A 57,671-nucleotide genomic window follows, 5' to 3' on the forward strand; every position below is an offset into this window, starting at 1 on the left:
CGATTGAAGGCTTGGAAGACAATCAATAACTTCTACAACTTTGTCAAAGTTCAAAACTTTGACAAAGATTTTTTCATTAAAGAGAACCCGAAGGGTTCAACAAAAGTAGCCGTAGGTGAAACCTATGGAATATTAAAGATAAAGACCGAACCCGAAGGGTTCAACATCAATAGGCGTAGGTAGAACCTATGGAATTTAAAGCAAAAATTTAAAATAATGCAACATTTCCGACATTACATATTACTGTTTCTAATCCTTCCGTTAATAGCTTTTGCTGAAGACGGAAGTCAGTTATGGCTGAGATATCCGGTAAATCCAAAGCCAAGAAATATTGTGAATTCCAACAGTAAAAGTCCTACCATTGAAATCGCTAAAAAGGAACTCAATCAACATTGGGCAGGACAAGCTGTTGATTTAAAGATTGACAAATTTCCGGAAAATTATAAAGACGGATATAAGATCGTTTCTACTCCGAAAAAAATCAGCATTTTGGCAAAAACAGACTTAGGATTGTTGTACGGAAGCTATCATCTGTTGAATTTACAGCAGCAGAAAGCCGATTTTTCTAATCTGAAACTTGAAGAAAAACCTTCCTATGATGTAAGAATTCTTAACCATTGGGACAATCTCGACGGAACCATTGAACGTGGTTATGCCGGCCATTCGCTTTGGAAGTGGGAAGACTTACCTAATAAACTTTCGCCGAGATACGAAGAATATGCAAGAGCCAACGCATCCATCGGAATCAACGCAACAGTTCTTAATAATGTAAATGCTTCACCGAATATGCTTCGTGAAGATTATCTTAAAAAAGTCAAAGTTTTAGCTGATATTTTCAGACCTTACGGAATCAAAGTTTATCTGTCTGTCAATTTTTCTTCACCAAAAGTTTTGGGCGGATTACAGAATTCGGACCCGTTGAATCAGGATGTTCAGAAATGGTGGAAAGATAAAGCGGCAGAAATTTACAAACTGATTCCTGATTTCGGAGGTTTTTTGGTAAAAGCCAATTCCGAAGGCCAGCCCGGACCGCAGGATTACGGAAGAACGCACGCAGACGGAGCCAATATGATGGCAGATGTTTTGAAACCTTATGGCGGAATCGTGATGTGGAGAGCATTTGTTTACAGTCCAAGCAAAGAAGACCGTGCGAAACAGGCACATCTGGAATTTGTTCCTTTAGATGGAAAATTCAAAGACAATGTCATTATTCAGATTAAAAACGGACCTATAGACTTTCAACCGAGAGAAGCATTCAATCCACTATTCGGAGCATTGAGAAAAACTTCAGAAATGGTCGAATTTCAGATTACTCAGGAATATTTGGGACAGGCTAATCATCTGGTTTTTCTGGCACCGTTATTCAAAGAAACGTTGGACAGTGATACTTTTTCGGATGGGAAAGGTTCTACGATTGCTAAAATTACAGACGGAACCTTACGACCTGCAAAACTGACGGCCATTTCCGCTGTTGCCAATATAGGAGAAGATAAAAACTGGACGGGGCATCACTTTGCACAGGCCAATTGGTACGCTTTCGGACGTCTGGCCTGGAATCACGATTTGTCATCAAAACAGATTGCAGATGAATGGCTTAAAATGACTTTTACTAATAATAAAGACTTCGTAAATCCAGTCAAAGAAATAATGCTTACTTCACGTGAAACTGCCGTAGATTATATGATGCCGCTAGGTCTTCACCACATTTTTGCCGGCGGACACCATTACGGTCCGGAACCGTGGGGCGATTACAAAGGCGGAAGACCCGATTGGTCACCGGTTTATTATCATCAGGCTAATGCAGAAGGAATCGGATTCGACAGAACAAAAACCGGAAGCAATGCGGTTTCGCAATATTTTCCACCGCTTAACGAAATATATAATAACATTAAAACAACTCCAGAAAATTTGATTCTATGGTTTCATCACGTTCCTTGGGATTACAGGATGAAAGACGGAAAAACCCTTTGGGATGAGCTGTGCTATAAATATGATTTGGGTGTCCACGAAATGAGAGATTATCAGAAAACCTGGGACAAAATGCAAGCTTATATTGATCAGCAAAGGTTTTCTGAGGTTCAGGATAAACTGAAAATTCAGGCAAAAGATGCCGTTTGGTGGAAAGATGCGTGTCTATTGTATTTTCAGACCTTTTCCAAAAGACCAATTCCGTCTGATATCGAAAAACCTGTTCACCAGCTTGAGGATTTAAAGAAAATCAAGCTCAATATGGGACATCATAATTAATCAATCCATTTAAACTTAAACAAATAACTTTCTGAATCTTTTTGAGACAGGAAGTTGTTTGTTTTATAAATTAAGTGTAAATTTAACACTTAAATAAAATTAATAATATAATCTATGAAATTTTTTATTGACACTGCCAATCTTGATCAGATAAGAGAAGCTCAGGATCTGGGAATTCTCGATGGCGTTACAACCAATCCGTCCCTGATGGCAAAAGAAGGAATCAGCGGGAAAGAAGCTATTTTGAAGCATTACAAAGATATTTGTGAAATTGTAGATGGCGATATTTCGGCAGAAGTCCTTTCCACAACTTATGACGAAATGATCAAAGAAGGCGAGGAATTGGCAGCCATCCATCCGAATATCGTGGTAAAAGTTCCCATCATCAAAGACGGAATCAAAGCCATCAAATATTTTTCGCAAAAAGGAATCAGAACCAACTGTACCCTGATTTTCTCAGCCGGACAGGCTCTTTTAGCAGCAAAAGCAGGAGCAACTTATGTGTCACCATTCTTAGGAAGGCTGGATGATGTTTCCACAGACGGTCTTCATTTAATCCAGGAAATCAGAACCATTTTTGATAATTATGGTTTTGAAACCGAGATTCTTGCGGCATCTGTCCGTCACGCAATGCACATCATCAACTGTGCGAAAATCGGCGCCGATGTCGTGACGTGTCCACTGCCACCGATTTTGTCTTTGCTTAATCATCCTTTAACAGCAAGCGGTCTGGAGCAGTTCATCAAAGACTCACAAAAAATGCAATAAAAATATGCACGATATTTCAAAACTAAAAAGTATCGCTTCTCAGGTCAGAAGAGATATTGTAAGAATGGTTCACGCCTGCCAGTCGGGGCATCCGGGAGGTTCATTAGGATGCACAGATTTTCTTGTAGCTCTTTATTTTGATGCAATGAATAGAAAAGAAGGCTTCGATATGACAGGAAAAGACGAAGATGTCTTTTACCTTTCCAATGGTCATATTTCTCCTGTTTTTTACAGCGTTTTGGCGCACGCAGGATATTTCGACAAATCTGAGCTGGCAACTTTCAGAAAGCTGAATTCCAGATTGCAGGGACATCCGACGACGCACGAGCATCTTCCCGGAGTTCGTATTGCTTCCGGTTCGCTTGGACAGGGAATGTCCGTTGCCATCGGTCACGCAGTAGGTAAAAAATTAGATAAAGATCCGAATCTCGTTTTCAGTCTTCACGGCGATGGCGAATTACAGGAAGGGCAGAACTGGGAAGCCATTATGTACGCTTCTCACAACAAAGTTGATAATCTCATCGCAACGGTCGATTACAACGGTCAGCAGATTGACGGTCCAACATCCAAAGTACTTTCTCTCGGAAATCTTAAAACCAAATTCGAAGCCTTTGACTGGAAAGTACTTGAGGTAGAAAACGGAAACGATATGGAAGAAATTCTGAAAGTTCTGGACGAAGCCAAATCTTTAACAAGGAAAGGTCAGCCGATTTGTATTCTCCTGAAAACGGAAATGGGTTACGGTGTCGATTATATGATGGGAACTCACGCGTGGCACGGGAAAGCACCGAATGACGAGCAATTACAAAAAGCTTTAGATCAACTCGAGGAAACTTTAGGTGATTATTAATTTGAGAATTATTTGGGCAGCTTCATCCGTCTTCCGTTCCCGCTTTTTTGTGTCATTGCGAACGAAGTGAAGCAATCCACAGAACGTTACAGCGCGCAATGCCACAAAAAGAGCTCCACTCAAGCCGGGCTGCGAGAGATTCGCCGTTCCCAAAAAAATAAATTATCGATAAAGTCAGAAGATTAAATTTCTTAGCTGAGCGAAGCGCCTTTGCGAACGAAAAAATATCCTCAATAAGATAAAAAAATCTTTGCGCTCTTTGCGTTTAAAACAAAATCAACAGATTAATCAAATGAAAAAATATACCTACACAGAAAAAAAAGACACCCGCAGCGGTTTCGGAGCCGGAATGGCAGAATTGGCCGATAAAAATCCCGATGTTGTCGGACTTTGCGCTGACCTGATTGGCTCATTAAAATTTGAAAAATTCATCGAAAAAGCACCGGAAAGATTCTTCCAGGTCGGAATTGCAGAAGCCAATATGATTGGAATGGCAGCAGGTCTGGCAACGGAAGGCAAAATTCCGTTCACTGGAACATTTGCCAACTTTTCTACGGGAAGAGTTTACGACCAGATTCGCCAGTCAGTTGCTTACTCCGGAAAAAATGTGAAAATTTGTGCTTCCCACGCTGGCTTAACTTTAGGTGAAGACGGTGCTACTCATCAAATTTTGGAAGATATCGGATTGATGAAAATGCTTCCCGGAATGACGGTCATCAACACTTGCGATTACAACCAGACCAAAGCGGCAACCATTGCGATTGCAGATTACAAAGGTCCGGTTTACTTGCGTTTCGGACGTCCCGTGATTCCTGTTTTCACCGATGAAAATCAGAAATTTGAAATCGGGAAAGCCTGGATGGTGAATGAAGGAAAAGATGTTACGATCGTTGCAACAGGTCATTTGGTTTGGGAAGCCATCAAAGCCGGCGAAATTCTCGAAGAGCAGGGCATAGACGCAGAAATTATCAATATCCACACCATTAAGCCATTGGATTCTGAAGCGATTTTAAAATCTGTAAAGAAAACAGGTTGTGTAGTTACGGCAGAAGAACACAATAGGCTCGGCGGATTAGGCGACAGCGTTGCACAGCTTCTGATTACAGAATATCTTGCACCTCAAGAATATATTGCCGTAAACGACAGTTTCGGAGAAAGTGGAACACCCGACCAGCTGATGGAGAAATATGGTTTAACTGCAAATGATATTGTTGAAGCAGTGAAAAAAGTGATGAGCAGAAAATCAGAAAGTCTGTAATATTGCATTGTTAGAAAATGCGTTTATTACCACAAGGAACACGAAGTTCGCACAAAGGTCACAAGCTTTGTGCTCCTTGTGAATTCCTTTGTGCTCTTAGTGGTTAGAAAAGTGCTTGCAATTGCGTTTATTTTAAACCACAAAGGTCACAAATTTTGTGCTCCTTGTGAATCTCTTTGTGCTCTTAGTGGTTAAAAAGAAGGTCATCGAAACAGAAAAAGAAGAAGGTCTCGGTTATCAATATGAAATCCGTCACGCCACCAACAGTCTTCTCCGATTGAGCAGGACAGTCACCTGAACAGAAAACCGTAACTTTAATCAAAATTTAAAAATTTAAACTTTCCCATCAAAATATAATTTGCAGATTTTATGCAGGAGAAATTAATCAATTACACAAAAGAGGCCTTTCGGTCGGCTTTTGAATCGGAGCCGGAACGAATTTTTCTTGCTCCGGGAAGAATCAATATTATTGGAGAACACGTAGATTACAGCGACGGATTTGTACTTCCGGCTGCCATTGATAAACATATTTGTTTTGCCGTAAAAAAAACAGAAGATTCTAAAATCTCTTTTTTTGCCAAAGATTTCAACGATTCTTTCAGTTTTGATGTTAATGAAAAACAGTTTCCGGTTTCGCAGACCTGGGTCAATTATTTGTTGGGCGTTTTTAATGTCATTCAGGAGTCGGGAAAAGAAGTCGGAGGTTTGCAGATTGCTTTCAGCAGCACGATTCCGATGGGTTCAGGTTTGTCATCATCGGCAGCTTTGGAATGTGGGTTTGCTTATATTCTCAACGAAATTTTCGATTTACATTTAAATAAAAAAGAAATAGCGGTCATTGGTCAGAAATCCGAACATACCTTTGTAGGCGTAAAATGCGGAATTATGGACCAGTTTTCGTCAGTCTTCGGAAAAGAGCATAAAGTGATTATGCTCGATTGCAATTCTTTGGAACATCAGTATTTTGAAGCGAATATTGATGGTTACAGCTTAGTTCTTTTCGACAGTTGCGTAAAACATACCCATCTTACTTCCGGTTACAACGACCGAAGAAGAGATGTTGACAACGGCAAAAAAATATTGTGGGAAAAGTTTCCTGAAATACAAAAATTCAGGGATTTCAGTTTTGAAATGCTTGATGAGGCAAGAACAGAAATGGGTGAGATTTCCTACAAAAGATGTTACTATCTTCTCAAAGAAATCAAAAGGGTGGAAAAAGCTGCAAAAGCTTTATCAGAAGGTGATGTAGAATATCTTGGTCAGCTTTTGAATGAAACCCATTCCGGACTTTCGACCGAGTTTGAAGTAAGCTGCGACGAACTAGATTTTATGGTGGAAGAAACCTTAAAGGAAAATGGCGTTTTAGGAGCCAGAATTATGGGCGGCGGTTTTGGCGGTTGCAGCATTAACCTTATTAAAGATGAAAATGTAGATGATGTGATTTCAACAATTACAGATAAATATAAACAAGCTTTTGATATCGGAATGAAAGTTTACAGAGTGAAAATATCGGACGGAATTAATGAATACAAAGAAAATGAATTCGTCATTTAATCAAAAAAATCACCCCCACAGAAGATATAATCCGCTTTTGGACGAGTGGATTCTGGTGTCGCCTCAAAGAGCAAACCGCCCTTGGCAAGGACAGACCGAAAAAACTACGCAGGAACAGCTTCCGTCTCACGACCCGGATTGTTATTTATGCTCGGGAAATGTTCGTGTTAACGGTGAAAAAAATCCTGATTATAAAGGTGTTTATGTTTTTGATAACGATTTCGGTTCATTGATGAAAGACGATGTTGAGTTTTCTGAGGAAGCGTCGGATTTCTTTTTATTAAAACCCGAAAGAGGGATCAATCGTGTCATTTGCTTTTCAGAAAATCACAGTCTAACACTGCCTGAAATGGAAGTTGATGACATCAAAAAAGTCGTTGATGTTTGGCAAAATCAGTACGAAGAATTGGGAAATCTGGATTACATCAATCACGTTCAGATTTTCGAAAATAAAGGTCAGGTGATGGGTTGCAGCAATCCGCATCCGCACGGACAGATTTGGGCACAATCGTCGGTGCCATCTATTGTTGTAAAAACCCAGGGAAACCTTAAAAAATATTTTGACAAAAACGGAACTTCACTCTTGGAAGATTATGTGAAAAAAGAGCTGGAAATCAACGAACGAATTGTTCTTGAAAATGAGGATTTTGTCGCATTAGTTCCTTTCTGGGCAGTCTGGCCTTACGAAACGATGATCGTGAGCAAAAGAAAAATTGAAAATCTGGCTGAGTTCTCCGAAAAAGAAAAATTATCTTTAGCATCAATTATAAAAGATTTAACCACGAAATACGATAATCTTTTTGAGATTTCATTTCCATACTCGGCAGGAATCCATCAATCTCCGACCGATGAAAAACCGCATCCTGAATGGCATTTTCATATGCATTTTTATCCGCCTTTGCTGAGAAGTGCGGAAGTGAAAAAGTTTATGGTTGGCTACGAAATGCTCGCTGAAGCTCAACGTGATATTACGCCGGAGCAGAGTGCGGAGATCTTGAAGAATGTTTCAGTGATACATTACAAAAAATAATTTATTTATAATAAGGATAAATTATGAAGGTAAATTAAATCATTAACCTTCAGTTAAGTGTTGATTTTATATTTGTAATTGATATTCAAAACTTAAGATAATTCAAAGCTAAGGATAATTATATTGAGATTACTTTTGATATAATTCTTCCCTGATCTCAATTAATATTTTTTCAGCTTTTTCTTTATCTGGTAAATCTGGTAAAGAAGATCTATCAGCTAACAAATTCAATTCTTCTATTAATTGGTCAGCCAACAAAAGCAAATCATCATAATCCCAATTTCCTGCTTTGATATCCAAAAGCTCATCACGGTTTTTAACACGGATTTCAATCTTATTATTTTTGAAAATATTGACAGCCGATTGCAAAAGACGAATAGTATGCATCATATTTTTACTGTCATAATTCTTGCCGTGTTTTTGATTGGTATTGTATCGGTCATCATTTCTTTTCTCGACCCAATCCCAATATTCTTTATAGTTTTTGCAATAAATAGAGTAGGCATCCTGATTGAAAAACAAATAAGCTTCTTGCTTTTCTTCTTTTGGGACAGATGATAAACTGACTTCATTAGAATCTTCATTTTTGTAGATTCCACTGTAATTCTTATCTCCCAAGTCATCATAAAACAAAGCGAAAACACCTTTTGAATTGGGCATCTTTACCAAACCGCAATTTTCTTGTAAAGAGTTTTTTCCCTTCAACCAATCTTTTGCAGGAATTGAATTTGAATCTTCCAAAATTACACAAAAATCCAGAATTCCTTTTCGTTCTTTTTCAACAGGATTCACAATCTTTTTATTAAGTCCTCTTGCTTTCTGAATCTGAGTTGACGCATATCCACCAAAAGTATCTTTACAAAGTTTTGATAGAAAATCTTCCTGACGAAATTGATCCATTATCGGATTTTTGTAAAGAATACAATCTTCCGGCGTTGTTAATATTTCCAGAATATTTGGATTATTCTTTAATAAAAGTTCAGTGAATCTTCCAATCTCGTAATAGACAATATCATTAGTTGCATTTGAAACTTGTGGAATATATTCTAAACCAAAGAACAAATCTTTCGGTAAATAGAAAACACCTTTTATATCTGTGTCAGAATTTTCCGTCGCCAATCCGAAAGACTTGCTTCCGGAAATGGCCTCGAAAAGGATAAGGTTATTTTGTTTTAAAAAATCTATGGTCATTTTAGTTTTCGGGTATTAATTCTTTGCGTTTTTGTTTGGCAAAATCTAACAAAAATCTTTGCAGTTCTGAAAATTTAATTTTCCATTCTGTTTCAACTTCAAAATTAACATTTTCAACTCCTTCAATAAAAAAGTAATATAATCTCTCATTCCAATTGATGAAAATTTGTTGAGAACCAATATCAGATAAATATAGTCCATAATGAAAACTATAATAATCCTCAGGTAAAGGATTTAAATCTAAATACTTCAAAAACTCCCAAATTGTTTCAGGGATATTTTCTAAAATTTCATATTTACTCCCTAACTGAAAGCCAGAATAATATAAATATGCTTTTCCTGAATTCTCAATTAATAAATCGCAATTAAAAAGATACTTTGTAAATCCATCACCAAAAGAATAAGCAAAAATATAATCTTGCTTCATTCTCAATTGGTTATTCACATTGGTTCTGTATTGTGGGGTTGAATTAGTATCCATTTTTAATACAAATTTTATTTTTCTAATAATTCTACAAATATTCTTTCAGCTTCTGATTTATCAAGATTTCCTGCGCTCAAAGTTTTCGCTTTTTCTGAAAGTTTTTCTATTTCTGATTTAAGATATTTGAAAAGTTCCCAATCTTGAGCGTGGAAATACTTTTCTCCGTTTCCAGATTTTATATTCAGTAAAAATTGAACTTTATCGAATATATTTTCTGGTAACAAATCTAACATTTCGTGAAATATTACCGGCGGAAAAGTTCCTTTCTCAACAACCCATTTTGAGGCTAAAGTTGTCCTTAGACAATAGAAATAATCTTTAAGCTTCACTTTATCTTTATTACACGATTCCAAATATTTTTTACTTATTGATAAATAATGGAAAACTACTGAAACAGGAGAAAAAGCTTCTTTTGCTAAAGGTATCATCTTTTCCAGGAATGTATCATTTTTTATATAAAATATGTGTGAAAACAGATGCTCCAAAAGCGGAACGTTCGATTTGTTCAATAAATGAAAAGTCTTCTTCAAGTCCCAGCCAGAACCATCCAAATCCTCTTCGGTCATAAATTCTATTGTATCGCGCTTTTCCCAAGGCGAAAGATACCAATCTATAGGATGTTTGTATATGAAACGTATATCGTAATCGCTATCGGGAGAGGCAAATCCCCAAGAACGACTTCCTGATTCTATCGCAAAAAGTATCTCTATATTTTTCTCTTTTTCAAGAGTTTTTAATTTATCTATTATTTTTGTTTTCATTGTTTTTAAATTTCTAAGTGAGCGTGAAAGGACTCGAACCTATGACCGTCTGCTTAGAAGGCAGATGCTCATAAGGTTTATCTTTTCACAAAATACTTCTTCTTCTTCTTCTTCCAAGGTGCATTTTTCCCAACATCGCCAGCCATAATACAACCGTAAGGCATCACTTCATCTAGAACTTCGCAAAGTCCATATTCTTCGATTTGGGCTCTTACGTTTTTGGCACTTTTGTAGGCGCTAGGTAATTCGGAAATATCAATTTCGTTGGTGAAAAAGCGGATGTCCAGACCTTGGGTTTCCTCAGCAAAAACTTCCTCAATAGTTTTGTGCGCCAGAGATTTTTTATGAAAACTTCTGCTGAAGTTTCTCCCTGCACCGTGAGGAGCAAAACCTAAATTTCTGTCGTTCGTTGTCCCTTGGACAATCAATACAGGTTCCGCCATATTCAGAGGAATTAGTCTTGGACCTGTAATATCCGGCAAAAATTTGTCGTCCAGCGGTGTTGCTCCTTTTGCGTGGTAGAATAAATCTCCATCTCTGAATACAAAATTATGTTCGTTCCAATATCTGTTTAATTTTTCGATATTTAATTTGTCTAAAGTCGCATTATGAATGGATTCGTGGTTTTCTTTAGTCCATTTTCTGATTAATTGCAAAGCTTCCCAATATTGCTGTCCTTCCTCAGTTTCAAACGGAATCCAGGCGTTTTCCTTCAATGTTTCCGGCGAAAGTTCCATTCGGAAGCGGTTGGCGACTTTCATTCCTTTGTCGTATAACTTTGCACCAGGCGCTCTGGAACCGTGATGGGTCACTAGCATTGTGTTTCCCGTGTTTTTAGAAATTCCGACAAACAAAAAATGGTTTCCATCACCCTGAGTTCCCATATGCGAACGTGCGATGCTGATGAGGTTTTCGTCATTCAGGAAAAGATTTTCTCTGAAAGCATCCATCAATTCCTGAGACATTGGCATTTGCTCACCTCTTGGCCTTCCACCATAACCAAAATACGTGATAGAATGTGCTGCATCCAAAACATCTTTCGGATTCACTTTTCCAAAATCTGTCAACATCACAGAACAGCAAATATCTGCACTATGAAATCCGGGATGAATCGCATTTTTCGCCACCACAACACCGCCAACAGGAATATGTCCTTCAGGTCCAGTTGGACAAGCATCCGGCATAATAGCACCACCAATTAAAGTAGGTGTTTTCATCAAGACATTCATTGTGTTGATGACTTTTTCTACGTTGTCATTTTCGCTTTCATCTTCAGCTCTGATGTTGATGATGAATTCTGCAGGATTTTCTAATAAGGAAATCGGTTCTGGAGATTTAAATTGTTCCAGATATTCCTTCATTTGATTTTCGTCCAATTGATTTTTGTTAATATATTCCAAAGCTTCGGCAAACCATTTTTTCGGCGCGTATCCTAAAGCGATTAAATCATTTCCTGTAATTGTTTTCATTTTTGTTTGTTTTGATGATGCAAAGTAATTATGCAAGTGCGCAATGTTTTTGCGTTGTTGAAATTTTTTTTAATTATTTTTGATGAAATTTAATCTGAACCACAAAAGCCACAAAAATTTTCAGGTTTAATCTTTGAAATTCACAGAAGCAAAAGTTTTAAAACTAATGTGATCTTAAATATTAATAATGCTAAACTTGATTTGTTTAATTCTTAATGACTTTTATGGTCTTAAAAAACTTTATATATGTTAATAGAACAACTGAAAAACTCTCCGGAAACCATTGATTTCAAAAGTGTCATTGCATTTATCGATGAGAATTATGATTTTACGCCAACGAAATTCGCGAATGGAAATACGGTTAACGAAGCCAATCAAAACAATGGTTCGTGCAAACTTTTCAGTTTTGCTCAATTGCATCAACTTTCAAAAGAAGAAACTTTGTCTTTGTTCGGAGATTTCTACAGAACAGATGTTTTGAAAAACCCACAAGGAACCGATCATCAGAATATCAGAAATTTTATCAAGTTTGGTTGGGACGGGATTTCGTTTGAAGGCGAAGCTTTAAGGAAAAAAGATTAGGATTTATTGGAGTTTAGAAAATTGTCAAATTTTACGGCAATTCAAATTCATTTATAATTCATAATTAATCATTTATAATTATTCTATGTCTTCCAACAAAAATGCATTAATCCGCTACAAAACCTTAGACAAATGTCTGAAGAATAAGTACAAAAAATATACTTTAGAAGATCTGAAGGACGAATGTTCCGAAGCTTTGTTTGAGTTTGAGGGCAAAGAATCTTTTGTCAGCAAACGAACTATTCAATTGGATTTGCAGAATATGCGGAGTGAGAAATTCGGTTATGAAGCGCCAATTGAAGTTTATGAAAAAAGATATTACCGATACAGCGATCCGGATTACAGTATTCATAATATTTCAGTTAATGAAAGTGATTTGAAAGCAATGAATAATGCCGTTCAGATTCTGAAACAATTTAAGGATTTTTCGATGTTTAAGGATATGAATGGAGTGATTCAAAAGCTTGAAGATTCGATTCATTCAACCAATCAAAAATCAATCATTCATCTTGACAAAAATGAACAACTAAAAGGACTGGAATATATCGATATTTTGTACGAGAGTATTCTAAATAAAAAAGTCCTGAAGATTCTTTACAAAAGCTTCAAGGCGCGCGAGTCCAATTATTTTACAGTACATCCTCAGCTACTGAAAGAATATAACAACCGTTGGTTTCTTATTTGCTGGTGCAAAAATAGCATCATGAACCTTGCACTGGACAGAATAGAAGAGATTGATGTGGATGAAAAAACCGAATATATTGACAAGGATTTCAATGCAGACCGGTATTTTGGAGAAGTGATCGGTGCAACCGTTTCCGAAACGCAGCGCCCGCAGAATGTGATTTTCTTTATCGCCAGAAAGCATGCACCTTATGTCAAGACTAAACCTTTTCATCATTCTCAGGAGATTGTTAAAGAAGAAGAATCCGGAACGACTTTCAAAATTTGTGTTCAGCTGAACTTTGAGTTGGAGAGAATGATTCTGGGAATGGGGGAATTTATCAAAGTTTTAGGACCTCGAAAACTGAAGCAAAGAATCTATAAAAGTTTAAAAGAAGCTGTTCAGAATTATGTTCCTGATGAAAATTAATAATGGCTTACTTCTTGTAACAATCTTAAAAATTTAAAATTATGAAATCAAGATTGTTAAGAATGGCTTTGACTTGGGTTGCGCCAATTGTTATTGGATACATCGTGAAAAAAATTGAGGAACGCTTTAACAAGCCAACTCCAAAAGCTATCAAAGCATCATAAACCACCGCTGAATTTCAGCGGTTTTTTATTTTGAAAAATAACAGCAAATTCAAACATAAAACCATTTTTAACTGATAGAAATACCATTTTGGCTCAAGTTTTGAATTTTTCTCAGAAATAAATAAATTATGAAAAGATATCTTAATATTCTTCCATTATTCTTAATCTTAGGAATTCTGACAAGTTGTGAAGCAATAGAAACTATTTTCAAAGCCGGAATGTGGTGGGGAATTATCCTCGTAGTTGGCGTTATCGGCTTAGTTATGTGGTTGTTATCGAGGGGTAAAAACTAAAAAGCGGGAACATTCCCGCTTTAATTTTTATAATTAAACCTAAAGATTATCTAGAGTTTCCTTTAGATCGTTGTATCCGCCACCGTTGTAGACATCGGTCATTCCTTCAGACTTGAAGTATTCCGTAGCTTTTCCTGATCTGTTTCCCGATCTGCAGAAAAAAATTTTGGTTCCACTTAGATTGAGAACTTCCTGTTTTCTTTCTTCCAATTCTCCCAATGGTATATTTTGAGCTTCCTCTATGTGTCCGTCCACTTCCAATTCCATAGGTTCACGAACATCAATTAAATGATAGTTTCCTGCTCTTAATACGTCTTCTATTGCCATAATTTCTAAATTTTACTGTTTGATGCTAACAAAACTACAATTTAAATTTTTAAAAAATTGAATATACTCCGATAAAAAATATCAATTTTTAAAATATTAATTTTGCAGTTCCAATGAGTAGTAAAGAGAAATACAGCAATCTGATAAAATCCAAAGCTTTGGCTTTCGGGTTTCAGTCTTGTGGTATTTCCAAAGCTGATTTTCTGGAAGAAGAAGCGCCGCATCTGGAACAATGGCTGAGGAACAATTTCCATGGCGAAATGAAGTATATGGAGAATTATTTCGACAAACGTCTCGATCCGAGATTGTTGGTAGAAGGTTCCAAATCTGTGATTTCTCTGAGTTACAATTATTTTCCTGGAGAGGTTCAGACCAATCAGGATTATAAACTGGCAAAATATGCTTACGGTGAAGATTATCACGAGGTTATTAAAGAAAAACTAAGAAAACTGGTTGCTGAACTTCAGCAAGAAATAGGGGAGTTCTCTTTTCGTATTTTTGTAGATTCTGCGCCGGTTTTGGAAAAAGCCTGGGCAAAGAAATCCGGAATTGGCTGGGTTGGTAAAAACTCGAATCTTATTACAAAAAAAAATGGGTCTTTTTATTTTTTAGCGGAGATTATTTGTGATTTAGATTTAATCGAGGATTATCCTGTGACAGATCATTGCGGAAGTTGTACAAAGTGTATCGACGCTTGTCCAACTCAAGCAATTATTTCCGATAAAATCATTGACGGAAGCAAATGTATTTCTTACGCCACAATTGAACTGAAAGATCAAATTCCGGATTTTTTCAGAAATAAAATGGAAGACTGGGTGTTTGGTTGCGATATTTGCCAGGATGTTTGTCCGTGGAATAGATTTTCTGCTCCTACATTAGAGGAGAAATTCAAACCGAATTCTGAGATCAAAAACTTTACAAAACAAGAGTGGAAAGACATCACCCAAGAAGTTTTCTCTTCGGTTTTCAGAAAGTCGGCGGTTAAACGGACCAAGTTTGCTGGTCTCAAACGTAATCTTGATTTCTTATCAGAAGAATAAAATTATCGCTTTTTCTGAGATCTTTTTGGGGCAACTTTAACTCTGATTTTTAATCTTTTGTTGGATTGGCGTTTTTTCGGCATATTTTGGTGTTATTTTGTTATTAAATTTCAATAAAAATTTCAATAAAACCAAGATTTATTAAAAAAAATTAACATTTTGATTTTGTATCATAAATTTTACTAACTTTATAGTTGGACGCTCTGGCAAAAACCATAGAATGAAAAAAACATTATTTCTAATTCTTAAAATAATCGGCTTCTTGATTGGAGTCGTTTTTTTATACATCATATTAGGTTTATTACTTCCGATGATTCCTGTAAAAGCTAAGAAAACTGATGATCCTAAAACTATAGAAGCTTATATTTTAACCAATGGTGTCCATACCGATCTGGTCGTTCCTGTGAAAACAAAATATATAGATTGGAGCCAGAAACTGCCTTTCGAAAATACGAAAGGGAAAGATTCTGATCAGGATTATATTGCATTCGGTTGGGGCGATAAAGGTTTTTATCTGGACACACCAACTTGGGCTGATCTCAAATTTTCTACTGCTTTCAAAGCGGCGTTTTGGCTCAGCGAATCGGCGATGCATTGCACTTATTACAAAAAAATGACTGTTGCGGATGATTGTAAAAAAATAATGCTGACAGAGAAACAATATCAAGATTTAATCAAATTCATAGATGATAAGTTTGATAAAGATTCAGCTGGGAAATATATTTTGATAAAAACTGATGCCGTTTACGGCAATAATGATGCTTTTTACGATGCAAAAGGCAGTTACAATTTTGCTTACACTTGCAACACTTGGGCGAATGATGGACTAAAAGTTGCCGGTCAAAAAGCTGCATTCTGGACACCTACAGATTTTGGGATTTTTAGACATTATAAAAATTAAAAATTGAGAAAGATTTTCTATGTTCCAGGCTTGATAAGCGCTTGCATGATTCCAATTCTATTTTGGTTTTATGGAAATCGAAAATTTGAGGAAGTTAATGTCGGAGTAATTGATATTGTTTTGCCTGCGAAAGTTCATTCGACAAGTTCAAAGGAAGAGAAAGATCGAATTTATCAAAATTCTTTTGAACCGTTAAGAAATTGGGACTACAAAAAGATTGTTGTAAAACCAAATACTGCAAGACAAAATTCAGATTTTTATATTTCTGAAATTAAAAATTTACAGCAAAGAAATGTGAAAGAAACAGGAATTGAATTCATTATAAATGATGACAATTCTTATGATGATCTTATTTCTTTACTCAATGATATGGCAATCTCTAAACATGAAATGTATGGATTAGATTTAGATAAAAGCGGGCATTTTTTCGCTTTAGTTAATTATAGAGATCCAAATACGATAGAAATGGAATATGAATGTTTGCTTTGTAATGATGTTATTTATGATGAATATAAACCTTCTTTTTTTGACGATTTTCAGTTCTATTTACAAAAGTTTTCCAAAGAGAGCTTCTATCTAGTTTTCGGTTTTTTGATTTTCGTAAATATTTCAATGTTAAGTATTAAAGAATCTCTACAAAAACATTAAATTTGCCAACCAAAAGTTGATTATAAAAACCATCAACTGACAATCAACAACTGACAAAAAAAATGACTTCACAAGAGATAAGACAGCAATTTTTAGATTTTTTCAAAAGCAAAGAACATTTGATCGTTCCTTCTGCGCCAATTGTCCTGAAAGATGATCCAACACTGATGTTTTCCAACTCCGGAATGACACAGTTTAAGGATTATTTTCTAGGTTACAAAGAACCGAAATCATCCAGAATTGCCGATACGCAAAAATGTCTTAGAGTTTCCGGAAAGCATAACGATTTGGACGATGTTGGTCGTGACACTTATCATCATACAATGTTTGAAATGCTTGGGAACTGGTCTTTTGGTGATTATTTCAAAAAAGAAGCGATTACTTGGGCTTGGGAATTATTGACAGAAGTTTATAAAATTCCGAAAGAAAATCTTTATGTTACTATTTTTGAAGGTGACGAAAATGAAAACCTTGAAAGAGATACAGAAGCTTACGATTTGTGGAAGCAATTCATTTCGGAAGACCGAATCATCAATGGAAATAAGAAAGATAATTTCTGGGAAATGGGTGCAAGCGGACCTTGCGGACCTTGTTCAGAAATCCACGTTGATTTAAGAACTGCTGAAGAAAAAGCGAAAGTTTCAGGATTAGAATTAGTAAATAACGATCATCCTCAAGTTGTTGAGATCTGGAATCTCGTATTTATGCAATTCAACAGAAAAGCGGACGGATCTCTGGAAAATCTTCCGGCAAAACACATCGATACAGGGATGGGTTTTGAGCGTCTTTGTATGGCACTTCAACAGAAAGAATCCAATTATGACACCGATGTTTTCACACCTTTGATTGCTAAGGTTGAGGAACTTTCCGGTAAAAAGTATACAGGAATTTTAACCGACGAAAAAGATATTGCAATCCGTGTGGTTGTAGATCACATCCGTGCAGTTTCGTTTGCGATTGCAGACGGACAGCTGCCTTCCAATGGTGGTGCAGGTTATGTTATACGTAGAATTTTGAGAAGAGGAATTTCTTACGCTTACAGATTCTTAGATAGAAAAGAACCTTTTCTTTATCAATTAGTTGCTGTTTTACAAGAGCAAATGGGCAAATTCTTCCCGGAATTGGAAAAACAAGGAACTTTGGTCACCGAAGTGATTAAAAGTGAAGAAGAATCTTTCCTTAGAACGATTGAAACAGGTTTAATCAGAGTTGATAAATTAATTCAGCAGACGATTTCTGAAGGTAAAAAAGTATTGCCGACAGAAGAAGTTTTTGAATTGTATGATACTTACGGATTTCCTGATGATTTAACAAGAATTATTGCGGAAGAAAAAGGATTAACCATCGATGAAGCTGGATTTGAACAGGCTTTAAATCAACAAAAGCAGCGTTCTAAAGCAGATTCGGCTCAGAAAGTTTACGATTGGGTAACTTTAGAAGAAAAACCAGAAAACTTTGTAGGTTATGATCAATTAGAATCGGAAACTTACATCACAAGATACAGAAAAGTAGAAAATAAAGACGGCGAATTTTATCAAGTTGTTTTAAGTGATTCGCCATTCTATCCGGAAGGCGGAGGACAAGTCGGCGATAAAGGAACGCTTGAAAATGCAACCGAAAGCTTTGAAGTTTTGGAAACTAAAAAAGAAAACGGATTGATTATTTCTTTGATCAACGCGCTTCCAAAAGATGCTGGCGCAGTTTTCTATGCCAAAGTGAATGTGCCTGACAGAAAAAATTCTCAGGCAAATCACTCTGTAACGCATTTGTTACACGAGGCTTTGAGAGAAGTTCTCGGAACTCACGTGGAACAAAAAGGCTCTTATGTTGGTCCGGATTATTTGAGATTCGATTTTTCTCATTTTTCTAAAATGACTGACGATGAATTAGCTTTGGTGGAATCAAAAGTGAATGCTAAAATCAGGGAAAATATCGCGTTGCAGGAATTCAGGAATATTCCGATTCAGGAAGCTTTGGATAGAGGTGCAATGGCGTTGTTTGGTGAGAAATATGGTGACAATGTCAGAATGATTCAATTTGGAACTTCGAAAGAACTTTGTGGAGGAACGCACGTGAAATCTACGAGTGAAATTGGTCATTTTAAAATCGTTTCAGAAAGTTCTGCGGCGGCTGGAATCAGAAGGATTGAGGCTATTTCCGGTGAAAAATCAGAAGAATATTTCAAGAATTTGGAAACTCAGTTTACAGAGATTTCTCAATTGTTGAAATCAAAAGATTTGGCAAAATCAATTGAGAAATTGCTGGAGGAAAATTCTGCTTTGAAGTCTGAAATTGAATCTTTCAAAAAAGAAAAAGCGAAAGGTGAAATCCAAAATTGGAAAAACGATTTCGAAGATAAAAACGGAAAAAAATTATTGGTTAAGAAAACTTCTCTGGATGCAGGTTCTGTAAAAGATATCGTTTTCCAATTGAAAAAAGAAATTCCAAATTCTATTACAATTATTATTTCTAATGCTGGCGAAAAACCAATGATTACAGTTGGTATTTCTGCAGATTTGGAAGCAAGTTACCACGCAGGAAATATCGTAAAGGAATTAGCCAAAGAAATCCAAGGCGGTGGCGGCGGTAATCCAGGTTTTGCTACTGCTGGTGGAAAAAATCTTGACGGAATTGAAAATGCTTATCAGAAAGCTTTGGAAATATAAATTTCTAATCATATAATTAGAAAACGCCCAAATCTGGGCGTTTTTTTATTGAATTGTATTTTGGAACTTAGAATTGTACGCAGCCCGGCTTGAACGGAGCTCTTTTTCTTTTTGATAAAAAAGAAAAAAGCGGGAGTGGAAGACGGATTAAGCTGCCCAAATTATTTTATTGATTAAAGTTCTTCGGCGAATAGAAATATAAAAACTTCTTTTTTGCCGTTTCGAAATCGCTCCATTTGTCGCAGTCGATTTGATAAGCTACCACACCGGAAGTTGGTAAATTTACAATCTCATCGGAAAGTGAATTGGCAAAATTGGAAATCCCGTTGTTGTGAGAAAACAAGGCTAAACTGTTGACACTGTCATCCGTATCAAATATAACTGAGAGAAAATTTTCCTCAGAGGGTCTGTAGAGTTTTTCTTTTGTACTGTAATCCTTTCCGTACACCTGAGAAAATAACTCACAAGTCTGTTTGGCTCGCACAGCAGGACTTGAGACAAAACTGTCAATGTCTATATTGTTGAATCTGAGAAACTCAGCCATCTTCGGAGCGTTTGTTCTCCCAAGTTCGGTTAATGGTCGATCGAAGTCATCTATATCTTCCGGCCAGTCACTCTTGGAATGTCTAACAAGTAAAAGTGTTTTCATTCAAAAAGGGTTTAATCAAATAAAATTAGTAAAAAAAAAGATGGTAAAATAATTTGCGGAAATTATTTATATGCTATTTGTCAGATGTACTCATAGAAAATGGTGCGTCGGAATCCCGGATTCCTCTTTCTGTATTGGGTTTTGAAACCATGTCGAATTTTAATTTTGCACCTTTCAGCAGGTCAAAATGATCAATCCAGTTTTTAGAATAATTTTTTCCATTGAGTTTTAATTGATTAATGTAAATGTTGCTTTCCGAATTTTTGGGTGCATCAATTTGAATGGTCTTACTATTTTCCAGATCGATCTTAATCGATTTAAAAAGTGGAGCGCCCAGAACATATTGTGTACTCGCTGGCGTAACCGGATAGAATCCTAAAGCCGAAAAAACATACCAGGCAGAAGTTTGCCCATTGTCTTCATCTCCACAATAACCGTCAGGCGTTGGCTTATATAATTTGTCCATCGCCTGTCTTACCCAATATTGTGTTTTCCAAGGCTGACCGGCATAATTATACAAATAAAGCATGTGCTGAATTGGTTGATTCCCGTGTGCATATTGTCCCATTCCTACGATTTGCATCTCCCGCATCTCGTGGATGACTTCTTTATAATAATTGGTATTAAATGTCGGAGGCATCACAAATACAGAATCCAGCATTTTAGCAAACTTATGCTTTCCTCCCATTAATTCCTTCAATCCTTCAATATCCTGAAAAACGCTCCACGTGTAATGCCAACTGTTACCTTCTGTGAAAGCATTTCCCCATTCGAAAGGATCAAAGTTTTCCTGGAATTCACCATTTTTCTTTTTACCTCGCATCAGATTGTATTTCGGATCGAAAAGCTTTTTGTAATTCATAGCTCTTGATTTGAAAGGTTTCAGCTCTTCTTCAGATTTATTCAAAGCTTTCCCGAATTCGTAGATCGCATAATCATCATAAGCATATTCCAAAGTTCTGGCTGCACTTTCATTAATCCCAGTATCCGTCGGAACATAACCGATAGAATTGTAATCTGCTACACCTTTTCTGCCGATTGCGCTCATTGGACCTTCGTTGTTAGCGCCATGTTTCAGAGCTTGCCAAAGAACTTCAGCATCATAACCTCTAAGACCTTTGAGATAAGCATCAGAAACAACCGAAGCAGAATTGTTACCAATCATAATATCCGCAAATCCCGGGCTGCTCCATTCCGGTAAAAAACCGCCTTCCTGATACGCTGAAATCAAACCTTTTTGCATTTCAACATTGATAGATGGATAAACCAGATTCAGAAGAGGGTAGAGCGCCCTGAAAGTATCCCAAAAGCCAGTTCCACCGAACAAATATCCGGGCATTATTTTTCCATTGTAAGGACTGTAATGCTGGATGTTTCCGTTTCTGTCTTTCTCATAAAGTTTCTGAGGAAATAGTACGCTTCTGTAAAGGCAACTGTAGAATGTTCTTGCCTGATCAATGCTTGCACCTTTGATTTGGATTTTATTCAAAGTCTGATTCCAGATTTCTTTGGCTTCGGATTTTACCTGGTCAAAAGATTTACCTTTGGATTCTTCCAGATTAATTTCTGCTTGTTCCGGATTGATAAACGATGATGCGACTCGGATTGTGATTTGTTCTCCTTTTTTAAGTTGAGGAAATTTGACCAGACTTCCCGCGTGATCAGCTTTGATTTCAAGATTCAATTTTTGGATTTCTGTTCCGCTCCAGACATTTTGGGAAACAAAATCTCTGTCAAACTGAATCACAAAATAATTTTTGAAATTCTCCATTTTTCCTCTCGAATATCTTGTAGAATAGCCGATGATTTTTCTTTCAGAAGGAATAATCTTCACATAAGAACCTCGGTCAAAAGCATCCAAAAGAATCTGAGCCTGATTGGTTTCCGGAAAAGTAAAACGCATCATTGCTGAACGTTCTGTCGGTGCAATTTCTGTCCAGACATCGTAATCTGCGAGATAAACTTTGTAATAATAAGGATTTACAACTTCTGTCTTATGAGAAAACCAGCTTGCTCTTTTTTCCTGGTCTATTTCAGGATTTCCAACGATTGGTAAAATGGAAAATTGCCCATAATCATTCATCCAGGGTGATGGTTGATGAGTTTGTTTAAACCCCTGAATTTTATTCGAGTTATAAGTGTATTGCCAGCCATTTCCGTTTTTACCGGTTTGCGGCGTCCAATAATTCATTCCCCAAGGTAACCCGATAATTGGATAAGTATTGCCATTCGATAATTCGTACGAAGATTGTGTTCCCATCAACGGATTAACGTAATCTACGGGATTTGTAATCCAATCTTTCATTTCTTGAGATTTGAAGGCTAAAGAAAGAAAACTGCAAAAAAGGAATAGCTTGATTTTGGACATTCGAGATTTATTTATCTCAAAAATAATAAATAATATTTGTGAATTTTCAAATAAAAAAGCAACAATCGTAAATATTGCTGCTTCTATAAATCATAATGAAAATAATTATTTGCTTTGAATTATTTCCTTTAACTCATTATAAATCTTCTCCGTAAAAGGTGTTCTAATATTCAGTTCTTTTCCGTAATTAATAATCGCTCCTGCAAACAATTCCAATTCGCTATTTTCTTTTTTTACATTGATGTCAAGTTGTAAAGATGTTGGAGTGGTTGGAGGAAAAGTCATTGCTTTTTCAAAGGTTTTTTCAATAATATCATCTGGTAAATTAATTCCTTTTTTGTCAGCAATCAGTTTCACTTCTTTCATTATTTTCGTTGTTTCCTGTTTTTGAATTTCATCTGTGCAGACTGTCCCGATTGAAGAATTATATTTGGCTGTAACCAATCCAAAACTTGATACAAAAAAGAATTTGGTCCAGATATCAGCAAAAGAATTATCTTTAAAATCGAAATCAATTTGACTATTTTTCATCAGTTCAATAATCCAATTAATCTCTGTTGAAAGATGGGCTGGATCTTTTCCAAAAATCAGTTTTCCGGCTTTACCTTTATGTTCTACAATTCCTTTTTCTTTGATGTGAGAAGCGACGTAAACACAAGCCGGTAAAATCGTATTATCAGGAATAATTTTTCTGACTCTGTCATAGATATCTGCACCGTTCATCAATGGAAGCAGAATGGTTTTATTTGTAATAACTTGCTTCAATTGATTGCAGACATTTTCCAAATCATATTCTTTCACACAAATCAAAATCAGCTCAGGATCATTGATTTCAGAAATATTCTGTAAGACGTGATTCGGTTTTGTAACACTGTTTGGATGTTCCGGAGAAAGTAATGTCAATCCATTATTTTTTACAATATCATAAGTTTGATTTCTCGCGATGAAAGAAATCGTAAACTGATTTGCCGTTTCATTAAATTGATTGATCTTAAACCCGAAATAACCGCCAACACCGCCAAGTCCTACAACTACTATATTTTTCATTCTCATTAATTTTTTGTCAAAAGTAAAATACTTGCAACGTAAGTCCGATTGTCAAATGACAAAAAATCAGATTTTAGTAATTTCTTTCCGGATTCTGCTGAGCGAACTGTTGGTAATTCCGAGATAAGAAGCAATGACTTTCAGTGAAACGTGCTGGAAAACGTGTGGATGTTCTTTTAGCAATTTCAGATATCGGGTTTCTGCTTTTTGGCTCGTCAGTTCAATAACTCGGTCATTCAGTCGATAATAATTAATGACAAACAAAAGCCTGCTGAATTCCCGGAAATCAGAAATGTTATGAAAATTTTGCTGAACATTTTCCAGTCCGGTTTCCCAAAACCAACAATCAGTAATTGTTTCGTAGATTTCTTTTGTTGGTTGTTGTTTGAAGAATGATAAAAAATCATTCACGAAGCAAGGCGCAAAAAAGATATTGGTTGTAACTTCCTCATTGTCTTCATTGATAATGTAAGAACGGACATAGCCTTTTTCCAGAAAATAAGTTTTGGTGCTGATAATTCCGTTATCCAGGAGAATCGTATTTTTCTCCATAGAAAATTGGGTAAAGGTCTTTGTAATCTCTTCCACAACGTCCTTTTCTATCGGAAATAAGGAATGGAAATAATTGTTGATGCTTGTTTTGTCCATAGTATTAAAACAAATTTACAATAACTCCAATTATCGGTTAAAATTAAATATCTTTATCCGTGTAAAATCAATACGGTTGGCACTTTTGTTGATGCCAAAAAAGTCAAAATAATAAAAAACTAGTAACCTTTGATGGACGACTTCCTTGCATTTTATAACACTCTAGAAGTTGATAAAGGTCTCATAGTAATGCTGATGCTGATGCTGATGAGTTTCTTTGTTGCTATTTTCCATACTTTTATTTTAATTGGATTATACGAAATCAATCTCAAACCAAAATGGCTGTTTTTTGTACTAAATCCATTATCAGTTGGGCTTTGCTCGCTGTATGATAACAAGTTAGCTGCATTAGTAGCAATCGGTTTGTTTCTTTCGGTTTTTGTTTTGGGGATTGTCGGGATGATCTATGCGATGATCAGGAGCTCTTATCAAAGTTCCAAAGAGGAAAGCGAGCGGAGAGAAAGAGCAGGATTAGCTAAAATTCCGCTTTGGAAAAAAATTCTTTATTCTGTATCAGGATTGTTGTTTTTTGGTTTTGTTCTTACGTTGGGCGTCCCTTATTTCATCCTGATTGTTTTTATTATTCTTCCGTTTTTAACTTCGATTTTTAAGCCCAGTAATAAGAAAAGATTTTACAGAATTCAGCGCACATTACCCACTTCCAATATTCGTTCTGTTGCGATGGGTTTGGCAGAGATTTCCGGAACCGTGAAGATGATTGAGCCGATGATTTCGCGTATTGGTAAAAAAGAATGTATTGGTTTTCTTTATACAATAGAGACTGTTTCGACGGATAAAGATGGAAAGGATTCCTATTCTTTAGAATCTTCGGAAACGATTTGTAAACCGTTTTATGTACAAGACAAATCCGGACAAATTAAAGTTATAACTGAAGGCATTGAATTTATTGATTTTGAAATCGATGAACGATACCAATCCTCAAACAAGCGCTATACGCAATATCTCCTTAAAGAGAATATGGAAGTTCTCTTGATTGGTAAAGCAAGTGTGAAAGAAAATAATAAACCTGTCTTTGAGAAAGAGGAAATCAAAAATGTGTTCGGGATTGCAACTGTGGAAAGTGTTGATAATCATAATACGTTGCGTCCTATTTTACAGTCGGCGGGCTATTTCATTTACTTTTGGGTGATTCTGATTGCATTGATTTTTTTAACGCCTGTGAAACTGAGAAATAATCAATTGGAGATCGGGAAAATAAATCTGGATTTGCCTTTCCAGAATTCCAAACCGGTGAAATCACTGGATGATTTTTATGATAATATCTACGACAGTTACGAATCTAAACCTGAAGAAGAAATATATTCTCAACCAGCTTCAGGTGCTGAACCGGTTCCTGCGACAGAGTCAACACAATCAAAACAAACTGAATAAAAATAAAAACTATGATACAAATTTTCGCTTACGTCATTATCGGATTGGTCGTCTTGGGATTACTGAATGTGATTGTTTCCACTTACAACAGATTAGTAATGTTAAAGAATAATGTCGATAAATCTTTTGGAAATATCGATGTCCTGTTGAAACAACGAGCAGACGAAATTCCAAATCTAATCAAAGTGGTCAAAGAATCTATGAAATTCGAAGAATCAATGTTGACGAAACTAACGGAGCTTCGGACTCAATTTCTAAATGCTAATTCGACCGAGGAAAAAGTGGAATTGTCGAACCAAATGCAGAATCAGTTGAAATCAGTTTTTGCAGTAGCGGAAAATTATCCTGATATCAAAACCAGTCAGAATTTTCAATTGCTTCAAGGTCGTGTTTCTCAAATCGAAGATGCAATCGCAGACAGAAGAGAATTTTATAACGAAAGCGTTACGATGTACAATATTGGTATCGCAGAATTCCCTAATCTACTGCTTGCCAAACCAATGATGTACGGCAAAAAACAGTTACTTCAAATCTCTGAACAAGAAAAAAAATACGATGGAGTTGCCTTTTAACATCATAGATATTCTACAGAATATCGAAGCTGAGCCAGGTATTTTGGTAGCTTTCGCTGCTTTTCATCCATTTGCGCTGCTGTTGTTGCTTATTCCGCTCGGGATTTTTAAAAAGATAGGGATTTACAAACCTGCTCAAGAATTGGGATTATTTGGCTTTTCTATAGTAGTTATTATGATGGTTGGTTGGTTGATGGGTTTTGTTTCCCAAATTTTATTGATGTTTATGGGCGTTTCAGGCCTGAAAATGTTGCTGATTTATTTCTCGATGTATCTTTGTATTACTGCATTTGTAGTAGTTAATGTAAGAGGTTTGAAGAAGAAATTTGAGCAAGATCAATTGAAGAAAAAAACGTGGCTTAAGCCTTAATGAAGAAATCTATGATCATATTTAATTGGTAATTTAGTAATTATCAATATTATTTACTTTTTAATAACAATTAAAGCTTCCGATGGCATAAATTATGTTTATAACCCGATAACCAAATTATAAACTATGTCAATAAAATTAAAGCTAGCGCAATGTAATCAATGCAAAGGATATCGTTCTTCTACTGTAGTTAATCCAAAAGATATCCATCATCCGGAAGTTGTAGATCATTATTTTTATCACGGTGAACCTTGGTTTACGTTTAACTCTGAAACTTTTGAGAAATCTGTTAATTATTCTGACATAACAGTTAAGGTTGTTGATCTTAAAGATCACTTTCAAAATGATCTTTGTTACTGTACTTGTCAGCATGTTACAGCGAAAAATAAGGATTTTTTCTACTACACTATTCCAGGAAAAGGACAAGTGAAGACTATAGATTTCATAGAAGATTTTGAGAATGATATTTACTTCCGTGATCTTTATATTATTTACAACAATTATCATCAGGATATTCCAAAACGTCAAGCTATTTGAAACAATTATATTTTCTGAATTTATTCAATATAAAAAGCAGTAATCATCATTACTGCTTTTTTAACAACATAAAATTACCCCAACGTTTTATTAATCGTTAAAAGATAAAGTAATATTTTAAAATGATTTTAAATGTGAGACAATTCTTTAATTGAGATTGGATTTTGTGTTTTTGCCGCTTATGTAGATGTAGGATTTTAGTTTATAAAACTAAATTCCATTCGATAATCAATTCTGTATTAAACTATTTTTAATCTGCTTCATATTTATTTTACAATAGAAAGCTTATCAGGAAAAAGTCAAATGTAAAATGAAGACAGGAGAAAAATAAGTTTTCATGGTTATTAGTTAAAATCGTTTTTAAAGAATTTTGAAATCAAGCAAAGCTAAAAATCGTACAAATATAATCAAAGTCACCAAATGGTGATAATAAAAATTGTTAATTTTGCGAAGATCAAAAAGTGATGATGGAAGAGACCACAAAAACCCGTGTGAAAAATAAAGAAAAAAGCAAACAACAGTTTATGGATGCTGTTGGAACAATTTTAAAAACAAAGGGTTATAAATATCTTAAAGTGAATGAAATTGCTGCGACTGCCGGGCTTGATAAAAAGTTGATCTATAATTATTTCGGTGGAACAGAACAGCTTCTGGATGAATATATCAAGACACAGGATTTTTGGAGTAATGTGAAAGAAGAAGATTCGGCAGAAGAAATTACCGATGGCGGACAGGCGTTCGTAAAACAAATGTTGTCTCAACAATTCGATTTTGTAGCAGCGAATAAGGAACTTCAAAAAATTCTGCTTTGGAGACTTTCCGAAGAACGGACATCACTCAGAAAATTGACAGAAGGGCAGGAAAAAAATGGTGAAATTTTATTCAAGAGCATTACAGATCCGCATTTCAATGATAAAAGTGAAGAGTTTCGAGCAGTAATAGCAATCCTGATTTCCGGCGCCTATTACCTTAATATGTATTCAGAGATCAACGGTAGTATATTTTGTGGTCTGGATTTGAAAACAGAAGCGGGAAGGTCTAAGATAAAAGATGCTTTGAGCCTATTGGTTGATAAAACGTATGAAAATTTATAACTTAATTTGTTATGCAATGGTATCAAAAAAGTCTGTTTTAATTTCAAACAGACTTTCTCTTTTCTAATTATTCCTTTATCAGTTTTTCAACAATCTCTCCAGAATCGGTTTTGATTTTTAGAAGATAATTTCCTTTTGATAATTGGGTAATGTTTACTTTATTAGAAACATCAGTTTTAATTAATCTTCCTAAAATATCGTAGATTTCGACAGATTTTAGGGTTTTATCAGAAGTAATATTAATGAAATCTTTAGCAGGATTCGGATAAAATTTAATATTAGTTTTAGTAATATCTTTTAAGCCTAAAGTCTGATAGGTTTTATAGAAATTCAGAATTCCGTATCCCATTTGAGCTGATGGATTTGGATAAAGAGAAGCGTTTTGTCTTAGTCTTGTTTTGATTTCCTCTCTGGAAATATTATTAGGTAAAGATTGTAAAAGACAAGCAACCGCACCGGCAGCTACAGGATTTGCAAGAGAAGTTCCGCTGGCTTGGGTTACTTGGCTTCCATATACTGTGTAAGTTTCTGATCCTCTAGCCGCACCATCTGGTTTTATTACTCCCACAGAATTTGGTCCAAATGAAGAAAATGACGAAACTTGTCCCTGATTATTCACCGCTCCAATTGTAAAAACTTTAGCATTATCTGCTGGTGTCGAAATATAATGCCAAGCATTTGCACCCTCATTTCCAGCAGCAAAAGTTACAAAAATTCCTTTTTCAGCAGCAATTTGCGCACCTCTTGCGATGAAAGATGTTGTTCCGTTCATATCTGCATAAGTGTAATCATATCTACTGTCATCAAATTCTGTGTAGCCCAACGAAGTAGAAATTACATCTACACCTTGTCTGTCAGCCTCTTCCGCAGCTTCTATCCAATAGAGTTCTTCCTCTGGCATTTCATTAGCACCGTCTTCCGAAGCATAGAGATAGAAGTCTGCATCCGGTGCTGTTCCAACAAATTGATTATTCAGATAACCTCCAATAGCTCCCATACAAATGGTTCCATGAGTGTTTAATGATGTATTATAAATATCTGTACTCTTATTGATGAAATTATAACCACCTTTGATTTGTCCGTTATCTCGCAGTCTTTTGAACGCATTACCTATATCTACCGAAGGAAAACCCGTATCAATCACCGCAATAGTCATTCCTGCTCCGGTAAATCCTGCAACGTGAAGTGCGCGAGCATTAATTTGATTAATTTGCGCTAACCCACCTCCATAATTAAAAACAGTTTCAATACTTTTTTCCGCAATTTCCTGATTAAACTGTTTGAATTTTTCCAGCTTTTCTTTGCGTATTCCTCCATTCGGATTTTTGACAAAACTTTCGACGTGATCCACATAAGACTGTTGAGATAAAGTTTGGATTTGAGCAGAAGTAGCATTCACAGCGACACCATTCAGCCATTTGGAATAATCGGTTACCGTAAATCCAAGATTTTTTACGTTTTGAATATAAGAAGGCTCTATCGGCGCATCTTGATCACTCAGTGCAATTCCAAGATTAGTTCTTCTGTCAAGAGATTTCTGGGTTAATTCTGACAAAGGGTTGGCATAAAAAGCTGCTTTGTTGGGTTTGTCCTTGAAGAAAACAAAGACCAATTCAGTTTGAGCGCTTATTGTCAACGAAAAGCCAACTGACAAAATTGTAAAGATTTTTCTCACGTTTCGGGGAATTAGATTTTTTAAACTGATAAATAAATGTAAATTTACAAAATAATGTTCTTGCTTTTTAAATCGTTTATAAAATATCTAATGACGATTTTTGAGCATTCAATTTAAATATCAGCATATGAAAAAAATCCAAATGGTTGATTTACAAAGCCAGTATTATAAAATTAAAAGTGAGGTTGATAATGCGGTTCTTAATGTATTGGATTCTGCAGCTTTTATAAACGGCCCCGAAGTCAAATCTTTCCAATCGGATCTTGAAAATTATCTGGACGTAAAGCACGTTATACCTTGTGCTAATGGGACCGATGCTTTGCAAATTGCATTAATGGCATTGGATCTGGAAGAAGGTGATGAAGTGATTACAGCAGATTTTACATTTGCAGCAACGGTAGAGGTAATTCATCTATTGAAATTAAAATCAGTTTTGGTTGACGTAGATTATGATACTTTTACCATCGATACAGAAGCTGTAAGAAAAGCAATAACGCCAAAAACAAAAGCGATTATTCCTGTTCACCTGTTCGGTCAGTGTGGTAATATGGAAGAAATCCTGAAAATTGCCAAGGAACATAATCTCTATGTAATCGAAGATAATGCTCAGGCGATTGGTGCTGATTTTATTTTCTCGGACGGAACGCAGAAAAAATCCGGAACAATGGGAACAATTGGAACTACATCATTTTTCCCTTCCAAAAATTTGGGTTGCTACGGAGACGGCGGTGCCATTTTTACCAATGATGACGAATTAGCGCATAGATTGAGAGGTATTGTCAACCACGGGATGTACGAGCGTTATTACCACGATGAGGTTGGCGTTAATTCCAGATTGGATAGCGTTCAGGCTGCAATTTTGAGAAAGAAACTACCAAACCTTGATTCTTATAATGAAGCGAGAAGGAAAGCGGCAGATTATTATGACGAAGCGTTTGCCGGACACGAAAATATTTTGACACCCAAAAGATCGGAAAATTCAACACATGTTTTTCATCAATATACTTTGAGAATCACCAACGGAAAACGTAATGAATTACAACAATTCTTAACAGAGAAAGAAATTCCTGCGATGATTTATTATCCAGTGGCGCTTAGAAAACAGAAAGCTTATTTCCAAGACAGTAACCCAGCAGACTTCATCAATACGGATAAATTACTTGACCAAGTAATTTCTTTACCAATGCATACAGAATTGGACGAAGAGCAGTTGAAATATATTACAGATTCTGTTTTGGAATTTTTTGCAAAAAACTAATAATTCATAACTTATAATTAATTAAATGTCCATACTTGTAACAGGCGGTTTAGGTTACATCGGTTCTCACACGGTTGTTGAACTTATTAATCACAATTTTGATGTCATCATTGTAGATGATTTATCAAATTCTGAAAAATTCATACTTGATAATATCGAGGAAATCACAGGGAAAAGACCAATTTTCTATCCTTTCGATTTGAGAAGAAAAGAATTATTACAGCAAGTTTTCGAAGCGCACGATATCGAAGGTTGTATCAATTTTGCGGCTTCAAAAGCAGTAGGAGAGAGTATGACCGAGCCTTTAAAATATTATGAGAACAATTTGTTTTCATTGATTAATGTCCTTCAGGAATTTAAAGAAAGAAATATTTCCAACTTTATTTTCAGTTCATCCTGTACGGTTTACGGTCAAGCCGACAAAATGCCGATTGACGAGAATACGCCTTTGAAAGAAGCCGAATCTTCTTACGGAAAAACCAAACAAATGGGCGAAGATATCCTGAAAGATTTTTCTCGAGCCTATAACAAAAGGGTTACTCTATTAAGATATTTCAATCCAATTGGTGCGCATCCAACAGCTTTGCTAGGAGAACTGCCTGCAGGAATTCCAAATAATTTGGTTCCTTATGTTACGCAGACTGCCGCTGGAATCAGAGAAAAATTGAGCATTTGGGGTGATGATTATCCTACAGAAGACGGAACAGCTATTCGTGACTATATTTATGTTGTAGATTTGGCGAAAGCTCACGTTGCAGCTTTACAAAAACTGATGCATTCTGAGGAAGAAACAGTTTTGGATATTTATAATTTGGGAACAGGAAAAGGATCCTCGGTTTTAGAAGTGGTAAAAGCATTTGAATTAGCGAACGATGTAGCGGTTCCTTACCAGATTTGCCCAAGAAGAGAAGGTGACATTACAATTGCTTATGCTAATGCCGACAAAGCTGAGAAAGAGCTCAACTGGAAATCAGAAACCACTTTGGAAGAAGCGCTCAAAACCACTTGGGAATGGCAGAAATATCTGAAAGACAGAAATAATTAATAAACAAAAATCCAATCAAAGCAGATTGGATTTTTTATTGTGTTTTCTTCTCGGCAAAACTGAAAATATTATGAAGTTTTATTTCCGAAAAACTATTGGATTTAATTTTAGAAGCAACAATCATCGCTTTCGCTAATACAGAAGTTGGTAAAGGCTGTTGACTTTTGAATAGTCCTAATTTATTAAGGAATTTAATTGCTTTCAAACCTGTGATTTCCGCACTCCTATCAGAGTTTTTCCGTTCCAGCATTCCTGGTTTGAAGATAGTTGTCTTATCGAATTTCAGATTTTTCACAGCTTCCTCCAACTCACCTTTTATTCTGGAATAGAAGATTTTAGAATCAGGATTGGCGCCGTAGGCAGAAACCAGAATATAATCCTCTACACCGTTATCTTTCGCCGCTTTAGCAAAATTGAATTGATAGTCATAATCAATAACTTTTTGATTTTCTTTACTTCCCGCAGATTTCAGAGTTGTTCCAAGACAAGAAAAAGCAACATCGCCTTTCACAAGGTGTTTCCATTCTTCTGGATGGTCAAAATCCACAATATGCGCTATGACTTTTTCATTGTGAAAATCAGAACGTCGTCTCACAAAAATATCGATTTGTTCGAAGTCAGCATCTTCACAAAGTTGATTTACGAGGTCATTTCCTGTAGCACCGGTGGCACCAATTACCAAAGCTTTCATAAATAGAGATTTGATAATAAAGTTAAGGATTATTTTCGGGATTGAACTTTTGTAAGCTTTTATTTTTATAACCACAAAAGTAACAAAAGCTTTAAAATGCATGCGCCTTTCAAAAATTCAGAAAAGAAATGAAGTTCCAAATTCTTTGTGACTTTTGTGGTTGGAATTTCAATTTAGCTGATTCCGATATTCAGCCCAAATGATTTTAAACCATTCTGTAAAATTGTCCGGATTTTCAGAAATTTCAGTTTGTAAATCAGGAATAGAAACATACCGGATTTCCGAAACTTCTTCAGGATTCAAATCAAATTCTCCATCAAAGTTGCCTGTGAAAACATAATCCAACTCGTGTTCCCAAAGTCCTTCCCCAACATCTGCTTTGTAAATAAAATGGAATTTTTCCGTCAACTCACAATCGATTCCTAATTCTTCCTTAATCCGTCTTGTCGCTGCATCCAGGTAAGATTCGTTTAGCCTTGGATGAGAACAGCAGGCATTGGTCCATTGGTTGGGTGAATGGTATTTCTCTTCGGCGCGCTTCTGCAAAAGCATTTCTCCCTTTTCGTTGAACAGAAAAACCGAAAAAGCACGATGCAAAAGTCCATTTTCGTGCGCCTGCATTTTTTCCATTTGTCCCAAAACTTCATCCTGAGGATTGACCAAAACCACTTTTTCCATAGAACAAAAATAAGGATTTTAAAACAAATTTTTAGGAGCTATTTCCCGCTTTCCGTTACAATCTTTTTCTTTTCCTTATGTGAAAGAAAAGAAAAAGGATTTCCACTACAATCGGGGCTATTAGATTTGTCTTTTTTAGAACATTTGTCGATAATTAGAGCATTATGTATTAAAATAATCAGCATAATATTTGTCATTCCGTAGGAATCTCGACAGCGACGTTTAGATTCCTACGGAATGACAAATATTATGTTATAATTTAGTTTTTGATAAACACTCAAACACTCAAACACTCAGACACTCAAGCTCCCAAACTCACTTTCCACTCATTCGCAAACGCAATAAAATCAGCAACAGACAATTCTTCTGCTCGGATATCAAGGAAAGGATGAGACTTTATATTTTCAGGGATACCAAGAACTTTCAGAGCGTTGCTCATCTTTTTACGTCTTTGCCCAAAACCAGCTTTTACGATTTGTTTGAATAGAACCTCATTTCCAGCTAATCCTTCTTTCAAATTTCGGGTCATTCGGATGACGCCGGATTTTACTTTTGGAGGTGGATTGAAGACATTTTCGTGAACCGTAAAAAGATATTCCACATCGTAATAAGCCTGAACCAAAACTGATAGAATTCCGTAATCTTTTGTTCTCGGTTTTGCGGCGGTTCTTTCCGCCACTTCTTTCTGGAACATTCCGCTCATTTCTGGAACAAACTGGAAATTATCTATAATTTTAAACAAAATCTGAGACGAAATATTATAAGGAAAATTCCCAATCACAGCCAATTCTTCATCAAAAACTTCCGGAATGTTGATTTTCAGAAAGTCGCCTACAAAATGTTGTTCTTCAAGTTTAGGGTAATGTTTTTTGAGATAGACAATAGATTCTTGGTCGATTTCTGCAACATAGATTTCTGACTCTTTTTCGAGAAGGAATTTTGTAAGTACGCCCATTCCCGGACCAACTTCCAAAACTTTTTTGTAGCCTTCAAAAGATAATGAATCTACAATGTTGCGTGCGATATTCTGGTCTGTAAGAAAATGTTGACCAAGATGTTTTTTTGCTCTAACGTCCATTTTGCAAAGATAGCGTAATTATAGTAGAAATTATAAACCACAAAAGTCACAAAAGAAAGCGTAAAATGGATTTCTAAAAAAAACAAAAAGTTTATCTATTAAGATTTTTTTTGAATAGTTTGAGAAAATAAAACTTTGTGACTTTTGTGGTTAGAAAATATCAATACATCTTCGTTTTCACACAAGTCACATTTTTGATGTGGACAGGTTTTCCAACTTTCTTCAACATTCCGGTTTCTAAATTTCTTTTGAAAACAGTTACATCTTGCGAAATAACATTGGTCACAATAATGAACTTTCCAGTTTCATCAATCGCAAAAGTTCTTGGATGTTTTCCACCAGTTTTTTGATAACCGACAGATTCCAATTTTCCATCATTTAAGACTTTGAAAATTGCAATATTATTCTCTTTTCCTCTGTTCGTTGCATACAAGAACTTTCCGTCTGGCGAAATATGAACATCGGAACTTTCAAAACCTTCCTTGATTTTATCAGGATGTGTTGCAATTCTTTGGATTTCTTTCAGTTTGTTATCAGAAAAATCATAAACTGAAATCATCCCAGCCAATTCCTCAATAGAATATGCTCGTTTTCCATCTTTGCTAAAAGTGATGTGTCTTGGTCCGCTCCCAGGTTTTGTATTGATGAAAGTATTTTGGCTATCAATTAAAGGTTGCTTCTGATTGGCATCAAATGGATATTGCAAAATTTTATCCGCTCCCAAATCTGCAAAAAGTACAGTTTTAAAATCGGGCGAAAAAACGACAGAATGCGTGTGTGCTTTCTCCTGCCTTTTCGCATCAACACCACTTCCTTCCGTGAATTTGAAATGTTGCGCTATCGAATCTATTTTACCATTTTCAAGAAGAGGAAAAACAGAAATAGTAGCTTGATTGTATGTTGCATTAATAAGCCATTTTCCGCTTTTATCAACATTCACATAAACAGGATTTTCGCCGCCCGTTTTTTGTTGATTGAGAAAAGTTAATGTTTTCTTATCGGCATCAAATGCAAAAGAACTTACTGTTCCATAATTCGGAGTTTTGGCATCAGAAGATGCGTAAACGTATTTCCCGTCAGGCGAAACTGTGATATAACCTGGATTGATAACGTCAGAAGATGAAGCAACTTTAGTCAGTTTTCCGGTCTCGTGATCGAGTTCGTAAACATAAACCGCTTCCGAACCTTTGTCCCAATTGTAAGAACCAAAAAACACAAATTGTTTTTGTGAATAAAGATTTGTGAAAATTAAGAAACTTAATAATAGAAAAATTTTTTGGAATTTCATGGTGACGAATTAATCTGGAATTAAACATTTACAGAATTAAACCTGTATTGTCACAAATTTCCTAAAAATTCATCTGGAAACCAAACTGAACACCGAATTTTCTTACATCGGTATTAGTTGTTTTGTGGTTCAGGTAATTTCCTCTCCAATTAAAATCGATTCTCATAATTCTGAAATTGCCCCAACCAATATTCTCAATTCCAAAACCATATTCGTAGTAAGGTTTTTCAGGTGTACTGAGATTAATGTTTCCAGCATTCATATTGATAGATTCTTGTCTCAGGCTTCCTACACCGGAGCGGAAAAATGCTACTTCTCTTAATTTTAGTTTTTTAATCAAAGGGATTTGAGATAAAATTTTTCCATTGAAATGATGTTCCAAAAACAGAACAGCATAAGAATCAGCAACAAATTCGTAATAATTCATCAAAGAGAAAACACCGCGAACTAATCCATAAGATTGGTTGGCAGGCATCACATTTTGCAAAGCGAGTGGAAGCGCATCAAAGTTTTTACCAGCTTCAACATTCGCAAATAATCTTCCCCAATTTCCTAAAATCACAGGTTGATAATAATAGAATTGTAATTTGTTGTAATTAAAATCAGAATTAAAAACGCCACCAACGCCTTTTGTGTATTTTAATATCAAAGTTGGATTATTGGCCAGAGCCGTCATCTCATAACGATCAACACCATAAGTGGAAAATTTGATTCCAGGTCTTGCGATAATTGTTGCCGTGAATCTCGTATCATTCAAATCTGTTCGCAAAACGCCGCCTCTGTAATAATTGATATTGAATAAGTTGGAATCAGCAGATTCGATGCTTTGCTGTGTGGCATCCAGACGCAATTGGATATTTTTCCAAGGCTCAATACTTGTATAAAGACTTGTTTGTTTGACAGAACTCATAGAAGTCGTTTCGCCACTGTTAAGTACAGAAGAAGAAGCAAAAGACCTTGTCATAATTCCCTCGTCCGTAGTCAACTGAACGCCTAATTGTAAAACATCTTTTCTAAAGCCTGCACCAACCTGAAAACGATTGGTCTTATTGAACATATATTTGGCTTCACCTCCAAATTTCCATTTTTGATCCCGGAAACCGTAAGCAGTGTAACCCTGGATTCGCCACATATCGTTTTTTCCGCGATAGGTTCTGAAACCGCCTCGGAGTCTTGTTCCTTCGATGTCGTTATAACCAAAAGACTGAAAAATATTCCCGAAATCAATACCACTTTTCCCGATAGGAATATAGCCCGAGTTTCCGATTTCTACGATTTTGACAATTTTTTTGTACTTCGGATTATGTTCTAACTCGTCGTACATTTTGTAGATATTCTGCTGGCTGGTTGTTAGTGCTTCAGTTCTGTTGGCTTGCCAATATTCTTCGTCTTTAGCAACCATTTCATCTTCCGGAACAACGATTTTATTGAGGAAGTCATCCGTTAATCCTTTGTCAAATTGATAATCGGAATAGTTGGCAACTCTTTTTGCAAGTACATATTTTGCTTTTTCCTTATCATTAAGAACCAATTGCAGAGTTGTTTCATTTCTGACTGGGATAAAAGTAGAATCGTCAGGATTATCAAATTCCAAATCTGTAGCAATGTTTTTTACGAAATTGATATTAATTTTTTTATTCGTTTCCATCTCCACTTTCATCACATTGTATTTGTCCATAGAAATGTAAAGTCGCCCTTTCAGAGCCAATGCATCCTGATTTTTAGGCGTGAATCGAATCTCGTAAGATTTAACGGTATTAACTTCAATCGTATCCGTGATATTATAATCGAAAATACCGAAACCGTCTCTGGAGACAGGACTTACAAAACCGATATTCAGATAATTAATCGTGTTGTCATAAATATTGATATCCTGATACATATTCTGTATCGTCTTGGATACGATCTGATTGTTTTTCAATCCCGAAAGCCTTGTTGCAACCAAATCTTTGCGTTCTTTCTTCGGATTATTTTTACCATAAACATTGAAGATGCTTTCTGTGATGAAGATAGGAAGAACCGCTTTTCCCGCAATCTCGGAAGAATCATTGTATTTGAAAATGATAGAATCCATTCCACGAAACGCTTTTTTCTTGGTAAAAGCGCTATCAATATTGTCCAAACGAAAATCGATTTTCTCGTAAGTTTTGTATTGATAATCTTTGTGGAGCAGAAGTCCGTTGGATTTTTTCTTTTTCCAGACTTCCTGCATAATAGCATAAGCCGGGTTTTCTTTTTTGTTCTTATATTTTTTGACGCCTTTGATAACGACGTTTTCGATTTCATTCTCTTTTTCGGTTTGCGAAAACAGCAATCCGGAACAACAAATCAGGAAAAAAGAGAGAATAAATTTATAATCAAGCATCGATTTCATCTAGCATTAACCTTTTAATAACTATTTTTTATTTTAAATATTGTATCGATGAAAAATTTATTTGCCTTTTTCATAAAAAATAACATTCACCGGTGCGCAAACGGGAATGGATTTGTTGGTTGGAGCCAGCTCGCCGGATTCCAGGTCTCTGCTGAAAATATTAATCCTGTTCGTATCCTGGTTGGCAATCAAAACCAGTTTATTATTAGGACTAATGGCGAAATTTCTGGGATTTCTGCCGGTTGTTTTGATTTGTTGGATTCTTTTCACTTTGCCGTCTTCGAGGATTTTGAAAGTAGTAATATCATCTGCATCATCACGGTTTGTCACATATAGGAATTTTTCATTGTCTGATAAATGAATGTCCGCAGCTCTGAAATTAAATCTAACTTTTCTGGACAACAATGTCTCTTCCTGAATTAATTTGATTTTCCCGTCATCAAAACTTAAAACAGACAAGTCGCCACTCAGTTCCTGAACAAGATAGAATAAATTTCCTGATTTATTGAACGCAATATGTCTTGGACCGGAACCTTTCTTCGCATCATATTCATCAACTTTTTCAAGAACTTTATCGCCGCTTTTATTGTACTTGAACACATATATCTTGTCCAGTCCCAGATCGTTAGCTAAAACATATCGGCCGTCCGGAGAAAACTGAACCTGATGAATATGTGATTTTTCCTGTCTTTTCGGATTTACACCAACACCTTCGAATTTGATATTCTGGAAAACATCGGATAATTTTCCGTCAGCATAACGTTTAAAAACATTAATGCTTCCACCGGAATAATTCGCAACGATAAGATTTTGGTCATCAGAAATCAAGAAACACGGATCTTCACCTTGTGTTTTTCTTTCGTCTTTTTTGATAAGCGTTCCGTTAGCTTCGTCAATCGTAAAAGAAGTGACTGTACTTTTGTCGCCGTTTTCATTCACAGAAAAAAGGAATTTTTTATCCGGACTCAAACTCACAAAACTAGGATTGATGATATTTTCTGTATGATATTTGAGATTATACTGATAAGTGTTTTCATCAAAATCAAAAACATAAATCCCGCCGCTATTGCACTTCTCACTATTGGTGTAAGTCCCTACAATAATGGTATTCTGCGCTGATAAATTGACCATAAAAAATATTGAAAAAATAAAACTGTTCCAGATTTTCATTCTACGATGGGCTGTTTTTATAGATAATAACTCAAAAATCGCCCGAATTTATTACAATAAAAATTAAGCCAAATAGCTTTTAAGATAAATTAACTTTATTTTTCACAGAAAAGTCAACAAATTTGCTTTAATCGAATTGTAAATTTAATTTTGTAAAAAATCTGAACAATGACCTGGAAAGAAGTTCTGAAGCCAATTAAAGAAAGTGATTATTTCAAAAATCTTTGGGAGAAAGTAAAAATTCAATATAATTCGACCAAATGTTTTCCTCCGAAAAATGAGATTTTCCGCGCCTTGGAACTCACGGAATTTGATGATGTGGAAGTGGTGATTCTAGGCCAGGATCCTTATCATAATGACGGTCAAGCGAATGGACTTTGCTTTTCTGTTTCAGAAAATGTCACTGCGCCACCTTCTCTCAAAAATATCTTTATTGAACTGAGAGAAGATATGGGAATCGAGAGAAAAAATAAAGATTTGCAGGATTGGGCGAAACAAGGTGTTCTCCTTCTCAATGCAACTTTAACAGTAAAAGCGCACGAACCAAATTCCCACAAAGACCTTGGATGGGAAACATTTACGGATTATATCATTAAACAAATCTCTGATCAAAAGCAAAATGTGGTGTTCGTACTTTGGGGCGCTTTTGCACAAAAAAAAGCCTCGCTGATTGACGAGACTAAGCATTTTATCATTCAATCGGCGCATCCTTCACCATTTTCCGTTCATAGAGGTTTTTTCGGAAGCAAGCCTTTTTCAAAAATCAATAATTACCTTTTGGAGAAAGGAAAAAATCCAATTGTTTGGGGGTAATTAAGTTTTAGAGTAAGAGAATTCTAGAGTTTATTATCTCATAGATTTACTCTTCTTTCTCATATTTAAGAGTCACACTTGGCGCTTCTTCTTTTCCTCCAGGATAAGGTTTTACTTCTTGCACTGTGAATTTATAACCCGCATAATTAAAAGATTTGGTAACTTCTTTTGGTAAGAAATCTCTTGTTGCGACTTTGATGTCTTTAGTATCTTTTCCTGAAAATGTATTTAGATTCACAATCGCAATACCTTCCCAAACACAAGTTACATTGGCAGGACAACGGCTGTCTTCGATAATTTCTTTAAATTCTAAACTCGTCTTTGAATTTGGAATCGTAACCTTTTTGTTGACTCCAAGTCTAATAATATTATCTGATGTTGAAGTTTGAGATTGTGTTTTGCAATTGCTCATCAACAAAAGGATAGGTGCAAATAAAAGTGCTTTAAATTTCATCATTCAAAAATTTTAAAAGAAAATATAATAGCCAACAACCAAAAACATTGCCAGCCCAACCATTAAACTAAATCCGGTGCCATATACAAAGCCAATAAAAGCGCCTTTCATAGAGTTGAAGGCTTTTTTTCTATCGTTAACATCGTGTAACAATTCTCCAAGAAAAACACCTAATAACATTCCGATCAAAAATCCTAAAGGAATATGAATGAAAAAGAAACCGAGAAGCGTTCCAATAAAAGAACCAATACTTCCGTAGCGAGTTCCGCCATATTTTTTGTTGGTTTTTGCGGGAATAACGTAATTCAGAACTGTGGAAACAAGAGTTAGGAACGCGAAAATCCAGACATAAACCATTGGCATATTATTTTCTGTCCCAAATTTGAATATCAGTAAGCCACAGATACTCAGTAGCAATCCGGGCAAAACGGGAAGGAAAGTTCCCAGCATTCCTACAAAAAGCAGAACCAAAGCGATAATGTCGATAAAAACAGAATCCATAGTTTTTAAATTAATTTAAAAATACAACATTCAAAGTAATGCCAAAAGTTTTTTTTTATCCTTAAATTTGAAAAATATTTCCAACAATGAAAAACGAAATCAAAGATTATAAAGATTTTCTTCAGCGAATCAGTGATGAAATTCATTTCTTCTGCAAAGATTTCTTTCCTGATGATTTCGTTTTGGCTTGTCAGATTACGCTCAAATTTGCATTGCTTACACTACTGGTTTATGTGGTTTCCTTTATCTTGAAAAATGGGATTAATCTTGTTTTCAGATTCTTTTTTGATAAAGAGAAATATCCTGTAATGAAATCTATATATCAGGCAAAAGTTACCAATTCTGTGGCTAATATTTTGGCACTGATAATCGGGAAGTTTGCTTTATATTCTATTTTTTACAGACATCCGAAAAGCTTTGACCTTCTTGAAAGGATGATCAATTTTGTGATAGTTCTTGCTATAGCCAATATGGCATTCCGGTTTATCAAAGTGTTGCAGAATTATTACCTGATCCAGAGAGATTATTATAAAATCATTGCTATCAATTCCATTTCGCAGACCGTGAGGATTTTTGGAATGTTTATTTTCAGCGTTATTGCCATTTGTGTTATTTTCAATATTAGTGGCACTACGGTTTTAGGAAGTCTGGGAGCGATTACAGCTGTTATTGTCTTGATATTCCGAGATACGATTTTGGGCTTTGTAACGGGTATTCACGTGGCGACATCCAAGAATCTGAAAGTGGGAGACTGGGTTGCGATTCCAAAATATTCTATCGAAGGTAATATCGAAGACATCGACTTGCTGACGACCAAAATCAGAAACTTTGATAAGACTCTTTCCACAATTCCTACCTACGACTTGCTGACAACGGAAATCAAGAATATGCAGGTGATGTCCGAAACCAATACGAGAAGAATAAAAAAATCCATTGTCTTTAATATCAAATCCTTCAAATTTTTGGATGATGAAGCTTTTGGAAAGTTGTTGAAAATCAACCTGATTCACGATTATCTTGTTGATAAGAAAAAAGAGATTGATTCTCAGAAAGGAGCACTTAAAAATTCTGAAGAAATTATCAACGGCCAACAATTGACCAACATTGGAACTTTCAGAATCTACGCTTTGAATTATCTGAAAAACAATCATAATATCGACCAGGAAGGAACGATAATGGTGAGACAAATGGAGATTACACCGCAAGGAATGCCTTTGGAGATCTATTGTTTTGCCAATGACTCTAATTGGGTCAATTTTGAGCAGATTCAGGCAGATATTTTTGATCACCTTTTGGTAGCTTCTAAAGAATTTGACCTCGAGATAATGCAGGTAAACAAAATATAAAAATCAATTATCATTTATAAATTATGACCAAACTTAGTGTCAATATCAATAAAATCGCAACGCTGAGAAATGCCAGAGGCGGCGATGTTCCAAGTGTAACGCAAGTCGCTGTTGATCTGGAAAGATTCGGAGCGCAGGGAATTACCATTCATCCAAGACCGGATGAGAGACACATCACCAGAAAAGATGTCTATGATTTGAAACCATTGGTAACAACGGAATTCAATATTGAAGGTAATCCTCATCAGGCGTTTATCGATATGGTCTTGGAAGTAAAACCGGAGCAAGTGACTTTAGTTCCGGATGCTGATGATGCGATTACTTCTAACGCCGGCTGGGATTGTGAAAAGAATCTGGATTTTTTGAAATCTGTTATCGCTGAATTCAAAAATGCCGGAATCAGAACGTCTGTTTTTCTTGACCCCAATCCGGAAATGGTGAAATTTGCTGCAGAAACCGCAACCGACAGGATCGAACTTTACACAGAAGCTTACGCCAAACATTATTTTGATAATAAAGAATTAGCAATAGAATCTTATTTTAAAACAGCGGTAGTTGCAACCGAATATGGTTTGGGAATCAATGCCGGACACGATTTGTCATTAGACAACTTAAAATATTTCTCAGATAACATCCCGAATCTCTTGGAGGTTTCTATCGGTCACGCCTTGATTTCGGAAGCTTTATATCTAGGTTTAGAAAATACAGTTCAGGCTTATCTTAAAAGATTGGCGAAGTGGTAATTATATTTAATTATTGATGGAAATTTTACATTCAAAAATATACGGAGAACAAAGAACCGAAACACCATTATTGGTATTCCACGGATTGTTTGGGATGCTCGATAATTGGGGAAGCTTCGGGAAAGAATTTGGAGAATTAATGCCGACACATTTACTGGATTTGAGGAATCACGGCCGCAGTTTTCATTCAGATTCTATGACGCACGATGATTTGGCTCAGGACATTGTTAATTATATGGACGCTCATAATATTCCAAAAGCAAATCTCCTAGGCCACTCATTAGGAGGAAAGGCGGTAATGCAGTTCGCCATCAGCTTTCCTGATCGATTGGAAAAACTGATTGTTGCTGATATTGCTCCAAAAGCTTATCCGCCACATCATCAGGGAATTATCAAAGCGCTGCAATCTGTTGATTTTTCTACTGTAGAATCCAGGCAGGATGTGGAAAAAGTCTTGGAAGAATATATTCACGAGAAGTTTGTGATTCAGTTTCTAATGAAGAATCTCTATTGGACAGACGACAAGAAACTGGCCTGGCGATTTAACTTGAAAACTTTAGCTGAAAAATATACAGAGTTTGTCTCAAATGCTATTAAGTTCGGTGTTTTCAATGGTCCGACTTTGTTCATCGCAGGTGCTAATTCCAATTATATTTTACCACAGGACGAATTCCTGATTAAGCAACAATTTCCGGACTCCAAAATTATTAAAATCAAAAATGCGGAACATTGGGTTCAGGCCAATAATCCTGTCGATTTCAATGCAGCTGTGAAAGATTTTCTTCTTTAGCTGATTTCAAAAATTAATACGGATTTGATAATGGTATAAGCCTTGTATTATCGGATCCATATTTAATTTTCTTCTATGAAATGGCCGATTTCTGTTATCCTGATTTTTATTTTGTCGTTTACCAATGCTCAGGAAAAGCTTTCCGAAACTTTGAACTATAAAGATGTTACGTACAAAATAAAAGACACGGCTCAGCAGAAGCTCGACATCTATCTTCCTCAAAAAACAAATAAAAAATCTCCCGTTCTGGTTTTTGTTCACGGAGGTGGTTGGGCGCAAGGTGATAAAGAGTTGAGAGACGATTATTACCTCAGTGATTTTGTTCTTAGATTTGTAAAACAAGGTTACGCCGTGGTGAGTATCAACTATACTTTGCTTAATGAAAAGACACATTTCCCGACACCGATTGAAGATACAAAAGAAGCCATACGCTGGATTCGTGCAAATGCCGAAATATATAATTTTGATTCTGATAATATTGGAATTTGGGGCGCTTCGGCTGGCTCACAGATTGGGATGATTGCTGCATATACGGATGATTCCCAGTTTTCAGAAAATACAAAATTTCCTAATTATTTAGCAAAAGTCAATTATTTCATCGATTATTTTGGACCGTCTGATATGAACAAATTGTTCCGTACAGAAGCGCCGGGATTTGTAATATTTATTTTTAAACTGATTTTTCCAAAGATTTATGACATCAGGAACAAACTGGTTTTTGGTTTTACAGGTTATGATGTCAAAGAAGAAAAAGACGACGCTATTAACCTGCTGAATGTTTATTCACCAATCACTTATGTCAGCAATTCTTCTGTTCCTACCTTGATGATTCATGGGACAAAGGATAAAATTGTTCCCTATTCACAGTCTGAAATTTTAAAGGAAAGCCTGGATAAGAATAATGTTAAAAATGAACTGATTTCTATTAAAAAAGGCGATCACGGACTTAATAAAGATGCTGACCACGAATTGATGTTTGAAAAGACCTTTAATTTTGTCAAAGAAAATACAAACGGATTCTGATTGATTTCAATAGCGTTTAGACAGGTTTTTATGGAGAATTAAATTATCTTTGTAAAAATCTCTAATGAAGAAATATCAGGAAACGATTTATAAAATCATCTTACTTTTTTCTGTTCTTATCAATCTATTTTTGATAGGTCTTTTATTTTTTGTTCTTCGCGACTCCTTTGCGGGAAAAGGAGGCTGGTCTATGGAAGGCAGAGGTTTTTGGTTCTTCATAGGAATTATATTCGCTTATTCTTTAATGAACTCTATATTTATCATAAGATTTTTAAAAATTAAATCCACACAGGAATGATTCTAGTAACCGGAGCAACAGGGATTTTAGGAAGAGTTATCGTTCTTGAACTTTTGAAACAAGGAAAGGAGGTTTGTGCAGCTAAACGACCTTCCAGTAACCTGAAAAAGGTTAAAGAATCATATCGTTTTTATACAGATCAGCCGGATTTTTATTTTGATAAGATCCAATGGATTGATATTGATTTTAATGATTTGGATTCGATTCAGATGGCATTGCAAAATGTGGATGAAGTGTATCATTGCGCCGCCAAAGTGAGTTTCAATCCCAATAATGACAAAGAGCTTTACAAAACCAATATTGGCGGAACGAAGAATCTTTTGTACGCTGTGGAAAATTCCGAAGTTAAGAAATTCCTTTTCGTAAGTTCAATCGCCGTTCTGGATGGTTATAACGAAAACGGAATGATGGACGAGAATTCTGATTTCAATCCAAAGCTTGACCATTCAGGCTATGCAATTTCCAAGCATCTTTCCGAGATGGAAGTCTGGAGAGCTTCTGCAGAAGGACTGAATACGATTATCATTAATCCAGGCCTGATCATTGGTTCAGGAAACTGGGGCGTCAGTAGTGGTGATTTATTTTCAAAATCTGCTTATCCGTTTACTTACACTGGCGGAACGGCTTTCGTAGATGTCCGCGATGTGGCGAATGTAGCTATCAAGCTGATGGAGAACAATGCTTTTGGTGAACGTTTTATCGTTATTTCAGAAAATTCCAAATTCAGTTTGATATCTGATAAAGTGAGAGCGGCTCTAGGAAAAACACCTGCGAAACCAGTTCCTGATTTTGTTTTCAATATTTTACCCATTTTATCCTTTTTTGGATGGTTATTCCCGGTGTTGAGACTATTGAGTAAAACCTCTTTGGAATCCTTGAAGCTGGATTCTAAAATTTCTAACGACAAGATCAGGAATCAGCTTAATTACCAGTTTATTTCAACGGCGGACAGTGTCGATTTTCATTTAAAAAACTACCTTTCTGATAGGAAATAGAACTTTCGATTTTCGATATTATAGATTGCCCAGTTCTCTGAAAATTAGTATTTTTACGAACCTTTTTAGTAAAATCTAATTCAAAGTTTATAAATGAACACACAGCAATTTGTAAACCGCCATATCAGTCTCAATGAAGCTGATAAAGCGGAAATGCTTAACAAAATCGGGGTTAACAGTATCGATGAACTCATTTCTCAAACCATTCCGGACAGTATAAGATTAGAAAAAGATTTGGAGCTTTCTGAGCCGCTTTCGGAATACGAAATGTTACTCCATTCCAAAGATCTGGCATCTAAGAATGTTGATTTCGATACTTACATCGGATTCGGTTACAACAACACGATCCTACCTTCTCCAATCCAAAGGAATATTCTTGAAAACCCAAGCTGGTACACAGCTTACACACCATATCAGGCAGAGATTGCACAAGGTAGGTTGGAAGCACTTCTTAATTTCCAGACAGTTGTTTGTGACTTAACAGGATTTCCGATGGCTAATGCTTCTCTATTGGACGAATCTACGGCTGCTGCGGAAGCGATGCATATGTTCTTCAATAACAGAACGAAGGATCAGAAGAAAAACAATGCAATTAAATTCTTCGTTTCCGATTTAGTATTGCCACAGACGATCTCTGTATTGAAAACAAAAGCAGAAGGTCTTGGAATCGATATTATTGTAGGAAATCACGATAATCATCAATTTAATGATTCTTACTACGGAATCTTGTTGCAATATCCTGGCAAAAATGGAATCGTTCTGGATTATACGGATTTTATCACTTCAGCAAAAGGATTTGATTTGCAGGTTGTAGTCGCTTGTGACCCGATGGCTTTGGTTAAACTGAAATCTCCTGCTTCAATGGGTGCCGATTGCGCAGTTGGAACTACACAGAGATTTGGTATTCCTATTGGTTATGGAGGTCCTCACGCTGCGTTTTTTGCTTGTAAAGACGATTATAAAAGAGATATTCCGGGTAGAATTATCGGTGTTTCTCAGGATATGTACGGAAGACGTGCACTGAGAATGGCACTTCAGACCAGAGAACAGCATATCAAAAGGGAAAGAGCAACATCCAATATCTGTACTGCACAGGTTCTTTTGGCTGTAATGGCTGGGATGTATGCTGTTTATCACGGTCCAAAAGGTCTTAATTTTATCGCTGACCAAATCCATTATAAAACCAATGCTTTAGCAGATGCTTTGAGAATTTTGGGTTATGATATTGTGGATGAACCGGTTTTTGATACGGTGAAATTCAGACTTCACGAGGAAGAGAAGACTTCTTTGAGAATGAAGATGAGAGACCAGAAAATCAATCTTAATTATTTCTCTCAGGGTATTGTAAGTATTTCAATTAATGAAACTACGACTGTTGAAAAGCTAAATAGATTGGTTGAAGCTTTTGCTCAATTCAAAGCTAAACAAGGTTATAAACTGACACTTAAAGAAGAATATTGGATTCCAGCTGAATTGTTGAGAACTGACGAGATTCTTAAAGAAGAGGTTTTTAATAAATACCATACTGAAACTGAATTGATGCGTTACATCAAGCGTCTGGAAAGAAAAGATTTGTCTTTGACACATTCGATGATTTCTTTGGGTTCTTGTACAATGAAACTGAATGCTGCAACGCAGATGATTCCGTTGTCTTGGGCAGAATGGGGAAGTATCCATCCATTTATCCCGACAGAACAGGCAGGCGGTTATCAGGAAATGATTAAGCAGCTTGAGAAAGATTTGGCAGAGATTACTGGTTTTGCAGGAACATCACTTCAGCCAAATTCCGGTGCACAGGGCGAATATGCAGGATTAATGGTTATCCGCGAATATCACAAAAATAGAGGAGAAGGGCACAGAAATATCGTGTTGATTCCTCAATCTGCACACGGAACTAATCCTGCTTCTGCTGCAATGGCAGGAATGAAGATTGTAGTGGTGAAGAATCTTGAAAATGGAGAAATCGATTTTGAGGATTTGAAAGCTAAGACAGAACAGCATTCTGAGAACCTGTCATGTGTGATGATTACTTACCCTTCGACTTACGGTTTCTTCGATGCGAATATCAAAGAAATTACAAAACTAATCCACGAACACGGCGGACAAGTTTATATGGACGGTGCTAATATGAATGCTCAGGTTGGATTCACAAGTCCTGGAAATATCGGAGCAGACGTTTGTCACCTTAATCTTCATAAGACTTTTGCAATTCCTCACGGTGGTGGTGGTCCTGGTGTTGGTCCGATCTGTGTGGCGGAACATTTGGTCACTTTCTTACCAACCAATGCCAATATTCCAGTAGGAACAAAAGATGCGATTGAAGGGATTTCTGCTGCGCCTTATGGTTCTGGATTGATTCTTAATATCTCTTATGCTTATATCAAATTATTAGGAACTTCCGGTTTGAAAAAAGCTACTGAATATGCGATTTTGAATGCTAATTATCTGAAAGAATTATTGGCAGAACATTTCCCGATTCTTTACGCCAATGCGAACGGCAGAGTAGCACACGAGTGTATCGTGGACTTCCGCCAATTCAAATCTTTGGGAATTGAAGTGGCCGACGTTGCAAAAAGATTGATGGATTACGGTTTCCACGCACCAACAGTGAGTTTCCCTGTAGCAGGTACATTGATGATTGAGCCAACTGAATCTGAAAGTAAAGAAGAAATCGAGCGTTTTGCTGAAGCATTAATCAGTATCAAAAATGAAATTGATGAGATTGCTAATGGTGAAGCTGATGCTACCAACAATGTTTTGAAAAATGCACCTCATACTGAGCAATTGGTCATCTCAGATAACTGGGATAAACCTTACGGCAGAGAAAAAGCAGCTTATCCACTAGAATGGGTAAGAACACACAAATTCTTTGCTACCGTTGCCAGAGTGGACGAAGCTTATGGTGACAGAAATCTGATTTGTACCTGCGAACCGATTGAAGCGTATATGTAGCAATATAAATAATAGATTAAGAATTATAAATGATTTTACGATTCTTAATTATAAGAAAAAGACCTCTCAATTTTTGAGAGGTTTTTTTATGTTTTATTAAATCATCCTATTCCGGTGAATCCTAATAGATTGGCTTATAAAAGGGATGAAAAAATCACCTGAATTATTTTTGAATTATTCAAAAAAATAAACAAATATTATTATTGGTATAGTAATTGAATATTTGATCGTGTATCTCTCTGAATATGGTAATATTTGGAAAACAAGTATAATAATCCAATTATACTATCAATAAGTAAAACAATTAAAATTTATTTTTTATGAAATCAAAATTAACCATTTTGTCACTGGCCTTGGCGTGCCCGGCCGTGATGTTCTCGCAAGAAATGACACAGACCACCTCAGCTCCAGTTGAACCTACAACAATGGAGACAATGCCAAGTTACAACAGCTGGTCTATCTCTTTTGGTGGCGGTATTCCATTTATGCAGCAAGCGGACCTAAAATCTATCCAGAGTGGCAATACATTGGTGGGCTATTCAGCTTACTTTAGTATTGACAAAGCGCTTTCTCATACATTTGGACTGAAGTTACAATACGACCGTGGGGAAACCAGACAAGGGTACTTCAATACAAAAGATGCAGCTCCGGCGAACGCTGCTGCTAATCTACAAGTTGCCGGAAGAACACAATATGATGGGATTTCCCTTATTGGAGATGTTAACCTATCTAACTTACTAAGAAGAGTAGATAGAAAAGCGGATTTCAGATGGGCGATCCACGGCTATGCTGGGGTTGGTGTTCTGGCTTACCGTGCTTATCAGAAAGATGAATTCGGTCAAAGACTGATGACAGAGAATAAACCATTCAAATTTAATTCCCTGTTTGGACAGGCAGGTGCTGGTTTGAAATATAAAATCAGTAACAGAGTGGACATCGAAGGTAGATTGATGTACGTCGTAACAGGTGATGATGCTTTTGATGGTGGTGGAGACCAATATAGTGCTGTCAACAGCATCAGTGCTAAACATTCGGATAACTTCTTCAATGCAACACTTGGTTTATCCATCAATCTAGGTAAGAATGCTAACCATATCATGTGGGTGGATCCTTTGAAAGATATCTATAACAGAATCGATGAATTGGAAACCAAAGTGGATAATATCCAACTTTGTAAGTCAGGTGATGCTGATAACGATGGGGTTTGCGATGACTGGGACAGACAGCTTGACACACCTGCAGGAGCTAGAGTAGACGGTGCTGGTGTTGCCCTGGACGTAGATATGGATGGTGTTATCGATTTATATGATAAATGTGTAACCGTGCCTGGTCCTGTAGAAAATAATGGTTGTCCTACAACCACTTCCAATAACGGCCTAGTGAGCGAAAATGAAACAAAACTGGATGGAATTGAGTTCGATTTGAATTCTGACAGAATCCTTCCGAGCAGTAACCCTATCCTTAACAGTGCCATCAGCTATATCAACTCTTCTAATGACTCTTATACCGTTGTAGGTGCAACAGATACCAGAGGTACTGATGCTTATAACCAGACTTTGTCTGAAAGAAGAGCGAGCAATGTTAAACAATATCTGATCAATAATGGTGTGCAATCTAGCAGAATAGATATCCAGGGTAATGGTAAGCACGATCTAAAATATCCGGAATGTGACCCGGCTTCCAAATGTCCGGAATGGAAAAATAGAGCTAATAGAAGAGTATATTTTAAAGCAAAATAAATTTTAATTTTTCTATTGAAGGAGACTGTCAGCAATGGCAGTCTTTTTTTATTGACGTAATAAGGTCGAATTGAATGTGACTTTCAAAATAATAATTTGTCAGTGAAAAAAAATCTTTATTTTAGTAAAAAAGTTGTGAAAATGAAAAAGAATATCTTATTAGCACTATGTACCATCGGTCTTTTAGCAAGCTCTTGTTCAAAGGATGAAGAAAGTACCCAGGAGTTTTCCATTGTTGGCATTTGGAGTCCATCCAGAGAAATCGTGGTTGGCAGCAATGGTGTAACCATCTCCAATACGGCTTACACCGATTGTTATAAGGCCAGCACCTTTGATTTCAAGTCTGATAATAAAATGACATCGCATATTTATAACACAGACGGAGCAGGGGATTGTAAAAATTATGGTATCGTAACGGTCTCTTACAGTTATGATCATAATGCAAAAAAACTTATTATCGACGGAGAAGATGTTGAAATAGTAAGTAGAACCAATAACGAATTGCAGTTCGTGTCAGACTATGATGATGTGGATGGTGACGGCAAAGATGATAAGATTGTAACTGTTTTGGTTAAATAAAATCTCAAAAAAAAGACTAACGTATCGAAGTTAGTCTTTTTTATTTCTTATGAAGCCGTTAAAGATTCTTTCTTCAGTTGCTTATCAATCAGGAAAGGCAGAAAGGGAAGTACCGACGCTATCAGGTAATAGATTATTCTTAAAATACTCCAACGGTATTTGAACGCTGCAACAACCAGAACTGCAAAGTAGAAAAGAAATAACCAACCGTGTATCCATCCCATATATTTGACGCCTTCTGGGATATCCCAAATATATTTTAAAGGCATTGCAATAAACAACAGTATCAAATAAGAAATGGCTTCCACCAAAGCCGTATGACGATATAGATTGATTAGTTTGAATTTTTTTCCTTCTGACATTGTATGTTGATTTGAGATAATATTGATATTAAAAGACAAAGAAACGAATTACTTCCTAGAATCTAAAAGTGAAATCTCATTCCAAAGTTAAATTTCCATCAATATTAATCATCGTTTCCAAATTCTATTAGTTTCCCCAATTAACATTCAGGTTGTTTTCTTTGGCAAAAGCTTTTCCGTCATCCATCAGGTCGATGTACATCTGTTCGAATTTGGCCGCATATTTTTGTTCGATAACATTGATGATTTCGTCTTTCTTGGCTTGGTCTGCTTTGCTGTCGCAGAGTTTAGCATAATTGGTGTATTCGTTTTTATAAACAGGAATTACGTATTCATATAGTGCCACAGATTTTTCCTTGATGGCCTTTCTATCATCAGAATTAGCATTCAGCGCTTTGATATCGTTCAAAGATTTTTCCAGATAAGCGATTTTGTTGTTGACGAAAGTAATGGCTTCATCAGCTTTATTCTTACTGGAAGGGATATCAGCAAATTCAACCGTTTCGTCATTGATATGTTTTGCCAAAGTAGGGGTTGCAAAATCATTGATGATATTGGTATTCAGAACTGCGATTCCAAAAAATTTGTCGGGAGATTCTGAACAGGATTGAAGGGATAGCGTAAAGATAGCAACCATTGATGCAGCCGAATACTTGGTAATGATTTGTGTGATGTTTTGCATATGATATAGATTTAATTTTTTGACTGATTCCGAATAACATTTAGTTTTTAACAAGAATTGAATGCCGATGCTTATTGAGAAAAACCATTAATTGTTCAGCCCAGTCTTGCAGCAAATTTCAGACCTTTTAAACCGATTGAGGTATAAATTATCATAAGGTTTTCATTCTCTGTTATTTTAAATTTTAATGCAATTAAGACTTTATAAATTATGCCAATCAGTATTTTAGTTAACTGAGTCAAATCTATCAAGTTTAATAAAAGATTGCTTTACTTCTTTCGCAATAAATGACTTTTGAAATGTCTTATCAAACCCAAATATTCCTACCTTTTGCCCATTAGGCAAAACAAAGCTAATGAGTTTGGAACTAAGGAACATTAGAATTAGTGTGGATTGCCTTTACTTTTCATTCTTCTCATCAGTAACAATCCTCACTTCTTTGTGACTAATAAAATGTTGCGTAAATTACGCTCCGAAAAAATAAAAGTATTACTATGAAGAAACTATTTATTTCGATTTCACTATTATTTATGATGAATGCAATGGCACAGAAATTTGAAACACAAACCGCTACAGATAAACAAGGCTACACCTACGAGACGGTAAAAAATGACCAATCGGGCGTTAGGGTTTACACCTTAAAAAACGGACTGAAAGTCTATCTTGCTAAAAATGATGATGCACCAAGAATCCAGACTTACATTCCTGTAAGAACAGGTTCTAATAACGACCCAAGCGACAATACAGGATTAGCACATTACCTGGAACATATGGTTTTCAAGGGAACTTCTAAATTGGGAACCAGCGACTGGGCAAAAGAAAAAGCATTGTTGGCACAGATTTCCGACTTGTATGAACAGCACAAAGCAGAAAAAGATCCTGCAAAGAAAAAAGCATTATACAAGAAAATCGATGAGGTTTCTCAGGAAGCGTCAAAATATGCGATCGCTAATGAGTATGATAAAGCGATCTCTTCTCTTGGAGCAACCGGAACCAATGCGCACACCTGGCTGGACGAAACGGTTTACAAAAACAATATTCCATCCAATGAACTGGAAAAATGGCTAAAAGTTGAACACGAGCGTTTCTCTGAATTGGTTTTGAGATTATTCCACACAGAGTTGGAAGCGGTTTACGAAGAGTACAACCGTGCTCAGGATAATGATGGAAGATTGGTGAATTATGCCATGATGGAAGCGCTTTTCCCAAAACATCCAAATGGTCAGCAAACGACAATTGGAACATCTGAGCATTTGAAAAGTCCTTCTATGGTGGCGATTCATAAATATTTTGATACTTATTATGTGCCTAATAATATGGCAGTAGTTTTAGTTGGTGATTTAGATTTTGATAAAACAATTAAACTGGTGGATCAGTATTTTGGCACATTCAAATATAAAGAGTTGCCGATGAAGAAAATGGTTTCTGAAGAGCCAATGACGAGCATTGTCTCAAGAACCGTGAAAAGCCCTTCTGCACCAAGAATGACCTTGGCCTGGAGAACAGATTCTAACGGAACCCAGGAAGCCAGATTAGCTGATGTAGTTGCAGAGATATTAAGTAACAGCGGTGATGCAGGTTTAATCGACCTTAACATCAATCAAAAGCAAAAAACGTTAGGAGCTGGTGCTTACGAATCGCCCTTCAAAACGTATGGTGCATTTGTTTTAAGCGTGGTTCCAAAAGATGGACAAAGCTTCGATGATGCTAAAAAATTGCTATTGGAACAAATCGATTTAGTTAAGAAAGGACAATTCCCGGATTGGATGCTGAACGCAATAGTAAATGATTTGAAAGTTCAGAGAATGAAACGTTGGGAAACGGCAGATGGATTGGCTACAACATTATATTCAACTTACATAGGTAACAGAACGTGGGAGCAGGAGCTGGACGAAATCAACCAATACGAAGCGATTACCAAAGCGGATATAGTAAAGTTTGCTAACGAATTCTTCAAGGATAACTATGTTGTTGTTTACAAAGAAAAAGGTGTGAATGATAAACTGGTGCGTGTAGAAAACCCGGGAATCACACCAATTAAACTAAACAGAGAGGCGCAATCGCCTTTTCTGAAAGACATCATCAATACCAAATCTTCTGACATCAAACCGGAATTTATTGATTTCAAAACCGCCATTGCAACTTCTACAATCAAAGACAAAAAAGTTAGCTTCATCAAGAATAAATACAATGAAGTGGCTCAGGTGAATTATGTTTTCCCTTTCGGGACTGATAATGACAAAGAACTGGCGCTGGGTGTAACGGTTCTTCAATATCTTGGAACGGATAAATACACGCCGGAACAACTGAAAGAAGAGTTCTACAAACTGGGAATTACGAATCAATTCAGAACGTCAAACGACCAGATGATTATTGCGCTAAGCGGATTGGAAAGCAATATGAAGAAAGGAGTAGAGCTGATGAATCACTGGATCAATAACGTGAAAGCAGATCAAGCTATCTACGACCAAACGGTTAATACCATTTTGGAATCCAGAGAAGTGGCGAAGAAAGACAAGAACAGGATAATGGCTGCGTTGGCTAACTATGCTAAATTTGGTAAAGACTCCAGAATGACGGATGTGATTTCTAAAGACCGTTTGAAAAGCATCAACGTAACTGAATTGATTTCTAAAATCAAAACATTGAACGAATATCCTTACGAAGTTTTCCTTTACGGAGAAGACCAAAAAGGATTGGAAAAAGCGGTGAAGCCTTACATTGTTAATACAAAATTACAGCCTGCAGCTGCTAAAGAATATGCTGAACCTGCAACTGCCGGAAAAGTGTATTTCACGCCGTATGATATGGTCCAGATGGAAATGTCTAAGGTTGCAAAAGCTGGTAATGTGAATGTCGCGAACTTCGGAAAAGCGAGTGTTTTCAATGAGTATTTTGGGCGTGGATTGTCTTCTATCGTGTTCCAGGAAATTAGAGAAAGTAAGTCTCTGGCATATTCAGCTTATGTATCTTATGCCAATGCGACGGAGAAAAATCACGCGAACTATGTGACTAACTACATCGGAACTCAAGCTAACAAATTACCATTAGCAGTTGCTGCAATGGGTGATCTAATGGCAGAATTACCTCAAATCCCGGCTCAGTTTGAGAATGCAAAAGGATCTGCTTTGAAACAAATCGCATCTAACAGAATCAACCGAACGGTAACTTACTACAATCAGTTATCGCTTAAGAAATTAGGAATAGATTACGATGTGAGAAAAGATATCTATGCCGAGATCCAAAAACTGACTTTGCCAGAATTAACCAGTTTCTACAATACCGAAATCAAACCGTTGCAATACAACACGGCAATCATCGGTAAAAAAGAAAACCTGAATATGGAGTCTATCAACAAGATGGGAACTTTCACAGAAGTAAGTCTTGAGGAGATTTTCGGATATTAATCTTAATTGAATTTTAAATAAGAAAAGTGGAGCAGAAGTGCTTCACTTTTTTGTTTTTGATGTTATGGTTTAGTTGCGCCCGGAACGGTATAATAATTATCAAAACTGGTATAGACTCTGGTCTTCTTTACTTCACCATTTTCGTAGATCTCAACTTTAGTAGTAGTTTCGGATTTTTTATCAATATATCGGACTTCATCCAGTTGTTCTTTTCTGTTGTACAATTCCGTTTTGACATTTCTGCCATCCTCCATATAGTGAACGCTTCTCAATTTGCCATTGTCTCTATATCTGTAGGTTTTGGAATTGTAGAAATCGCCTTGTTTTGTGGTGTGACCTTCATAAGTATATTGAGCATCATAACGCCCTTCCATAAAAAGCTTTCCTTCATTATCATAAATGTAATAATACACACCATCTTTTGGCCTTTTCAATTCGTAAATAGTAACTGGTTCAGGCGTTTGACCTGGATTGCCAATCATGATTTCTTTCTGATTAAAAACAATAGAATCATTTTGAGAAACCCAAAGTGTATCAATAATCTTTGAATTGGGTTTGTAATGAGCTTTTGAGATGATGATATTCTTATGTCCTGTTTCTTTGGTGTCACAGCTCATCAAAATTAACAATAGAAAGAATGGAAAAAGTTGTGTTTTCATTTTTAATTTTAATCTTCAATCCTGACGCCATTTTTGTTAATCAGATGAGTATTTTGTTTCAAAAACTCTGCTTCTGCAGGATGACTTTTGTGATAAGTTATTTTAGAGATCAAAGTTTTGTCCTGATACAGATAAATCGAGCATCTTCTGAAGCGTCCAAAATTTACACGTTTGATCTTGATAAAATTAATTGTATTAGGATGAATCAATTGTGTTTTGAAATTCATAAATACCAATAATCCTTTCTGGGAAAACAGATACAAAGGAATAACTGTCATTAACCGTTGGATCAATCGGATATAATTCTGATAATGGATGACAAATTCATCATTAAGATCAGCAAGCTCATTAATAACACTTCTGAATCTCCTATGTATGATTATAATGGGTGGACCAAAACCTAATGCCAAAACCAACTGCAGATAAAAAACCGTCGGAAAGATATAGCTGATAAAGTTTTCCTGAATGTCCCTGCTGACGTAAACCTCATAAAATAAGTACACAAAACAACCAATGATGGCAAAATTGACCAAAACCAGAAATCCTATAGCTGTTAATCGTAGTTTTTTCAGATTTTTGATTTCTTTGCTTATAAATTCATTCATCGTCGAAAAATAATTTTATCATTTCTGATTTCCTTTGATAGCTCTAATCAATTCCTGATTGCGCTTCTCTGCTCTGGCATTATTCAAAGACAGTGCTGCCCAAATGGCTGCCGGAAGCCAACCTAAAATAGTAATTTGTAAAATGAAACAAATAATGGCTGTAATGATTTTTCCTCTTACAAAAAATGAGACAAAGGGTAGAAGAATGGCTAATAACATCGGCAAAAATATTTTATTCCAGTAAATATAACGAAATCCCAAACATTAGATAGACAACAATATTTTATTCTTAATGCTAATTATTTAGTTATTTAGATCAGGAAATGCCATAGAAGATGGAGTCTGAGAATAGAGTGTTAGAATTTTGTGATTTTTCTAAATTGGTTTAAAACAGAATCGTCAGAATCAGAAAAATTGATGAAGTATTTGGTCTGCCAATCCTTAGTTTTCTCCGCTTGTTTGT

General features: G+C 36.0%; 56 protein-coding genes (2 of these 56 only partly in view). 32 read left to right on the forward strand and 24 right to left on the reverse strand.

Translation table 11 applies throughout. From position 1 onward, the window contains the following. The 7 genes from BXY58_RS07145 to BXY58_RS07175 form a co-directional block, all read left to right on the forward strand. Positions 1-29, forward strand: partial view of a glycoside hydrolase family 43 protein gene (locus BXY58_RS07145; RefSeq protein ID WP_120213141.1) — the 3' end only. 946 nt of this gene lie to the left of the window's left edge; only the last 29 of its 975 coding nucleotides appear in the window; its start codon lies beyond the left edge, outside the window; its stop codon occupies positions 27-29. A 187-nt stretch (positions 30-216) separates the two neighbouring features. Then, on the forward strand, positions 217-2,247 hold the full coding sequence (locus BXY58_RS07150; RefSeq protein ID WP_120213143.1) for an alpha-glucuronidase: 2,031 nt from the start codon (positions 217-219) through the stop codon (positions 2,245-2,247). 114 nt (positions 2,248-2,361) lie between these two features. Further along, positions 2,362-3,015: a fructose-6-phosphate aldolase gene (fsa, locus tag BXY58_RS07155; RefSeq protein ID WP_120213144.1), complete on the forward strand. Its 654-nt coding sequence runs from the start codon at positions 2,362-2,364 to the stop codon at positions 3,013-3,015. A gap of 4 nt (positions 3,016-3,019) precedes the next feature. Beyond that, positions 3,020-3,865, forward strand: a complete 846-nt coding sequence (locus BXY58_RS07160) for a transketolase (RefSeq protein WP_120213146.1) — start codon at positions 3,020-3,022, stop codon at positions 3,863-3,865. A 292-nt stretch (positions 3,866-4,157) separates the two neighbouring features. Next, entirely contained in the window at positions 4,158-5,123 is a 966-nt protein-coding gene (locus tag BXY58_RS07165; RefSeq protein WP_120213148.1) for a transketolase family protein, read from the forward strand. 369 nt (positions 5,124-5,492) lie between these two features. After that, positions 5,493-6,677 (forward strand): galactokinase, encoded by a 1,185-nt coding sequence (gene galK / locus BXY58_RS07170; protein ID WP_120213150.1) that lies wholly within the window; start codon positions 5,493-5,495, stop codon positions 6,675-6,677. Beyond that, positions 6,661-7,707: a UDP-glucose--hexose-1-phosphate uridylyltransferase gene (locus BXY58_RS07175; protein ID WP_120213269.1), complete on the forward strand. Its 1,047-nt coding sequence runs from the start codon at positions 6,661-6,663 to the stop codon at positions 7,705-7,707. The genes galK and BXY58_RS07175 overlap by 17 nt, the downstream gene beginning before the upstream one ends. Before the next feature lie 129 nt (positions 7,708-7,836). Here BXY58_RS07175 and BXY58_RS07180 read toward each other — a convergent pair whose 3' ends face one another. The 4 genes from BXY58_RS07180 to BXY58_RS07195 form a co-directional block, all read right to left on the reverse strand. Next, positions 7,837-8,898, reverse strand: coding sequence for a nucleotidyltransferase domain-containing protein (locus BXY58_RS07180; RefSeq protein WP_120213152.1), 1,062 nt, complete (start codon positions 8,896-8,898; stop codon positions 7,837-7,839). A 1-nt stretch (position 8,899) separates the two neighbouring features. Next, positions 8,900-9,379, reverse strand: a complete 480-nt coding sequence (locus BXY58_RS07185; protein WP_120213153.1) for a hypothetical protein — start codon at positions 9,377-9,379, stop codon at positions 8,900-8,902. 14 nt (positions 9,380-9,393) lie between these two features. Continuing rightward, complete coding sequence (locus BXY58_RS07190) at positions 9,394-10,143, reverse strand: nucleotidyltransferase domain-containing protein (protein WP_120213154.1); 750 nt, start codon at positions 10,141-10,143, stop codon at positions 9,394-9,396. Between the two features lie 77 nt (positions 10,144-10,220). Then, positions 10,221-11,612, reverse strand: coding sequence for an RtcB family protein (locus BXY58_RS07195; protein ID WP_120213156.1), 1,392 nt, complete (start codon positions 11,610-11,612; stop codon positions 10,221-10,223). Positions 11,613-11,858: 246 nt separating this feature from the next. Between BXY58_RS07195 and BXY58_RS07200 the strand changes: the two genes are divergently transcribed. The 4 genes from BXY58_RS07200 to BXY58_RS07210 all read left to right on the forward strand — a co-directional run bounded on the left by BXY58_RS07200 (position 11,859) and on the right by BXY58_RS07210 (position 13,744). Next, complete coding sequence (locus BXY58_RS07200; RefSeq protein ID WP_120213158.1) at positions 11,859-12,194, forward strand: HopJ type III effector protein; 336 nt, start codon at positions 11,859-11,861, stop codon at positions 12,192-12,194. A gap of 85 nt (positions 12,195-12,279) precedes the next feature. Further along, positions 12,280-13,287, forward strand: coding sequence for a helix-turn-helix transcriptional regulator (locus tag BXY58_RS07205; RefSeq protein ID WP_120213160.1), 1,008 nt, complete (start codon positions 12,280-12,282; stop codon positions 13,285-13,287). 41 nt (positions 13,288-13,328) lie between these two features. Next, positions 13,329-13,451, forward strand: a complete 123-nt coding sequence (locus BXY58_RS17135; RefSeq protein ID WP_262891342.1) for a hypothetical protein — start codon at positions 13,329-13,331, stop codon at positions 13,449-13,451. A 128-nt stretch (positions 13,452-13,579) separates the two neighbouring features. Continuing rightward, positions 13,580-13,744 carry a phosphatidate cytidylyltransferase gene (locus tag BXY58_RS07210; protein ID WP_120213162.1) on the forward strand — a complete coding sequence of 55 codons (165 nt, stop codon included), beginning with the start codon at positions 13,580-13,582 and terminating at the stop codon, positions 13,742-13,744. Positions 13,745-13,783: 39 nt separating this feature from the next. Here BXY58_RS07210 and BXY58_RS07215 read toward each other — a convergent pair whose 3' ends face one another. Beyond that, complete coding sequence (locus tag BXY58_RS07215) at positions 13,784-14,071, reverse strand: rhodanese-like domain-containing protein (RefSeq protein ID WP_120213164.1); 288 nt, start codon at positions 14,069-14,071, stop codon at positions 13,784-13,786. Positions 14,072-14,184: 113 nt separating this feature from the next. Here BXY58_RS07215 and queG point away from each other — a divergent pair, with 113 nt between their 5' ends. From queG to alaS, 4 genes are all read left to right on the forward strand, one after another. Continuing rightward, positions 14,185-15,111 (forward strand): tRNA epoxyqueuosine(34) reductase QueG, encoded by a 927-nt coding sequence (gene queG, locus BXY58_RS07220; RefSeq protein WP_120213166.1) that lies wholly within the window; start codon positions 14,185-14,187, stop codon positions 15,109-15,111. A 220-nt stretch (positions 15,112-15,331) separates the two neighbouring features. Further along, on the forward strand, positions 15,332-16,012 hold the full coding sequence (locus BXY58_RS07225) for a TIGR02117 family protein (protein WP_120213167.1): 681 nt from the start codon (positions 15,332-15,334) through the stop codon (positions 16,010-16,012). 3 nt (positions 16,013-16,015) lie between these two features. Continuing rightward, entirely contained in the window at positions 16,016-16,660 is a 645-nt protein-coding gene (locus BXY58_RS07230) for a hypothetical protein (RefSeq protein ID WP_120213168.1), read from the forward strand. A 62-nt stretch (positions 16,661-16,722) separates the two neighbouring features. Beyond that, positions 16,723-19,326, forward strand: a complete 2,604-nt coding sequence (gene alaS / locus BXY58_RS07235) for an alanine--tRNA ligase (RefSeq protein ID WP_120213170.1) — start codon at positions 16,723-16,725, stop codon at positions 19,324-19,326. A gap of 166 nt (positions 19,327-19,492) precedes the next feature. On the opposite strand, the gene BXY58_RS07240 is transcribed toward alaS, so the two are convergent. From BXY58_RS07240 to BXY58_RS07255, 4 genes are all read right to left on the reverse strand, one after another. Beyond that, positions 19,493-19,975, reverse strand: a complete 483-nt coding sequence (locus BXY58_RS07240) for a SixA phosphatase family protein (RefSeq protein WP_120213172.1) — start codon at positions 19,973-19,975, stop codon at positions 19,493-19,495. A 73-nt stretch (positions 19,976-20,048) separates the two neighbouring features. Beyond that, a complete protein-coding gene (locus BXY58_RS07245) occupies positions 20,049-22,343 on the reverse strand; it encodes a GH92 family glycosyl hydrolase (RefSeq protein WP_120213174.1) in 2,295 nt (764 codons plus the stop codon). Positions 22,344-22,448: 105 nt separating this feature from the next. Further along, a complete protein-coding gene (locus BXY58_RS07250) occupies positions 22,449-23,390 on the reverse strand; it encodes a ketopantoate reductase family protein (protein WP_229728384.1) in 942 nt (313 codons plus the stop codon). A gap of 66 nt (positions 23,391-23,456) precedes the next feature. After that, on the reverse strand, positions 23,457-24,038 hold the full coding sequence (locus BXY58_RS07255) for a Crp/Fnr family transcriptional regulator (protein WP_120213178.1): 582 nt from the start codon (positions 24,036-24,038) through the stop codon (positions 23,457-23,459). A 132-nt stretch (positions 24,039-24,170) separates the two neighbouring features. Here BXY58_RS07255 and BXY58_RS07260 point away from each other — a divergent pair, with 132 nt between their 5' ends. From BXY58_RS07260 to BXY58_RS07280, 5 genes are all read left to right on the forward strand, one after another. Next, on the forward strand, positions 24,171-25,430 hold the full coding sequence (locus BXY58_RS07260; RefSeq protein ID WP_147366818.1) for a hypothetical protein: 1,260 nt from the start codon (positions 24,171-24,173) through the stop codon (positions 25,428-25,430). 11 nt (positions 25,431-25,441) lie between these two features. Then, on the forward strand, positions 25,442-26,002 hold the full coding sequence (locus BXY58_RS07265) for a LemA family protein (protein ID WP_120213182.1): 561 nt from the start codon (positions 25,442-25,444) through the stop codon (positions 26,000-26,002). Continuing rightward, positions 25,986-26,372 carry a hypothetical protein gene (locus tag BXY58_RS07270; RefSeq protein ID WP_120213184.1) on the forward strand — a complete coding sequence of 129 codons (387 nt, stop codon included), beginning with the start codon at positions 25,986-25,988 and terminating at the stop codon, positions 26,370-26,372. Before BXY58_RS07265 ends, BXY58_RS07270 begins: the two co-directional genes overlap by 17 nt. A gap of 126 nt (positions 26,373-26,498) precedes the next feature. Then, complete coding sequence (locus BXY58_RS07275) at positions 26,499-26,909, forward strand: hypothetical protein (protein ID WP_120213185.1); 411 nt, start codon at positions 26,499-26,501, stop codon at positions 26,907-26,909. A 467-nt stretch (positions 26,910-27,376) separates the two neighbouring features. After that, positions 27,377-28,003, forward strand: coding sequence for a TetR/AcrR family transcriptional regulator (locus BXY58_RS07280; protein ID WP_308659100.1), 627 nt, complete (start codon positions 27,377-27,379; stop codon positions 28,001-28,003). Positions 28,004-28,070: 67 nt separating this feature from the next. Here the strand turns inward: BXY58_RS07280 and BXY58_RS07285 are convergent, their stop codons facing one another. Then, positions 28,071-29,657 carry a S8/S53 family peptidase gene (locus BXY58_RS07285; RefSeq protein ID WP_244926046.1) on the reverse strand — a complete coding sequence of 529 codons (1,587 nt, stop codon included), beginning with the start codon at positions 29,655-29,657 and terminating at the stop codon, positions 28,071-28,073. Between the two features lie 148 nt (positions 29,658-29,805). On the opposite strand from BXY58_RS07285, the gene BXY58_RS07290 reads away from it, so the two are divergent. Then, on the forward strand, positions 29,806-30,936 hold the full coding sequence (locus tag BXY58_RS07290; protein ID WP_120213188.1) for a DegT/DnrJ/EryC1/StrS family aminotransferase: 1,131 nt from the start codon (positions 29,806-29,808) through the stop codon (positions 30,934-30,936). Between the two features lie 25 nt (positions 30,937-30,961). Beyond that, on the forward strand, positions 30,962-31,981 hold the full coding sequence (gene galE / locus BXY58_RS07295) for a UDP-glucose 4-epimerase GalE (RefSeq protein ID WP_120213189.1): 1,020 nt from the start codon (positions 30,962-30,964) through the stop codon (positions 31,979-31,981). Positions 31,982-32,015: 34 nt separating this feature from the next. On the opposite strand, the gene BXY58_RS07300 is transcribed toward galE, so the two are convergent. The 6 genes from BXY58_RS07300 to BXY58_RS07325 all read right to left on the reverse strand — a co-directional run bounded on the left by BXY58_RS07300 (position 32,016) and on the right by BXY58_RS07325 (position 39,221). Then, a complete protein-coding gene (locus tag BXY58_RS07300) occupies positions 32,016-32,672 on the reverse strand; it encodes an NAD(P)H-binding protein (RefSeq protein ID WP_120213270.1) in 657 nt (218 codons plus the stop codon). A gap of 168 nt (positions 32,673-32,840) precedes the next feature. Then, positions 32,841-33,350, reverse strand: coding sequence for an isopentenyl-diphosphate Delta-isomerase (idi, locus tag BXY58_RS07305; protein ID WP_120213190.1), 510 nt, complete (start codon positions 33,348-33,350; stop codon positions 32,841-32,843). 301 nt (positions 33,351-33,651) lie between these two features. Further along, on the reverse strand, positions 33,652-34,428 hold the full coding sequence (rsmA, locus tag BXY58_RS07310; protein WP_120213191.1) for a 16S rRNA (adenine(1518)-N(6)/adenine(1519)-N(6))-dimethyltransferase RsmA: 777 nt from the start codon (positions 34,426-34,428) through the stop codon (positions 33,652-33,654). 160 nt (positions 34,429-34,588) lie between these two features. Then, a complete protein-coding gene (locus tag BXY58_RS07315; protein ID WP_120213192.1) occupies positions 34,589-35,716 on the reverse strand; it encodes a lactonase family protein in 1,128 nt (375 codons plus the stop codon). A 61-nt stretch (positions 35,717-35,777) separates the two neighbouring features. After that, positions 35,778-38,090 (reverse strand): DUF5686 family protein, encoded by a 2,313-nt coding sequence (locus BXY58_RS07320; RefSeq protein ID WP_120213193.1) that lies wholly within the window; start codon positions 38,088-38,090, stop codon positions 35,778-35,780. Positions 38,091-38,147: 57 nt separating this feature from the next. Then, positions 38,148-39,221 (reverse strand): lactonase family protein, encoded by a 1,074-nt coding sequence (locus BXY58_RS07325; protein WP_170144207.1) that lies wholly within the window; start codon positions 39,219-39,221, stop codon positions 38,148-38,150. A 207-nt stretch (positions 39,222-39,428) separates the two neighbouring features. Here BXY58_RS07325 and BXY58_RS07330 point away from each other — a divergent pair, with 207 nt between their 5' ends. After that, positions 39,429-40,073 carry a uracil-DNA glycosylase gene (locus tag BXY58_RS07330; RefSeq protein ID WP_120213195.1) on the forward strand — a complete coding sequence of 215 codons (645 nt, stop codon included), beginning with the start codon at positions 39,429-39,431 and terminating at the stop codon, positions 40,071-40,073. Positions 40,074-40,119: 46 nt separating this feature from the next. Here the strand turns inward: BXY58_RS07330 and BXY58_RS07335 are convergent, their stop codons facing one another. Together BXY58_RS07335 and BXY58_RS07340 are read right to left on the reverse strand one after the other, a co-directional pair. Further along, positions 40,120-40,530, reverse strand: a complete 411-nt coding sequence (locus BXY58_RS07335; RefSeq protein WP_147366819.1) for a hypothetical protein — start codon at positions 40,528-40,530, stop codon at positions 40,120-40,122. Between the two features lie 9 nt (positions 40,531-40,539). Then, complete coding sequence (locus BXY58_RS07340) at positions 40,540-41,028, reverse strand: DUF456 domain-containing protein (RefSeq protein ID WP_120213197.1); 489 nt, start codon at positions 41,026-41,028, stop codon at positions 40,540-40,542. 86 nt (positions 41,029-41,114) lie between these two features. Here BXY58_RS07340 and BXY58_RS07345 point away from each other — a divergent pair, with 86 nt between their 5' ends. The 8 genes from BXY58_RS07345 (at position 41,115) to BXY58_RS07385 (ending at position 51,493) form a co-directional block, all read left to right on the forward strand. Continuing rightward, positions 41,115-42,374: a mechanosensitive ion channel family protein gene (locus BXY58_RS07345; RefSeq protein WP_120213198.1), complete on the forward strand. Its 1,260-nt coding sequence runs from the start codon at positions 41,115-41,117 to the stop codon at positions 42,372-42,374. Between the two features lie 23 nt (positions 42,375-42,397). Then, a complete protein-coding gene (locus tag BXY58_RS07350; RefSeq protein WP_120213199.1) occupies positions 42,398-43,117 on the forward strand; it encodes a pyridoxine 5'-phosphate synthase in 720 nt (239 codons plus the stop codon). 16 nt (positions 43,118-43,133) lie between these two features. Further along, positions 43,134-43,907 carry an alpha/beta fold hydrolase gene (locus BXY58_RS07355; protein ID WP_120213200.1) on the forward strand — a complete coding sequence of 258 codons (774 nt, stop codon included), beginning with the start codon at positions 43,134-43,136 and terminating at the stop codon, positions 43,905-43,907. A gap of 75 nt (positions 43,908-43,982) precedes the next feature. Next, the gene (locus BXY58_RS07360; protein ID WP_120213201.1) at positions 43,983-44,930 is read left to right on the forward strand and encodes an alpha/beta hydrolase; all 948 of its coding nucleotides are present in this window, start codon (positions 43,983-43,985) and stop codon (positions 44,928-44,930) included. A 294-nt stretch (positions 44,931-45,224) separates the two neighbouring features. Next, positions 45,225-46,223: an NAD-dependent epimerase/dehydratase family protein gene (locus BXY58_RS07370; RefSeq protein ID WP_120213203.1), complete on the forward strand. Its 999-nt coding sequence runs from the start codon at positions 45,225-45,227 to the stop codon at positions 46,221-46,223. 93 nt (positions 46,224-46,316) lie between these two features. Next, positions 46,317-49,175 carry an aminomethyl-transferring glycine dehydrogenase gene (gene gcvP / locus BXY58_RS07375; RefSeq protein WP_120213204.1) on the forward strand — a complete coding sequence of 953 codons (2,859 nt, stop codon included), beginning with the start codon at positions 46,317-46,319 and terminating at the stop codon, positions 49,173-49,175. Positions 49,176-49,495: 320 nt separating this feature from the next. Then, positions 49,496-50,914, forward strand: coding sequence for an OmpA family protein (locus tag BXY58_RS07380; protein WP_120213205.1), 1,419 nt, complete (start codon positions 49,496-49,498; stop codon positions 50,912-50,914). A gap of 141 nt (positions 50,915-51,055) precedes the next feature. After that, positions 51,056-51,493: a lipocalin family protein gene (locus BXY58_RS07385; protein ID WP_147366820.1), complete on the forward strand. Its 438-nt coding sequence runs from the start codon at positions 51,056-51,058 to the stop codon at positions 51,491-51,493. A 47-nt stretch (positions 51,494-51,540) separates the two neighbouring features. Here the strand turns inward: BXY58_RS07385 and BXY58_RS07390 are convergent, their stop codons facing one another. Together BXY58_RS07390 and BXY58_RS07395 are read right to left on the reverse strand one after the other, a co-directional pair. Next, positions 51,541-51,855, reverse strand: a complete 315-nt coding sequence (locus BXY58_RS07390; RefSeq protein WP_120213207.1) for a DUF3817 domain-containing protein — start codon at positions 51,853-51,855, stop codon at positions 51,541-51,543. Positions 51,856-51,982: 127 nt separating this feature from the next. Further along, positions 51,983-52,537, reverse strand: coding sequence for a hypothetical protein (locus BXY58_RS07395; protein ID WP_120213208.1), 555 nt, complete (start codon positions 52,535-52,537; stop codon positions 51,983-51,985). A 494-nt stretch (positions 52,538-53,031) separates the two neighbouring features. Here BXY58_RS07395 and BXY58_RS07400 point away from each other — a divergent pair, with 494 nt between their 5' ends. Further along, a complete protein-coding gene (locus BXY58_RS07400; protein ID WP_120213209.1) occupies positions 53,032-55,944 on the forward strand; it encodes a M16 family metallopeptidase in 2,913 nt (970 codons plus the stop codon). 62 nt (positions 55,945-56,006) lie between these two features. Here BXY58_RS07400 and BXY58_RS07405 read toward each other — a convergent pair whose 3' ends face one another. The 4 genes from BXY58_RS07405 to BXY58_RS07420 form a co-directional block, all read right to left on the reverse strand. Then, complete coding sequence (locus tag BXY58_RS07405) at positions 56,007-56,603, reverse strand: hypothetical protein (protein ID WP_147366821.1); 597 nt, start codon at positions 56,601-56,603, stop codon at positions 56,007-56,009. 8 nt (positions 56,604-56,611) lie between these two features. Then, positions 56,612-57,208, reverse strand: a complete 597-nt coding sequence (locus tag BXY58_RS07410; RefSeq protein ID WP_120213211.1) for a hypothetical protein — start codon at positions 57,206-57,208, stop codon at positions 56,612-56,614. Between the two features lie 18 nt (positions 57,209-57,226). Beyond that, positions 57,227-57,427, reverse strand: a complete 201-nt coding sequence (locus tag BXY58_RS07415) for a YqaE/Pmp3 family membrane protein (RefSeq protein ID WP_120213212.1) — start codon at positions 57,425-57,427, stop codon at positions 57,227-57,229. A 137-nt stretch (positions 57,428-57,564) separates the two neighbouring features. Next, positions 57,565-57,671, reverse strand: the 3' end of a protein-coding gene (locus tag BXY58_RS07420; RefSeq protein ID WP_120213213.1) for a MepB family protein. Its footprint extends 391 nt past the window's final position; the window shows 107 of its 498 coding nt (coding positions 392-498); its start codon lies off the right edge, out of view; the stop codon is at positions 57,565-57,567.

The organism is Epilithonimonas arachidiradicis (assembly GCF_003610695.1).
Lineage (GTDB): Bacteria > Bacteroidota > Bacteroidia > Flavobacteriales > Weeksellaceae > Epilithonimonas > Epilithonimonas arachidiradicis.

Excerpts from the sequence above, each read along its gene's own strand:
- BXY58_RS07325 (WP_170144207.1), bottom strand. The coding sequence starts at position 39,221 with ATGGTCAATTTATCAGCGCAGAATACCATTATTGTAGGGACTTACACC.
- BXY58_RS07260 (WP_147366818.1), top strand. The coding sequence starts at position 24,171 with ATGGACGACTTCCTTGCATTTTATAACACTCTAGAAGTTGATAAAGGT.
- BXY58_RS07340 (WP_120213197.1), bottom strand. The coding sequence starts at position 41,028 with ATGGATTCTGTTTTTATCGACATTATCGCTTTGGTTCTGCTTTTTGTA.
- BXY58_RS07250 (WP_229728384.1), bottom strand. The coding sequence starts at position 23,390 with ATGAAAAATATAGTAGTTGTAGGACTTGGCGGTGTTGGCGGTTATTTC.
- BXY58_RS07300 (WP_120213270.1), bottom strand. The coding sequence starts at position 32,672 with ATGAAAGCTTTGGTAATTGGTGCCACCGGTGCTACAGGAAATGACCTC.
- gcvP (WP_120213204.1), top strand. The coding sequence starts at position 46,317 with ATGAACACACAGCAATTTGTAAACCGCCATATCAGTCTCAATGAAGCT.
- BXY58_RS07330 (WP_120213195.1), top strand. The coding sequence starts at position 39,429 with ATGACCTGGAAAGAAGTTCTGAAGCCAATTAAAGAAAGTGATTATTTC.
- BXY58_RS07200 (WP_120213158.1), top strand. The coding sequence starts at position 11,859 with ATGTTAATAGAACAACTGAAAAACTCTCCGGAAACCATTGATTTCAAA.
- galE (WP_120213189.1), top strand. The coding sequence starts at position 30,962 with ATGTCCATACTTGTAACAGGCGGTTTAGGTTACATCGGTTCTCACACG.
- BXY58_RS07160 (WP_120213146.1), top strand. The coding sequence starts at position 3,020 with ATGCACGATATTTCAAAACTAAAAAGTATCGCTTCTCAGGTCAGAAGA.
- BXY58_RS07410 (WP_120213211.1), bottom strand. The coding sequence starts at position 57,208 with ATGAATGAATTTATAAGCAAAGAAATCAAAAATCTGAAAAAACTACGA.
- BXY58_RS07405 (WP_147366821.1), bottom strand. The coding sequence starts at position 56,603 with ATGAAAACACAACTTTTTCCATTCTTTCTATTGTTAATTTTGATGAGC.
- BXY58_RS07400 (WP_120213209.1), top strand. The coding sequence starts at position 53,032 with ATGAAGAAACTATTTATTTCGATTTCACTATTATTTATGATGAATGCA.
- BXY58_RS07345 (WP_120213198.1), top strand. The coding sequence starts at position 41,115 with ATGAAAAACGAAATCAAAGATTATAAAGATTTTCTTCAGCGAATCAGT.
- alaS (WP_120213170.1), top strand. The coding sequence starts at position 16,723 with ATGACTTCACAAGAGATAAGACAGCAATTTTTAGATTTTTTCAAAAGC.
- BXY58_RS07150 (WP_120213143.1), top strand. The coding sequence starts at position 217 with ATGCAACATTTCCGACATTACATATTACTGTTTCTAATCCTTCCGTTA.
- BXY58_RS07175 (WP_120213269.1), top strand. The coding sequence starts at position 6,661 with ATGAATTCGTCATTTAATCAAAAAAATCACCCCCACAGAAGATATAAT.
- queG (WP_120213166.1), top strand. The coding sequence starts at position 14,185 with ATGAGTAGTAAAGAGAAATACAGCAATCTGATAAAATCCAAAGCTTTG.
- rsmA (WP_120213191.1), bottom strand. The coding sequence starts at position 34,428 with ATGGACGTTAGAGCAAAAAAACATCTTGGTCAACATTTTCTTACAGAC.
- BXY58_RS07225 (WP_120213167.1), top strand. The coding sequence starts at position 15,332 with ATGAAAAAAACATTATTTCTAATTCTTAAAATAATCGGCTTCTTGATT.
- BXY58_RS07360 (WP_120213201.1), top strand. The coding sequence starts at position 43,983 with ATGAAATGGCCGATTTCTGTTATCCTGATTTTTATTTTGTCGTTTACC.
- BXY58_RS07380 (WP_120213205.1), top strand. The coding sequence starts at position 49,496 with ATGAAATCAAAATTAACCATTTTGTCACTGGCCTTGGCGTGCCCGGCC.
- BXY58_RS07290 (WP_120213188.1), top strand. The coding sequence starts at position 29,806 with ATGAAAAAAATCCAAATGGTTGATTTACAAAGCCAGTATTATAAAATT.
- galK (WP_120213150.1), top strand. The coding sequence starts at position 5,493 with ATGCAGGAGAAATTAATCAATTACACAAAAGAGGCCTTTCGGTCGGCT.
- BXY58_RS07335 (WP_147366819.1), bottom strand. The coding sequence starts at position 40,530 with ATGATGAAATTTAAAGCACTTTTATTTGCACCTATCCTTTTGTTGATG.
- BXY58_RS07315 (WP_120213192.1), bottom strand. The coding sequence starts at position 35,716 with ATGAAATTCCAAAAAATTTTTCTATTATTAAGTTTCTTAATTTTCACA.
- BXY58_RS07355 (WP_120213200.1), top strand. The coding sequence starts at position 43,134 with ATGGAAATTTTACATTCAAAAATATACGGAGAACAAAGAACCGAAACA.
- BXY58_RS07180 (WP_120213152.1), bottom strand. The coding sequence starts at position 8,898 with ATGACCATAGATTTTTTAAAACAAAATAACCTTATCCTTTTCGAGGCC.
- BXY58_RS07205 (WP_120213160.1), top strand. The coding sequence starts at position 12,280 with ATGTCTTCCAACAAAAATGCATTAATCCGCTACAAAACCTTAGACAAA.
- BXY58_RS07350 (WP_120213199.1), top strand. The coding sequence starts at position 42,398 with ATGACCAAACTTAGTGTCAATATCAATAAAATCGCAACGCTGAGAAAT.
- idi (WP_120213190.1), bottom strand. The coding sequence starts at position 33,350 with ATGGAAAAAGTGGTTTTGGTCAATCCTCAGGATGAAGTTTTGGGACAA.
- BXY58_RS07185 (WP_120213153.1), bottom strand. The coding sequence starts at position 9,379 with ATGGATACTAATTCAACCCCACAATACAGAACCAATGTGAATAACCAA.
- BXY58_RS07255 (WP_120213178.1), bottom strand. The coding sequence starts at position 24,038 with ATGGACAAAACAAGCATCAACAATTATTTCCATTCCTTATTTCCGATA.
- BXY58_RS17135 (WP_262891342.1), top strand. The coding sequence starts at position 13,329 with ATGAAATCAAGATTGTTAAGAATGGCTTTGACTTGGGTTGCGCCAATT.
- BXY58_RS07390 (WP_120213207.1), bottom strand. The coding sequence starts at position 51,855 with ATGTCAGAAGGAAAAAAATTCAAACTAATCAATCTATATCGTCATACG.
- BXY58_RS07370 (WP_120213203.1), top strand. The coding sequence starts at position 45,225 with ATGATTCTAGTAACCGGAGCAACAGGGATTTTAGGAAGAGTTATCGTT.
- BXY58_RS07165 (WP_120213148.1), top strand. The coding sequence starts at position 4,158 with ATGAAAAAATATACCTACACAGAAAAAAAAGACACCCGCAGCGGTTTC.
- BXY58_RS07275 (WP_120213185.1), top strand. The coding sequence starts at position 26,499 with ATGTCAATAAAATTAAAGCTAGCGCAATGTAATCAATGCAAAGGATAT.
- BXY58_RS07395 (WP_120213208.1), bottom strand. The coding sequence starts at position 52,537 with ATGCAAAACATCACACAAATCATTACCAAGTATTCGGCTGCATCAATG.
- BXY58_RS07265 (WP_120213182.1), top strand. The coding sequence starts at position 25,442 with ATGATACAAATTTTCGCTTACGTCATTATCGGATTGGTCGTCTTGGGA.
- BXY58_RS07415 (WP_120213212.1), bottom strand. The coding sequence starts at position 57,427 with ATGTTATTAGCCATTCTTCTACCCTTTGTCTCATTTTTTGTAAGAGGA.
- BXY58_RS07190 (WP_120213154.1), bottom strand. The coding sequence starts at position 10,143 with ATGAAAACAAAAATAATAGATAAATTAAAAACTCTTGAAAAAGAGAAA.
- BXY58_RS07210 (WP_120213162.1), top strand. The coding sequence starts at position 13,580 with ATGAAAAGATATCTTAATATTCTTCCATTATTCTTAATCTTAGGAATT.
- fsa (WP_120213144.1), top strand. The coding sequence starts at position 2,362 with ATGAAATTTTTTATTGACACTGCCAATCTTGATCAGATAAGAGAAGCT.
- BXY58_RS07245 (WP_120213174.1), bottom strand. The coding sequence starts at position 22,343 with ATGTCCAAAATCAAGCTATTCCTTTTTTGCAGTTTTCTTTCTTTAGCC.
- BXY58_RS07195 (WP_120213156.1), bottom strand. The coding sequence starts at position 11,612 with ATGAAAACAATTACAGGAAATGATTTAATCGCTTTAGGATACGCGCCG.
- BXY58_RS07240 (WP_120213172.1), bottom strand. The coding sequence starts at position 19,975 with ATGAAAACACTTTTACTTGTTAGACATTCCAAGAGTGACTGGCCGGAA.
- BXY58_RS07385 (WP_147366820.1), top strand. The coding sequence starts at position 51,056 with ATGAAAAAGAATATCTTATTAGCACTATGTACCATCGGTCTTTTAGCA.
- BXY58_RS07320 (WP_120213193.1), bottom strand. The coding sequence starts at position 38,090 with ATGAAATCGATGCTTGATTATAAATTTATTCTCTCTTTTTTCCTGATT.
- BXY58_RS07270 (WP_120213184.1), top strand. The coding sequence starts at position 25,986 with ATGGAGTTGCCTTTTAACATCATAGATATTCTACAGAATATCGAAGCT.
- BXY58_RS07280 (WP_308659100.1), top strand. The coding sequence starts at position 27,377 with ATGGAAGAGACCACAAAAACCCGTGTGAAAAATAAAGAAAAAAGCAAA.
- BXY58_RS07215 (WP_120213164.1), bottom strand. The coding sequence starts at position 14,071 with ATGGCAATAGAAGACGTATTAAGAGCAGGAAACTATCATTTAATTGAT.